Annotated in this window: 49 protein-coding genes (2 of these 49 running past the window's edge); 28 read left to right on the top strand and 21 right to left on the bottom strand. The window is 62.2% G+C overall.

Features of this window, described 5'->3' with window-relative positions:
* Both BMZ70_RS19615 and BMZ70_RS19610 read left to right on the top strand, forming a co-directional pair.
* On the top strand, window positions 1-192 hold the 3' portion of the coding sequence (locus BMZ70_RS19615; RefSeq protein WP_092278538.1) for a hypothetical protein. It extends 114 nt beyond the left edge of the window; 192 of the gene's 306 nt are visible here — the last part of the coding sequence; its start codon lies off the left edge, out of view; it ends in the stop codon at window positions 190-192.
* Between the two features lie 143 nt (window positions 193-335).
* Window positions 336-1,262 (top strand): DUF3800 domain-containing protein, encoded by a 927-nt coding sequence (locus BMZ70_RS19610; protein WP_207231582.1) that lies wholly within the window; start codon window positions 336-338, stop codon window positions 1,260-1,262.
* 21 nt (window positions 1,263-1,283) lie between these two features.
* Here BMZ70_RS19610 and BMZ70_RS28095 read toward each other — a convergent pair whose 3' ends face one another.
* The 4 genes from BMZ70_RS28095 to udk all read right to left on the bottom strand — a co-directional run bounded on the left by BMZ70_RS28095 (window position 1,284) and on the right by udk (window position 5,117).
* Window positions 1,284-1,736: a hypothetical protein gene (locus BMZ70_RS28095; protein ID WP_130301101.1), complete on the bottom strand. Its 453-nt coding sequence runs from the start codon at window positions 1,734-1,736 to the stop codon at window positions 1,284-1,286.
* Window positions 1,737-1,883: 147 nt separating this feature from the next.
* Window positions 1,884-2,120: a hypothetical protein gene (locus BMZ70_RS28090; protein WP_130301103.1), complete on the bottom strand. Its 237-nt coding sequence runs from the start codon at window positions 2,118-2,120 to the stop codon at window positions 1,884-1,886.
* A 98-nt stretch (window positions 2,121-2,218) separates the two neighbouring features.
* Window positions 2,219-3,523 carry a metal-dependent hydrolase family protein gene (locus BMZ70_RS19605; RefSeq protein WP_092278534.1) on the bottom strand — a complete coding sequence of 435 codons (1,305 nt, stop codon included), beginning with the start codon at window positions 3,521-3,523 and terminating at the stop codon, window positions 2,219-2,221.
* A 952-nt stretch (window positions 3,524-4,475) separates the two neighbouring features.
* A complete protein-coding gene (gene udk / locus BMZ70_RS19600; RefSeq protein ID WP_092278532.1) occupies window positions 4,476-5,117 on the bottom strand; it encodes a uridine kinase in 642 nt (213 codons plus the stop codon).
* A gap of 216 nt (window positions 5,118-5,333) precedes the next feature.
* On the opposite strand from udk, the gene BMZ70_RS19595 reads away from it, so the two are divergent.
* The 5 genes from BMZ70_RS19595 (at window position 5,334) to BMZ70_RS19575 (ending at window position 11,678) form a co-directional block, all read left to right on the top strand.
* A complete protein-coding gene (locus BMZ70_RS19595; RefSeq protein ID WP_092278530.1) occupies window positions 5,334-7,646 on the top strand; it encodes an ATP-binding protein in 2,313 nt (770 codons plus the stop codon).
* A 287-nt stretch (window positions 7,647-7,933) separates the two neighbouring features.
* Window positions 7,934-8,287, top strand: a complete 354-nt coding sequence (locus BMZ70_RS19590; protein ID WP_130301105.1) for a PEP-CTERM sorting domain-containing protein — start codon at window positions 7,934-7,936, stop codon at window positions 8,285-8,287.
* A gap of 244 nt (window positions 8,288-8,531) precedes the next feature.
* The gene (locus BMZ70_RS19585; protein ID WP_092278526.1) at window positions 8,532-8,735 is read left to right on the top strand and encodes a hypothetical protein; all 204 of its coding nucleotides are present in this window, start codon (window positions 8,532-8,534) and stop codon (window positions 8,733-8,735) included.
* A 73-nt stretch (window positions 8,736-8,808) separates the two neighbouring features.
* Entirely contained in the window at window positions 8,809-10,056 is a 1,248-nt protein-coding gene (locus BMZ70_RS19580; RefSeq protein ID WP_092278524.1) for an MFS transporter, read from the top strand.
* Window positions 10,053-11,678 carry a glycoside hydrolase family 43 protein gene (locus tag BMZ70_RS19575; RefSeq protein WP_092278522.1) on the top strand — a complete coding sequence of 542 codons (1,626 nt, stop codon included), beginning with the start codon at window positions 10,053-10,055 and terminating at the stop codon, window positions 11,676-11,678. Before BMZ70_RS19580 ends, BMZ70_RS19575 begins: the two co-directional genes overlap by 4 nt.
* On the opposite strand, the gene BMZ70_RS19570 is transcribed toward BMZ70_RS19575, so the two are convergent.
* Window positions 11,675-12,115, bottom strand: a complete 441-nt coding sequence (locus BMZ70_RS19570; RefSeq protein WP_092278520.1) for a hypothetical protein — start codon at window positions 12,113-12,115, stop codon at window positions 11,675-11,677. The two genes, BMZ70_RS19575 and BMZ70_RS19570, sit on opposite strands and share 4 nt — an antisense overlap.
* Before the next feature lie 133 nt (window positions 12,116-12,248).
* On the opposite strand from BMZ70_RS19570, the gene BMZ70_RS28925 reads away from it, so the two are divergent.
* The 11 genes from BMZ70_RS28925 (at window position 12,249) to BMZ70_RS19520 (ending at window position 33,333) form a co-directional block, all read left to right on the top strand.
* Window positions 12,249-13,661, top strand: coding sequence for a GDSL-type esterase/lipase family protein (locus BMZ70_RS28925; protein ID WP_229205508.1), 1,413 nt, complete (start codon window positions 12,249-12,251; stop codon window positions 13,659-13,661).
* Window positions 13,661-15,541, top strand: coding sequence for a beta propeller repeat protein (locus BMZ70_RS28920; RefSeq protein ID WP_229205507.1), 1,881 nt, complete (start codon window positions 13,661-13,663; stop codon window positions 15,539-15,541). Before BMZ70_RS28925 ends, BMZ70_RS28920 begins: the two co-directional genes overlap by 1 nt.
* A gap of 125 nt (window positions 15,542-15,666) precedes the next feature.
* Complete coding sequence (locus BMZ70_RS19560; protein ID WP_092279529.1) at window positions 15,667-16,881, top strand: XylR family transcriptional regulator; 1,215 nt, start codon at window positions 15,667-15,669, stop codon at window positions 16,879-16,881.
* Window positions 16,882-16,965: 84 nt separating this feature from the next.
* Window positions 16,966-17,745, top strand: a complete 780-nt coding sequence (locus tag BMZ70_RS19555) for a D-xylose 1-dehydrogenase (protein WP_092278518.1) — start codon at window positions 16,966-16,968, stop codon at window positions 17,743-17,745.
* A gap of 79 nt (window positions 17,746-17,824) precedes the next feature.
* Window positions 17,825-18,793, top strand: coding sequence for a D-xylose ABC transporter substrate-binding protein (gene xylF / locus BMZ70_RS19550; protein WP_229205543.1), 969 nt, complete (start codon window positions 17,825-17,827; stop codon window positions 18,791-18,793).
* A 335-nt stretch (window positions 18,794-19,128) separates the two neighbouring features.
* Window positions 19,129-22,137 (top strand): TonB-dependent receptor, encoded by a 3,009-nt coding sequence (locus BMZ70_RS19545; protein ID WP_092278514.1) that lies wholly within the window; start codon window positions 19,129-19,131, stop codon window positions 22,135-22,137.
* Between the two features lie 18 nt (window positions 22,138-22,155).
* Window positions 22,156-23,802: a DUF5597 domain-containing protein gene (locus BMZ70_RS19540; RefSeq protein WP_092278512.1), complete on the top strand. Its 1,647-nt coding sequence runs from the start codon at window positions 22,156-22,158 to the stop codon at window positions 23,800-23,802.
* A 15-nt stretch (window positions 23,803-23,817) separates the two neighbouring features.
* A complete protein-coding gene (locus BMZ70_RS19535) occupies window positions 23,818-26,688 on the top strand; it encodes a glycoside hydrolase family 31 protein (protein ID WP_092278510.1) in 2,871 nt (956 codons plus the stop codon).
* The gene (locus BMZ70_RS19530) at window positions 26,685-28,235 is read left to right on the top strand and encodes a GH39 family glycosyl hydrolase (RefSeq protein WP_207231583.1); all 1,551 of its coding nucleotides are present in this window, start codon (window positions 26,685-26,687) and stop codon (window positions 28,233-28,235) included. Before BMZ70_RS19535 ends, BMZ70_RS19530 begins: the two co-directional genes overlap by 4 nt.
* Complete coding sequence (locus BMZ70_RS19525) at window positions 28,232-30,538, top strand: glycoside hydrolase family 95 protein (protein WP_092278508.1); 2,307 nt, start codon at window positions 28,232-28,234, stop codon at window positions 30,536-30,538. The genes BMZ70_RS19530 and BMZ70_RS19525 overlap by 4 nt, the downstream gene beginning before the upstream one ends.
* Window positions 30,538-33,333: a glycoside hydrolase family 2 TIM barrel-domain containing protein gene (locus tag BMZ70_RS19520; protein ID WP_092278506.1), complete on the top strand. Its 2,796-nt coding sequence runs from the start codon at window positions 30,538-30,540 to the stop codon at window positions 33,331-33,333. Before BMZ70_RS19525 ends, BMZ70_RS19520 begins: the two co-directional genes overlap by 1 nt.
* Here BMZ70_RS19520 and BMZ70_RS19515 read toward each other — a convergent pair.
* Entirely contained in the window at window positions 33,322-34,551 is a 1,230-nt protein-coding gene (locus BMZ70_RS19515) for an NADH:flavin oxidoreductase/NADH oxidase family protein (protein ID WP_092278505.1), read from the bottom strand. The two genes, BMZ70_RS19520 and BMZ70_RS19515, sit on opposite strands and share 12 nt — an antisense overlap.
* Before the next feature lie 25 nt (window positions 34,552-34,576).
* Between BMZ70_RS19515 and BMZ70_RS19510 the strand changes: the two genes are divergently transcribed.
* A complete protein-coding gene (locus BMZ70_RS19510) occupies window positions 34,577-34,993 on the top strand; it encodes a MerR family transcriptional regulator (protein WP_229205506.1) in 417 nt (138 codons plus the stop codon).
* On the opposite strand, the gene BMZ70_RS19505 is transcribed toward BMZ70_RS19510, so the two are convergent.
* A complete protein-coding gene (locus tag BMZ70_RS19505; protein ID WP_092278503.1) occupies window positions 34,990-35,760 on the bottom strand; it encodes an alpha/beta fold hydrolase in 771 nt (256 codons plus the stop codon). The genes BMZ70_RS19510 and BMZ70_RS19505 overlap by 4 nt on opposite strands.
* A 103-nt stretch (window positions 35,761-35,863) precedes the next feature.
* Here BMZ70_RS19505 and BMZ70_RS19500 point away from each other — a divergent pair, with 103 nt between their 5' ends.
* Window positions 35,864-36,697 (top strand): alpha/beta hydrolase, encoded by an 834-nt coding sequence (locus BMZ70_RS19500; RefSeq protein ID WP_092278501.1) that lies wholly within the window; start codon window positions 35,864-35,866, stop codon window positions 36,695-36,697.
* Here BMZ70_RS19500 and BMZ70_RS19495 read toward each other — a convergent pair.
* From BMZ70_RS19495 to BMZ70_RS19470, 6 genes are all read right to left on the bottom strand, one after another.
* A complete protein-coding gene (locus tag BMZ70_RS19495) occupies window positions 36,687-38,024 on the bottom strand; it encodes a DUF3422 family protein (RefSeq protein WP_092278499.1) in 1,338 nt (445 codons plus the stop codon). The genes BMZ70_RS19500 and BMZ70_RS19495 overlap by 11 nt on opposite strands.
* Window positions 38,025-38,035: 11 nt before the next feature.
* Entirely contained in the window at window positions 38,036-39,028 is a 993-nt protein-coding gene (locus BMZ70_RS19490; RefSeq protein ID WP_092278497.1) for a 2-hydroxyacid dehydrogenase, read from the bottom strand.
* The gene (locus BMZ70_RS19485; RefSeq protein ID WP_092278495.1) at window positions 39,025-39,552 is read right to left on the bottom strand and encodes a DinB family protein; all 528 of its coding nucleotides are present in this window, start codon (window positions 39,550-39,552) and stop codon (window positions 39,025-39,027) included. Before BMZ70_RS19485 ends, BMZ70_RS19490 begins: the two co-directional genes overlap by 4 nt.
* Window positions 39,549-41,012 carry a hypothetical protein gene (locus BMZ70_RS19480; RefSeq protein ID WP_130301107.1) on the bottom strand — a complete coding sequence of 488 codons (1,464 nt, stop codon included), beginning with the start codon at window positions 41,010-41,012 and terminating at the stop codon, window positions 39,549-39,551. The genes BMZ70_RS19485 and BMZ70_RS19480 overlap by 4 nt, the downstream gene beginning before the upstream one ends.
* A gap of 89 nt (window positions 41,013-41,101) precedes the next feature.
* Window positions 41,102-42,373, bottom strand: a complete 1,272-nt coding sequence (locus BMZ70_RS19475; RefSeq protein ID WP_092278491.1) for an NAD(P)/FAD-dependent oxidoreductase — start codon at window positions 42,371-42,373, stop codon at window positions 41,102-41,104.
* Window positions 42,374-42,401: 28 nt separating this feature from the next.
* On the bottom strand, window positions 42,402-43,115 hold the full coding sequence (locus BMZ70_RS19470) for an HAD family hydrolase (protein WP_229205504.1): 714 nt from the start codon (window positions 43,113-43,115) through the stop codon (window positions 42,402-42,404).
* A gap of 93 nt (window positions 43,116-43,208) precedes the next feature.
* On the opposite strand from BMZ70_RS19470, the gene BMZ70_RS19465 reads away from it, so the two are divergent.
* The 3 genes from BMZ70_RS19465 (at window position 43,209) to BMZ70_RS19455 (ending at window position 45,272) form a co-directional block, all read left to right on the top strand.
* The gene (locus BMZ70_RS19465; RefSeq protein ID WP_092278489.1) at window positions 43,209-44,156 is read left to right on the top strand and encodes a LysR family transcriptional regulator; all 948 of its coding nucleotides are present in this window, start codon (window positions 43,209-43,211) and stop codon (window positions 44,154-44,156) included.
* Window positions 44,157-44,258: 102 nt separating this feature from the next.
* Entirely contained in the window at window positions 44,259-44,855 is a 597-nt protein-coding gene (locus BMZ70_RS19460; protein WP_092278487.1) for a LysE family translocator, read from the top strand.
* 36 nt (window positions 44,856-44,891) lie between these two features.
* Window positions 44,892-45,272: a hypothetical protein gene (locus BMZ70_RS19455; RefSeq protein ID WP_092278485.1), complete on the top strand. Its 381-nt coding sequence runs from the start codon at window positions 44,892-44,894 to the stop codon at window positions 45,270-45,272.
* Here the strand turns inward: BMZ70_RS19455 and BMZ70_RS19450 are convergent.
* Together BMZ70_RS19450 and gluQRS are read right to left on the bottom strand one after the other, a co-directional pair.
* Window positions 45,269-46,750, bottom strand: a complete 1,482-nt coding sequence (locus BMZ70_RS19450; protein ID WP_092278483.1) for a CYTH and CHAD domain-containing protein — start codon at window positions 46,748-46,750, stop codon at window positions 45,269-45,271. The genes BMZ70_RS19455 and BMZ70_RS19450 overlap by 4 nt on opposite strands.
* A 42-nt stretch (window positions 46,751-46,792) precedes the next feature.
* Entirely contained in the window at window positions 46,793-47,695 is a 903-nt protein-coding gene (gene gluQRS / locus BMZ70_RS19445; RefSeq protein ID WP_092278481.1) for a tRNA glutamyl-Q(34) synthetase GluQRS, read from the bottom strand.
* Between the two features lie 67 nt (window positions 47,696-47,762).
* Here gluQRS and BMZ70_RS19440 point away from each other — a divergent pair, with 67 nt between their 5' ends.
* Window positions 47,763-49,391 (top strand): M28 family peptidase, encoded by a 1,629-nt coding sequence (locus BMZ70_RS19440; RefSeq protein WP_092278479.1) that lies wholly within the window; start codon window positions 47,763-47,765, stop codon window positions 49,389-49,391.
* A 65-nt stretch (window positions 49,392-49,456) separates the two neighbouring features.
* On the opposite strand, the gene BMZ70_RS19435 is transcribed toward BMZ70_RS19440, so the two are convergent.
* From BMZ70_RS19435 to BMZ70_RS19410, 6 genes are read right to left on the bottom strand one after another with little or no spacing between them, the layout of a single operon-like run.
* Window positions 49,457-50,137 (bottom strand): cyclic di-GMP-binding domain-containing protein, MshE-related, encoded by a 681-nt coding sequence (locus BMZ70_RS19435; RefSeq protein WP_092278477.1) that lies wholly within the window; start codon window positions 50,135-50,137, stop codon window positions 49,457-49,459.
* A 12-nt stretch (window positions 50,138-50,149) separates the two neighbouring features.
* Complete coding sequence (locus BMZ70_RS19430; RefSeq protein ID WP_092278476.1) at window positions 50,150-51,154, bottom strand: AraC family transcriptional regulator; 1,005 nt, start codon at window positions 51,152-51,154, stop codon at window positions 50,150-50,152.
* Window positions 51,151-51,696: a DUF2059 domain-containing protein gene (locus tag BMZ70_RS19425; RefSeq protein WP_092278474.1), complete on the bottom strand. Its 546-nt coding sequence runs from the start codon at window positions 51,694-51,696 to the stop codon at window positions 51,151-51,153. The genes BMZ70_RS19430 and BMZ70_RS19425 overlap by 4 nt, the downstream gene beginning before the upstream one ends.
* Before the next feature lie 19 nt (window positions 51,697-51,715).
* Window positions 51,716-53,317: an OmpP1/FadL family transporter gene (locus BMZ70_RS19420; RefSeq protein WP_092278472.1), complete on the bottom strand. Its 1,602-nt coding sequence runs from the start codon at window positions 53,315-53,317 to the stop codon at window positions 51,716-51,718.
* On the bottom strand, window positions 53,317-54,321 hold the full coding sequence (locus BMZ70_RS19415; protein WP_092278470.1) for a transporter: 1,005 nt from the start codon (window positions 54,319-54,321) through the stop codon (window positions 53,317-53,319). Before BMZ70_RS19415 ends, BMZ70_RS19420 begins: the two co-directional genes overlap by 1 nt.
* Before the next feature lie 23 nt (window positions 54,322-54,344).
* Window positions 54,345-55,115, bottom strand: coding sequence for a C39 family peptidase (locus BMZ70_RS19410; protein ID WP_092278468.1), 771 nt, complete (start codon window positions 55,113-55,115; stop codon window positions 54,345-54,347).
* 543 nt (window positions 55,116-55,658) lie between these two features.
* Here BMZ70_RS19410 and BMZ70_RS19405 point away from each other — a divergent pair.
* From BMZ70_RS19405 to BMZ70_RS19390, 4 genes are all read left to right on the top strand, one after another.
* A complete protein-coding gene (locus tag BMZ70_RS19405) occupies window positions 55,659-56,168 on the top strand; it encodes a DUF6160 family protein (protein ID WP_092278466.1) in 510 nt (169 codons plus the stop codon).
* A 131-nt stretch (window positions 56,169-56,299) separates the two neighbouring features.
* On the top strand, window positions 56,300-56,809 hold the full coding sequence (locus BMZ70_RS19400) for a DUF6160 family protein (protein ID WP_092278464.1): 510 nt from the start codon (window positions 56,300-56,302) through the stop codon (window positions 56,807-56,809).
* 47 nt (window positions 56,810-56,856) lie between these two features.
* Window positions 56,857-57,648, top strand: a complete 792-nt coding sequence (locus BMZ70_RS19395) for a hypothetical protein (RefSeq protein WP_092278462.1) — start codon at window positions 56,857-56,859, stop codon at window positions 57,646-57,648.
* A protein-coding gene (locus BMZ70_RS19390; RefSeq protein WP_092278460.1) for a DUF6160 family protein crosses the window boundary here: on the top strand, window positions 57,648-57,671 show its start. It continues 804 nt past the right edge of the window; 24 of the gene's 828 nt are visible here — the first part of the coding sequence; the start codon lies at window positions 57,648-57,650; its stop codon lies beyond the right edge, outside the window. Before BMZ70_RS19395 ends, BMZ70_RS19390 begins: the two co-directional genes overlap by 1 nt.

The raw sequence follows: 57,671 nt of genomic DNA, 5'->3' as shown, positions 1-57,671 counted from the left end.
CTCGCCGCCATCGTCAAAACCTTGAAGCGCAAGTACCACTGGCCAATCGAGTCCAGCAGCTTCCCCTCCAACTCCGGCGACGGGCGCGCCACTTGGGCGACGGTGTACAGCCTGCCGGTGGCGGTGGTGTCTAAAGCACTGGACAACGGCGGTCGCGAGTGGCTAGAGCGCCGCGCAGCTACGAGGGCGTGATTTCCGCGAGGCCGTGTATTGATGCAAATCTAGGTTTATCAAAAAAGAGGCCGGCGCTGCCGTTTGTGAAAAATTGCTCGTGATATTCTTCACCGTCACGTCGGGGAAATCTGAGAGCTGGTGCGATGTAATACGGCGAGAAAGTGATCGATGGCGTAGGCATAGCAGGGATCAGTGCAAAAATTTACTGTATAATTTGCTATGGGTCGGGAGCACTGCCTTTTGTGGTGCGTTGGACGTTTGTTCCACTTGGCTCACCGAATGCTTTGCGGGCTGCTAATTTTGGCAGCCCGTTTTCATTTGCGGAGCGCTCGCTCATGCATTTGCTGTATGTCGATGAATCGGGTGCGACAACTGATGCAAGCCAACGTTACTTTGTGTTGGCCGGCGTTTCCGTGTTCGAGCGGACGACGCACTGGATAGAAAAAAGTCTGGACGACATTGCTGCCCGAATTGCTCCCGACTTCCCGAATGAGCTGGAGTTTCATGGTTCCCCGATGCGATCAGGTAAAGGCGTATGGCGTAAGATTGCATCTCCGGAACAGCGAGAGTCGCTTATCGTGGAAGCGCTTAGAGTCGGCGTGGTTGGCCAACCCAAGGGGGTAAGACTTTTTGCTTGCGTAGTGGAGAAGACGGCGCTGGTAGGGAAGGATCCAGTCCATGTATGTTTCGAACAACTGGCCCGGCGCTTCGACCTTTTTCTACAACGTTGCCATACCAAGTTCAATGACCATCAACGTGGGCTTATGCTGTTTGATGAGTCCAGCACCGAGCAGCGTTTTCAGACCTTGGCACGTGAGTTCAAGCATCGCGGCCACTCCTATGGCAAAACCCGGAACTATGTTGAGGTCCCAGTTTTTCTGGATTCTCGTGCTTCCCGTTTGATCCAGCTGGCTGACCTGGTGGCGTTCGCCATCTTTCCCCATTTCGAACATGGCGATTCCAAATACTGGGATGTCATCAAGGATAGTTTCGATTCAGAAGGCGGCGTCAAACATGGCTTCCTGTTGTGCGACCATGCGCATCCAGTGCTGAAACGCACTCTTCGGGGGAGATCGCGATTGGCATAGGTTCATATTTCGTTGGGCATACTATCTCATCGGACTGGGATGCTGTGCAGAAGTTTGGATGAGGTAGCAGGACATCATGTCGGGATTGTCGTCACTGTGAAATCCGGCAGCCTTATCCCGCTCATAGCTTTCAGCATTGCCATAACCGGTCACTTCCCAGCCAATGCTTGCTGGCTTGCTGCTGTCATGTGTCAAGGAAATCAGGCGATAGCGGCATGCGGATGTGGTCTCATCTAGTCGATAGGTGTAGCGTGCCAGCGCGGCGTTTTTGGTCTGATCCAGCAGTCTGTACGATGCTGCCTTGCAGACGCTAAAAGGCGTGCGCCACAAAATGGTCTGGCGTTGAATGACTAGTTCACCCTGGCAGGCTCTCCCAGTTCCGTGGAAATGCGCTGGTGGCGTGAGTTCTTGCGCGAAAGTCTGCAATGCGCTGAAAGCTAAACTGGTGGCGGCAATTATTCTTACGCAGCGCACGGTATCACCTCAGACTGATTTTTCATCACGGACAAGCAGTAGTTCAGTTTCCCTGCATAGCCGGGGTCTCCTACGTTGTAACGCTGGGCGATGCGTGACGTGGTTACTTGATCCCAGCCGGTAAGCATCTTGCGCATGACTGCCTTTTTAAACACGGGCGAGACGCATTAGAAGGTAGGCGGTGCCGGCTCGGATATTCATTTGCGGCGTGCTGCGAACGCTGGATTCAGTGAGCGCCTTGGCCAGCTCAGGCGGCGGAATCAAGTCTCCGCCTTCATCACCGGAAAGCAGGGCGCGCAAACCGGGATCGCCAGGATTCCCACTTTGCATAGGGTTGCGCTTCCATGCGCGATGGTCTGGTCCGCCGGACTCGGTCCATATCATGACGGACTCCGTAAGCTAATTGGTGTCAGTTATCTTACGGAGCTATATTCAAGACCGATTTGTGCCGTCACAAAATAGGTTCATCTATTCTCCTAAGCTCACTCCGCCTTGGCCACCGCACCACCCATCATCACAAAGCGCACGCGCTTGAGCTCGGTAATATCCTGCAGTGGATCGGCGTTGACGGCGATCAGGTCGGCGCTCTTGCCTGCCTCCAGCGTGCCGATCTTGGCGCTCAGGCCGAGCAGGTCGGCGGCGTTGACGGTGGCCGCCTGGATGGCTTCCATCGGCGTCATACCGAACTGCACCATCAATTCAAACTCATCGGCATTGCGGCCGTGTTTGGACACGCCGGCGTCGGTGCCGAACGCGATCTTCACGCCTTTGTCATGCGCCAGCTTGAGCGCTTTGCCGGTGATGCCGATGCGCCATTGGATCTTGGCCAGCACATCCGGCGAATAGGCGTTGGGATCGGCTGCCAGGCGTTCCTTGTAGCCGTTGATGGTCGACAGCGTCGGCACGTAGTAAGCGCCCGACTTGAGGAACAGCTTGATCCCGGTCTCATCGAGCATGGTGCCGTGTTCGATTGAATCCGCGCCGGCGGCCAGCGCCAGGTTGATGCCGCCATCGCCGTGTGCGTGCACCGCCACTTTCTTGCCGTACAGGTGAGCCGTTTCGATCAGCGCTTTGGCTTCGTCGTCGAACATCTGCTTGCCGACGCCCGCACCGACCACGCTGTTCACGCCGCCGGTGGTCGCAATCTTGATCACGTCCACGCCTCGGCCGATTTGCTTGCGCACGGCGCGGCGACAACTTTCAACGCCGTCGCACAGGTTGTCGTCGGCAATATGCTCCTGCACCCAGTCCGCGTAACCCAGGCGGCCGTCCATGTGGCCGGCGGTAGCGGAGATCGGCGTGCCGGCATCAATGATGCGCGGGCCTTGCACCCAGCCCTTGTTGATGGCGTCGCGCAGTGCCAGGGTAATGCCTTCGGGACCATCGCCCAGATTGCGCACGGTGGTAAAGCCGGCATTGAGCGTCTTGTGGGCGTTCAGTTCCGCCTCGTAGGCCCACGCAGCCTGGCTGGTGGTGACCAAGGCCAGGGCACCTTCGTTGCCGGCACGGTCGGAGGTCAGGTGCACATGGCTGTCGATCAGCCCCGGCAGCACGTAGCGCGAACGCAGGTCAATGATGCGCGCTGCCGGATATTTTTCAGTGCCCACAAAGCCATCCAGCACCGCGCTGATTTTGCCGCCTTCCACCACCAGCGTGGTCGCACCGCGCGGCGCCTTGCCCGGCGTATCCAGCACATGCCCCGCCTGCACCAGGGTAATCGGCGCAGCGCTGGCGAGCAGGGGAAGACTGGCGAAGATCACGGCAATTGCCCAGGCAGCAGGTTTCATGTGCACTTTCTTAAGAGTAAGAAAATGGCAAGCATACGACTTGTCGATCGCAAACGCAAGTTGCTGATTTTTTTAGAGTATTCTGGATTCGCTCAGCTAAAAGCGACAACCGCTGGGAATTATTTTCTAATAAGCATTTCCCATCATGATAGGTTCAAAATGGAAAGCTTAATCGACTATAAATTCCCGACTTTGTCAGCGCTCCTGGAAGATGAAGTCTGGAGCCGTCACTGGGTACGATCCGGATGTCTGGAAATATATGTGCGCAAAGGGAAGCACTGCGTTGTGAAGGGCGAGAAGTCGAACAGGGGGGGGCAGCGGCGGATTTGATGGTGTCTTTGAATCAATCAATTTTTTCAAATCGAGAGAACGTATTCTCAATACTTCGCCGTGGGTTGATAAAAGCAAACGCCCAATTCATGCGTTTCAGCGTCCTTCGCTTCGCCGCTTCTTACGTGACCCAGATCTTGCGCGCTTTTGGGTCATCGACCAGACGAGCGGGATTCATATGCTGCTCAAGCGTGAGTGGACAACGGATTCTATATTCGAAAGAAAGAAGCGACTTGGTATTTGTGATCTGTTCCATAGCCAAGTAGGCCGCCAGTCAACATGGTCCCTCTCTTGGGAAAATGATCATGTCCGTGTCACAGAGCTTCTCGAGCGCGTAGGGGCGCAAGCGGCGCGCGAAGGTTTTGCTGAACTAGGGGTTGCATCCGACGCGATATCGACAAATCAGAGCGTAGAATTTCAACAGGTCAGCTCGATGCGCGCGACTATGAAGATGGAATTGGCTAAGCGTGGCTATGAATTGGAGCCGGGACCGCGCAAGCGAGGCTCAGTTCCTTATTACGTTCGAACCATTGCAGGTTCGCGAATCGGATAGTGCACGCAGGTCGAATCCAGGCTCGTGTGGCGCCGGCAAGAATCTCTTGCCCAGCGCCGGTCGATAAAATCAGGGCTGCTGCAGCTGCCCGATCACGCTGGCCACCTTGGTGGTGATCATGTCGACCGCCGGGCCGTTGGCGCCATGCGGAATAATCACATCGGCGTAGCGCTTGGTTGGCTCGATGAATTGCTTGTGCATGGGGCGCACGGTTTCCAGGTACTGGCCGACTACGCTTTCCACCGAACGGCCGCGCTCCACGATATCGCGCTGCATGCGGCGGATGAAGCGGATGTCGGAAGCCGTATCGACAAAAATCTTCAGCGACATCAGATCGCGCAAGTCCGGGTCATACAAGGCAAACAGGCCCTCGATCACGATCACCGGCGCTGGCTTGACGGGAATCGTCCGGTCGGAACGGTTGTGGAGCGTGAAGTCGTATTCCGGCATCTCGATCGCTTCGCCATTGCGCAAAGCCTGAATATGCTGCACCAGCAACGGCCATTCAAACGCCTGTGGATGGTCGTAATTTGTCTTGGGACGAACTTCAGGAGGAAGGTGGGTTTGATCGCAGTAGTAATCGTCTTGCATCACGACCGAGACCATATCCGCGCCAAATTCAGCCAGCACTTTCTGTGACACGGTGGACTTGCCACTGCCGCTACCGCCTGCGACGCCAATAATAAACGGTTGGAAGGAAATCGTATTCATGCCGAATGATACCGGAATCGCGGCCGGGCCGACAGGGACGGGCTGAGCCGATACCGCATTCAGCCGAGCGCGGTCTCTTAAAACCATGTCAATATATTAATCAAGATCAAACGTGCGCCATGCGTGTCCAAATGACAGAGCTGACCCTGAATCTGCTTGGGGAGTTAAGAAAGTAGTAGAATCTGGCGCTAATTCCAACTGATTAGTGAGCGCCCCTTGATCGACAGCTTTGCGGTACGCGCCTTGCGCGCCGCCTTGTACCGGCAACCGGACATGCTGGAGCACGGCGACCAGGACCTGCAGGGCTGGCGCAACCGGCTGCTGGACGGCTTGTGCGCCGTGGCCTTCTGGCTCGGCGCGCTGGTCGTGGCCCCCAGTATGTGGGGCGGCGCGCGCCAGGGCCACTGGCCGCTGGTGGTCACCGATGTGATCGCGCTGGCCGGCACCGGCTGGCTGCACTACCGGCGCGATCTCGCTTACCAGACCCGCGCCCTCGGCATCCTCGCCATCGCTTACCTGATCGCGGTGGTGCTGCTGTTCTCGCTCGGTCCGCTGTCGCAAATCTACCTGCTGGCGGTGCCGGTGCTGTGTACGGTGCTGATCGGCAGCAGGGCGGCCGTGCTGGCGCTGCTGTGCTGCAGCGCCACGCTGTTCCTGGCCGGCTATGTCGGCCATATCGAGCCAGGCATGGCGGTGGTGGTGGTCAGTCCGTTCGCACACTGGGCCATCCTGAGCGTGAATTTCCTGCTGGTGTCGACGGTGCTGACTTTGTCCTGCACCTATCTGCTGCACGGCCTCGACGGCGCCCTGGCGCGCCAGCGCGCCACCCATGCCCGCAGCCACGAGAACGAGCTGCGCTACCGCCAGACGCTGGAAGCGCAAATCGTCACGCTGCGTGCGCGCGAGGCGGACCTGCGGGCGTCGCAGGCGCGTCATGCCGAATCGCTGGCGGCGCAGCGTGCGGCGGAGGTGTCGAACCAGCTCAAGAGTGATTTCCTCGCCATGATCAGCCATGAGGTGCGCACGCCGCTGGGCGGCGTGATCGGTATGCTGCGCTCGGCGCTGAAGGAGGCGGGACTGGCGGACGGTACGCGCAACAAGCTGCGCCTCAGCCTCAGCAATGCCGAAGTGCTGCTGCAAATTATTAACGACATTCTCGATTTCTCGCGTCTGGAAGCTGGCAAGATGCCGCTGGAAGTCCTCGACTTCGACCTCGGCGGCCTGCTGCACGAGGTGACCGGCCTGCTGGCCGACCGCGCCGAGGCCAAGGGCATCGTGCTGGTGGTCGAAGTCGCGCCGGCGCTGCCGGTCTGGTGGCGCGGCGACCCGACCCGCTTGCGGCAAGTGGTGGTCAATCTGGTCGGCAACGGCATCAAGTTCACCGAGCGCGGCGAGGTGCGTGTGAGCGTGGCGGAAGATGAAGGGCAGGGTATCGTCCTCACCGTGCGCGACAGCGGGATCGGCATCGAGCCCGAGGTGCTCGGCCGCCTGTTCCAGAAATTCGAGCAAGCCGACCCCGCCACCGCCCGCAAATACGGCGGCGCCGGCCTCGGCCTGGCGATCTGCAAGAACATCGTCGCGGTGATGGGCGGCCGCATCGAGGCGAGCAGCGAACCCGGTGTGGGCAGCGTGTTCCGCGTCCATTTGCCGCTGCAGCGCGGCGTGCCGACGCCGGCGCTGCCGACTGAAATTCGCCGTCCGCACGTTGCGCGCCTGGCCGTGCTGTGCGCGGAAGACGGCACGACCAACCAGGTCATCCTGCGCGAACTGCTGGGCGACATGGGGCATGCGGTCACCATCGCCGAGGATGGGCAGGCGGCGCTGGAACAGTTGGCCGCGCGCGATTTCGATCTGGTCATCATGGATGGCCGCATGCCGCGCCTGGATGGCATGGCGGCGTTGCAGCGTCTGCGCGCCGGGCTCGATGGCGTGCGCGATGCGCAGCTGCCGGTGATTGCGCTGACGGCCAACGCCACCGCAGAAGATCGTCAGCGCTTCCTTGCCGCCGGCGCCAGCAGCTTCCTGCCCAAGCCGATTAACGAAGCCGACCTGCATGCCGAGATCGCGCGCCAGCTGGACGCCTTGCTGGCGCAGGGCAAGCCGCTGGTTGGCGAGCAGCATGCCATTGCGGCGGGCGCGCCGCCGCTGGCCGAGCTTGACGCAATGTTCGAGGTGGCGACACTGCGGTCGTCACCGGGCCAGCGTCAGCCGGACGATGGCGGCAAGCTGTACCATGCGATGCGCGCCGCCTTCCTGCTTGAGGGGCCGCGCTTGCTGGCGGTGGCGCATCAGGGGCTGGAGGATGGCGACGCCATGATGGTGGCGCTGGCCGCGCACAGCCTGATGGGCGGAGCGGCCTTCCTCGGCGCCGGCGGCTTGCATGCCCGCTGCGCCCAGATCGAACGGCTGGCCGACGCCGGCGAACTTGAGGCCGTAAAACCACATTTGGCCGAGCTCCACACCGAGCTGGCGCTGGCCCTGGAGGAAATCAAACTGCCGCCACGCCAGCCTACGGCGATGCCGACCTGAAGGATAACGCCGGCAATGCCGGCCCCTTCGGGCCATACAGCTGGGACTACAGTTACACGCGCAGTTTTGACGGCGCCAAGCTGGTCAAGGATATTCAAATCGATTTTTCGTTTGATGCCGGCTTGGGCTATACCGACGCGCAAAAAGCCGATTTTAAAAAGGCCGCCGAAGCCGCAGCAGAAGGCGTGTGGAATAATAAATACGCCATTAAAGATACGGCGACCGGGAAGTTAATTCCGATAATCGTCGATATAACCCTGGATGGGCCATTTAATCAGAAAGTGCAGGTGCACGAAGGCACCGGGCGCGCCGACATGACCAACTGGTACACCGGCGACAGCGCCAGCGTCAAAGCGCATGAAGTCGGCCACATGATGGGCTTGTTCGACGAGTACATCGGCGGCGCGGTGGACAAGTATCCGGGACCGACGCTGTCCGATGATGGCTTGATGGGCTTGGGCGCGCTCAGCGATAAACCGGTCATGTACTCGCGCTACTACCAGCAGTATTATGACTACATCAAGAAGCTCAATCCCGACGGCAGTTTCATCCTGCTGACGGTGCCGGAGCCTTCGCAAGTGATGTTGCTGGTGGCCGGTTTGATGCTGGTGGGAGTGTATGCACAAAAACGAAAAACGTGACCTTGCCGTGCTGCTGATGCTGGCGCTGGCGCTGGCGGCCCCTGCGTGGCGCCGCACCGGACGCCGTCGCCAGCCACAAGGAGGGAAGGGCCAAGGTGGACCAGGTCGCCGCAATCACGCTGCGCGATGTGCACCCGCTGCATGGCGGGCAGATCGTCTATTTGTCGGCCGACGGCAGCGGCTACTGTCAGCTGGTCACCCATCCGTCCGGCTAGCGGCCATTCCGTCGAGCACGCAGCCGGGCGTGCCGGATGCCGCACGGCCGCGCATCTCGGTGCGGCTGTCGTCCGGCCAGTCCATCAACGTCAGCCGCTGGCTGCATGACCAGCAGGCGGACTTCGATGTGATTTACAAGAGCTTGCTGTCGCTGGTGCAAAACGCGGCCGCCAGCGAGCCGCCGCTGGCGGAAGGCAAGTTCGATCCCAACTGGACGCCAGCTGGATTTTAGGTAAGGTTGCGCAATCATTTTTTGCGAATAATGTGCTATCGTGGCACTCCCGCAATAAGATGATAGCGCAAACATGTCTGGTTCCAAGATCCGGGGGCTCCGCTGGTGGATGATCGGCTTGATCATGCTGGGGGCGGTCATCAACTACCTCACGCGCAGCACGCTGTCCGTGGCCGCGCCCACGCTGCTCACTGAGCTGAACATCTCCACCAAGGAATATTCATACATCACCGCCGCCTTCCAGGGCGCGATCATGCTGCAGCCGTTGTGCGGCTACGTGCTGGATGTGATCGGCCTGAAGTTCGGTTTCGCCATGTTTGCGTCGGCGTGGTCGCTGATCTGCATGGCGCACGGCCTGGCGACCAGCTGGCCGATGCTGGCCTTCCTGCGCGGTCTGCTGGGGCTGGCCGAAGGCTCGGCCAATCCGGCCGGCATGAAGGCGGTGTCGATCTGGTTCCCAGCGCGCGAGCGCGGGCTGGCGGGCGGCATCTTCAATATCGGCGCCTCGTTCGGTTCGATGCTGGCGCCGCCGCTGGTGGTGTGGGCCATCCTGCATTACAACTGGCAGTCGGCGTTTGTGATTACCGGCGCGCTGGGGCTGGTGTGGGTGGCGCTGTGGCTGTGGCTGTACGATGCGCCGGCGCGCCACAAGCGCTTGTCGGTCGAGGAGGCGCAGCATATCGCCGCCGGGCAGGAGCAGCATCTGGAAGGCGAGGGCCGGCCTTCCATCGTCAGCATTCTCAAGATGCGCAATTTCTGGGGCATCGCCTTGCCGCGCTTCCTCGCTGATCCGGCGTGGGGCACGCTGTCGTTCTGGGTGCCTTTGTACCTGACCACGGTGCGCCATTTCGACCTGGCGCAGATTGCGATGTTTGCGTGGCTGCCGTTCCTCGCGGCCGACCTCGGCTGCATGTTCGGGCCGATGGTGGTGCTGTTCCTGCAGAAGCGCGGCGTGCGCCTGATCAATGCGCGGCGCGGCGCGTTCACGCTGGGCGCCTGCATGATGATGGGCGTGGCGTTCGTCGGCTTTGTCGACAGCCCGTATGTGGCGATCGCCTTGCTCAGCCTGGCCGGCTTTGCGCACCAGACCTTGTCCGTCACCGTCATCACCATGTCGTCCGACCTGTTCCGCCGCAACGAGGTGGCGACGGTGGCCGGCATGTGCGGCACGTTCGGTAACTTCGGCCTGCTGCTGTTCTCGCTGCTGATCGGCGGGCTGATGATGCATGTGGGCTATACGCCGTTCTTCGTCAGCCTGGCCGTGCTGGACCTGGTGGCGGCGGCCTTGCTTTGGATTTTGGTACGAGAGAAAACAGCATGATTCAAAACCCTATCCTGACCGGCTTCAATCCCGATCCTTCCATCGTGCGGGTGGGCGACGATTACTACATCGCCACTTCGACCTTTGAGTGGTATCCCGGCGTGCAGATCCACCATTCGCGCGATCTGGTCAACTGGCGGCTGGCGACGCGGCCGCTGACGCGCGCCAGCCAGCTCAATATGCTCGGTGCGCCGGATTCCTGCGGCGTGTGGGCGCCGTGCCTGACCTATGCGGACGGTTTATTCTGGCTGATCTACACCGACGTCAAGCGCTATGGCCGCACCTCGTCCGGCGGCGCGACCGGCGGCGCTTCGCTGCGCGACTTCCACAACTATCTGGTGACCAGCCCGACCATCGACGGGCCGTGGTCCGATCCGGTGTATCTGAACAGCAGCGGCTTCGATCCGTCGCTGTTCCATGACGACGATGGCCGCAAGTATGTGCTGAATCAGCTGTGGGATCATCGTCCCGGCAGCACGCGCTTTGCCGGCATCGTGTTGCAGGAGTATGCCGATGGCAAGTTGATCGGCAAGCGCGAGAATATCTTCAAGGGCACGCCGCATGGCCTGACCGAAGCGCCGCATCTGTACAAGCGCAACGGCTACTACTACCTGCTCACCGCCGAGGGCGGCACTGGCTGGAACCACGGTGTGACGATGGCGCGTTCGCGCAATCTGCATGGGCCGTATGAGCTGCATCCGGAGCAGACCATTCTCAGCTCGCGCCATCGTCCGGATCTGGCGTTGCAGCGGGCAGGGCACGCGGATCTGGTCGGGACGCCGGATGGGCAGACCTATGCAGTGTACCTGTGCGGCCGTCCGCTGCGCAATCGCGGCACTTGTACGTTAGGGCGCGAGACGGCAATCCAGCCAATGGTGTGGGGCGAAGACGGCTGGCTGCGCACGCTCGATGGCGCCGGCACGCCGGAGTTGCAGGCCGCCGCGCCGGGCCTGCCTGAGCATCGCTTCGAGGCCGCGCCGGTGCGCGAGGACTTCGATACGCCGCAGTTGCCGATTGATTTCCAATGGCTGCGCACGCCGTGGCCGGAAGAGTTGTTCAGCCTGACCGCACGTCCAGGCCATCTGCGCTTGTTCGGGCGCGAGACGATGGGCAGCCAGTTCCGCCAGGCGCTGGTGGCGCGACGCCAGCAGGCGCATTGCTACAGCGCGTCCACCGTGATCGAGTTCGAGCCGGAGCACTACCAGCAGCAAGCCGGGCTGGTGTGCTATTACGGCGGCGCCAAGTTCCACTACCTGTACATCACGCACGATGACGACATCGGCAAGCACCTGCGGGTGATGACCAGCTTGCCGAACCACGTGCAGGCCGATGCCTTCACCGCGCCGATTGCGCTGCCGTCCGGCGTACCGGTGCAGCTGCGGGTGGAGGTGGACGAAGAGCGTCTCTACTTCGGCTACCGCGTGGACGGTGGCGAATGGCAATGGCTGCCGCAGCAGTTCGACGCCAGCATCCTGTCGGACGAAGCGAATGCGCCGGGCATGCCCAACTTCACCGGCGCGTTTGTGGGCATGGCGTGCCAGGACATGGCCGGCACCGCGCTGCACGCGGACTTCGACTACTTCGAATACCGCGAGCGGCCGTACAGCATTAATCCACGCTAAGGTGTTTTCTTGTTCTGCTCCTCGTCCATTCTTTTTTTGAGGGCAATGAGCTCCTCTGCGGCCCGGACGACCTCGGTCCGGGCGGCGGCTTCCTCCTTGCCCATTTCGAAGGTGGCGCGCATGTTGGCGTAGAGGGAGGCATTGACTGCTGAGATGCCGAGAACGGCTGCCAGCACACTGGTGATGGCGGTTACTACTATGGTGGTGCGCAGGCTGCGCATCTCCTCACGGACCTCTGCACGGAATTCGATGATCATCGCTTCCATCCGGTCCATGCGGGCTTCCGAGGCGCGGTGGCGTTCGTCAGCGATCCGTTGGCGTTCGTCCATTAATTTGGTGAAATTGTCGAACGTCGTTTCGACGGACGAAATCCGGCCATCCATCCGGGCTTCGAGGATGGCGACCTGGGCTTCGTTGCTGTTGGTTGGCGGCGTCATGAATGGTTAGACCGGGCTGGTGGGGGGAAGTTCCACTTGCTGTGAATATTGTTGTGCTGGTTGGTGAATTTCGTAATTGCAGTGTGCTTAGCGTGCCAGCACAATGGTGCGCATAAAAATTCGGAGACGTCCTATGAATATCCGCCTTGCGGCCTTGCTGGCTGTTGTGTCCTCATCCGCGATTGCCGCGCCCAATGAATTGGCTGTGTATGCCGGCCAGCCGCTCGACGGCGGCCGCATCAGCATTTCCGATGCCGATTCCGTCAAGACGATGGAGGGCGATAGCGTCGCTATTCCAAAGGCGCCTGACGGCGTGGTCGAGGTGAGCAAATCGGCCAAGGCGCTCACGCTGAATTTCGACAAGGCCTGGTACGCCAGCCTGCGCGTGCAGGGCGGCAAGCCGGTGGATCTGCGGCCGTATCTGGCCAAGGGCGTGCTGGCGCTGGATCTCAAGGTGGACGAGCTGGCCGGCGGCGGCCTGTCGTTCCGCGTCGGCTGCGGCGACAAGTGCGAACGCAGCGTGCCGTATGTGATTCCCGCGCGCGCCGCACAGGGCAAAGGCTGGCAGCATCTGGTGATGTCGGCCAGCTGCTTCTATCGCGACGGCGACGACTTCAGCAAGGTCACCCAGCCGTTTGAATTGAACGGCACCGGCAAGGGCAAGGTCGCCATCGCCAACGTGAAGTACCTGATGAACGGCAAGCCGAATGTCAGCTGCCCGGACTACAAGACCGTCTCCGTCACGCCGGACAAACTGAACGAGTCGTGGTCGATCAGCTGGTGGACTGCGCGTCACGAGCAGAAGCTGGCCGAAGGCAAGCAACTGGGCAAGAGCGCGCAAGTAGTGTTCATCGGCGACTCGATCACCGAGGGCTGGGAAAAGAGCGGCGCACCAGTCTGGCAGCGCTACTACAAACCGCTGAACGGCTTTGCCATCGGCTTCGGCGGCGACCGTACCGAGAACGTGCTGTGGCGCTTGCAGCACGGTGAAGTGGACGGCCTCGCGCCGAAAGTCGCGGTGCTGATGTTCGGCACCAATAACACCGGCCATCGCCAGGAAGATCCGAAGACGACGGCCGCCGGCATCAAGCGCAATATCGAGGAACTGCAAAAGCGCCTGCCGGACACCAAGATCCTGCTGCTGGCCATCTTCCCGCGCGGCGAGAAGCCGGACGACAATCTGCGCCAGATCAACGAGAAGATCAACGCCATCATCGCCGGCTTTGCCGATAACCAGAAGGTGTTCTTCGCCAACCTGAATCAGGCTTTCCTGCAGCCGGACGGCACGCTGTCGCGCGACATCATGCCGGACCTGTTGCACCCGAACGAGAAGGGCTACGAGATCTGGGCCAAGGCGATGGCGCCGGAACTGGCCAAGCTGCTGCCTGCATCCACGCAGTACGCATGGGACAACGTTCCGATCGGCGGCAGCGGCTTCGTCTCCGGCCTGATCACCAGCAAGACCGAGAAAGACCTGATCTACGCCCGCACCGACGTTGGCGGCGCTTATCGCTGGGACGTAAAAAAAAACGCTGGATTCCGCTGATGGACTGGGTGTCCGATAAGGACACCGGCCTGCTCGGCATCGAATCGCTGGCGATCGATCCATCCTCGCCCAACAAGCTGTATCTCTCCGCTGGCATCGCCTATCTCAATGGCGGCGCCAGCGCCATCCTCAAGTCCGATGATTACGGCCAGACTTTCAAGCGCATCGACGTCACCAGCCAGTTCAAGGTCCACGGCAATGGCATGGGGCGCGGCAACGGCGAAAAGCTGCAAGTCGATCCGCGCGACGGCAAGATCCTCTACATCGGCACCCGCGCCAACGGCCTGTTCAAGAGCACCGATGAGGGCCTGACCTGGCATCGCCTCGACAGCCTCGACGTCACCACCACCAACAACAAGAACGGCATCAGCTTCGTGCTGCTCGATGGCGGCAGGATCTTCGTTGGCGTCTCCCGCTATGGCGACAATATGTACGTCTCGTCCGATGGCGGCAAGAGCTTCAGCCTGATGAAAGGCGGGCCGTCCAAACTGATGCCTGGCCGTGCCGTGGTCGCCAACGGCAAGCTGGTGGTGACCTTTGCGCAGGGCGCTGGGCCGCATGCCGACAAGGCCAAAGGCGAAGGCATGGAAGAGGGCGGCGTCTGGCAGTACGACATCGCCAGCGGCCGCTGGGCCGATATCTCGCCGCCGCTGAACCGCGCCTATGCCGGCATCACGGTCGATCCCGGCAACCCGCAGCGCATGATCGTCTCCACTATCTCGCACTACCAGATGCGCGGCGGCATTGGCGACCAGTTCTATGAAACGCTGGATGGCGGCAAAAGCTGGAGCAGCATCGTCGCCAACGGCGTGCAGATCGACAGCAATGGCGTGAGCTGGATCGCGGGCAGCTTCATCCACTGGACCGCCAGCATCGAGTTCGATCCCTTCGATACCAGGCGCCTGATGGTCGTCTCCGGCAACGGCGTGTTCGTCTCGACCGATATCCACGCCGCCAAGCCGGTGTGGAAGTTTGAGGACATGGGGCTGGAAGAATCGGTGCCGCTGAACCTGGTGAGCATTCCCGGCGGCCCGGTGATTTCCGCCATTGGCGATTACGACGGCTTCCGCCACACCGACCTCACACAGTACTCGCCGATCCACACGCCGACGATGGGCACCACCTGGGGGCTGGATTTTGCCGCGCTGAATCCGAACGTGGTGGCGCGCGCCGGCAGCGCGATGTACCTCTCGCATGACATGGGCATCAGCTGGAAGAAGACCGCCAGCATGAACGGCATCAAGGGCCAACTGGCGCTGAGCGCCGATGGCAAGGTGATCGTGCACTGCCCTGAAAAACTCACTACTTGCTACCGCAGCGTCGACGAGGGCGGCACGTGGAGCGAGGTGCAAGGCCTGCACACCGAGCGTGGCCGCGCCGTGGCCGATCCCGTCAACCCGCGCAAATTCTACGCGCTGGCCGATGACCGCCTGCTGGTCAGCACCGACAGCGGCGCCAGCTTCGCGCCGACCGCCGCCGTGCTGGCTTCGGCCAAGGGTTCCAAGGCCGTGCGTGCCGTGCCGGGCCGTGAAGGCGACGTATGGGTAGCGCTGTACGACGGCGGCTTGGTACGCAGCGCCGATTCAGGTGAGAGCTTCAGTGCGCTGAATAATGTGCGCTACGCGGCAGCGGTCGGTTTCGGCAAGGCTGCGCCGGGTGCGGACTACCCAACCGTCTATATCTGGGGCGAGGTCGGCGGCGTGCGCGGCGTGTTCCGTTCCACCGATCGCGGCGCCTCGTGGCTGCGCATCAACGACGACCAGCACCAGTACGGCGGCCCCGGCGACGCCCAGTTCGTGGTGGGCGACATGAACACTTTTGGCGTGGTTTACATGAGCACGGCCGGGCGCGGCATCGTGTTCGGTAAGCCAAAAACGTAATTTCTTTAAAGAATTTAGTTAATTTCGTTATGGATCAAGCGAAATATTTCATATCTGCGGTATCCGGGTGGCCTGTACCATTTAATAGGCCACATACGTCTCGGATCGGGGTAGTCGAAATGCAGATGAAGTCACACCGGATTGCGCTGCTGTTTAATGCAAATAAGATATTTGACCGCGAGGTAATCGCAGGCGTTGCCGCGTACCTCAGCTCCACGCGCGCGACCTGGGATTTGTTTCTGGAAGAAGACTTCCGCCTACGCCTGCCCGGCATCGAGCGCTGGCAGGGGGACGGCATCATCGCCGACTTTGACGATCCGGCCGTGGCCGCAGCCCTGACCCGCAGCCGCATTCCGGTGGTGGCGGTGGGCGGCTCGTACGAAAGCCAGACCGCCTATCCCGAAGACGTGCCTTACGTCGCCACCGACAATTTCAAACTGATCAAGATGGCGCGCGATCACCTGATCGAGGCCGGCCTGCGCCACTTCGCCATGTTCTCGCTGCCGGAAGCGCAGGAAAACCGCTGGGCACAGGAGCGCGAGCACGCCTTCCGCACGCTGATGGAGCAGGACAAGATGGAGCCGCATATCTATCGCGGCCTGGGCACCAGCGCGCCGTCGTGGGACGAGGCGGTGGAGCAGCAGATCAAGTGGCTGCACAGCCTGCCGAAGCCAGTCGGCATCATCGCCGTCACCGACGCCCGCGCGCGCCAGCTGATGCAGGCTTGTATCATGGCCGGCATCGCGGTGCCGGAGCAGGTGGCGCTGATCGGCATCGACAACGATCCGCTGGCGCGCATGCTGACCCGCATTCCACTGAGCTCCGTGATCCAGGGCGCGCAGGAGATGGGCCGCACCGCCGCCCACTTGCTGGACCAGATGCTGCACGGCGTGCGCATGAGCGGCACGCGGGTGCTGGTGCCGCCGGTCGGCATCAACGTGCTGGCCTCGACCCAGCATGAAGCGCCCAAGCATCCGCACGTGATGCGCGCGCGCCACTTCATTCGCCAGTACGCATGCCAGGGCATCAAGACGCACCAGGTGGCGGAGTATGTGGGCATTTCGCGTTCGTCGCTGGAGTCCTATTTCCGGCAAGAGCTCAATTGCAGCGTGCATGATGTGATCCTGCGCTTCAAGCTCGATGCGGCCACGTCGATGCTGGCGCGCGGTGAGCGCAGCATCGCCGAGGTGGCGCTGTGTTGCGGCTTCACCTCGGTGCAATATATGCACGCGGTGTTCAAGCGCGAGCTCGGTTGTACGCCGCGCACCTACCAGGACCGCGCCATGATGGGCATCGTCGATGACGGCTCGGCGCTGCCGCCACCGGAGCTGGCGGCGTAAATTATGACTGCGGTTGGTGATTTTCGTAATTGCGGCTAAATATTTCTAGGATCAGAATTCTCCCCATTATCTGGAGAATCGACCTTGAACAAACCATACAACAGCCCGCGCGAGCAGGCCATCTATCCCAGCCTGGCGGGTAAGCGCGTCGTTATCACCGGTGGCGGCAGCGGCATCGGCGCCGGCATCGTGGAAGCCTTTGCGCGGCAAGGCGCGCTGGTCACCTTCCTCGACATCGCGGAAAAAGATTCGTACGCGTTGCAGGACAGCCTGTCCTCGCTGGCGACGCCGCCCAAGTTCGTGCATTGCGACCTGACCGATCTCGATAAAGTCGCCAGCGTGTTCAAGGAAATCGGCACGGTCGATATCCTGGTCAACAACGCCGCCAACGACGACCGTCACAGCATCAAGGAAGTGACGCCGGCGTACTGGGAGAACCGCATGGCGGTCAACCTGCGCCATATCTACTTCTGCTCGCAGGCCGTGGTGGCGGGCATGCAGGCGCAGGGCGGCGGCGTGATCCTGAATTTCAGCTCCATCTCGTGGCATCTGGCCTTGCCGGACCTGACGCTGTACATGGGCGCCAAGGCCGCCATCGAAGGTATGACGCGCGGCATGGCGCGTGACCTCGGCGGCGACAACATCCGCGTCAACGCCATCATCCCTGGCGGTGTACGCACGCCGCGCCAGGAAGCGCTGTGGCATACGCCGGAAGAGGAAGCGCGCATCCTTTCCGGCCAATGCCTGCCGCAGCGGGTGGAGATCGCCGACGTGGCGGCGCTGACGCTGTTCCTGGCTTCCGATAGTGCGGCGCGTTGCTCCGGCCGCGAGTATTATGTGGACGCGGGCTGGTACGGGGCTTGATGTACCATAGCTTGCATCACACATAAAACCGGAGATTGTAACGATGAAGAAGTTCCTGAGCACGGCGGCCATCGCCGTCATGATGGCCTGCGCCGGCGGTAACGCGATGGCGGACGCGAAGAATCCCAAGATCGGTTTTTCCATCGACGACCTGCGCCTCGAGCGCTGGGCGCGTGATCGCGACTACTTCATCGCCGCCGCCGAGCAGCAGGGCGCCAAGGTGTACGTGCAATCGGCCGATGCCAGCGAGCAGCGCCAGATCGCGCAAATCGAAAACCTGATTTCGCGCGGCGTCGACGTGCTGGTCATCGTGCCGTACAACGCCACCGTGCTGACCAATGCCGTGCGCGAAGCGAAGAAGGCCAAGATCAAAGTCATCTCCTACGACCGCCTGATCATGAACGCCGATATCGACGCCTACATCTCGTTCGATAACAATATGGTCGGCCAGCTGCAGGCGCAAGGCGTGCTGGCGGCCAAGCCGAAGGGCAACTTCTACCTGCTGGGCGGCGCGCCGACCGACAGCAACGCCAAGATGCTGCGCGAAGGCCAGTTGAAAGTGCTGCAGCCCTTGATCGACAAGGGCGACGTCAAGGTGGTGGGCAAGCAGTGGGTCAAGGACTGGAGCCCGTCCGAAGCCATGTCCATCGTTGAAAATGCGCTGACCGCCAACGGCAACAAGATCGACGCCGTGGTGGCCTCCAACGACGCCACCGCCGGCGGCGCGATCCAGGCGCTGGCTTCGCAAAAATTGGATGGCAAGGTGGCCGTGTCGGGCCAGGACTCGGACCTCGCCGCCGTCAAGCGCGTGATCGCAGGTACCCAGACGCTGACCGTCTACAAGCCTTTGAAGCTGATCGCATCGGAAGCGGCCAAGCTGTCGGTGCAGCTGGTGCGTAACGAGAAGCCGGGCTTCAACGCCAAGTACAACAACGGCTTCAAGGAAGTGGATTCGGTGTTCCTGAAACCGATCGCGCTGACCAAGGCCAATGTCGATGTGGTGGTGAAGGACGGCTTCTACACGCAGGCGCAACTCGGCATCAAATAAGACTTAGTTAGCTAATTGACAGGGCTCGCACTCGCGGGCCCTTTGCATTTGTATGATCCACGCGACGATTGCTTATTATCATTCTCGCGCTTGGTGAATTTCGCAATTGCCGCTTCATCGTCTCGCTTGCACAATGATTCAAAATCGCGCGCACTGCCGATTAAAAAACAATACGACGAGCGAGACGATCATCCATAAAGACCATATGCGGTGCTATCTGGCGCCGGCGGGGTAACTCGCGCCTCGTATTCCTGCTTCCCCCACAGACGACGTTTATATATAAAAAACATGGCCAATGAGCCGTGAAAAATCAGTACAACATTTGGAGAACGTAGATGAAACATCTTAAGAAAACAGCCATCGCAATGGGCCTCGCCCAGATGACGATGATGCTGAGCGGCGCAGCCGCGGCCCAGACGACTGCAGCCCCTAAATCCGACACCGCAGCCGCCGAACCGGTCGCGGTGATTGTGACCGGCCAGCGCGCAGCGCTGCAGTCGGCGCAAAAAATCAAACAGAACTCCGATGAAATCGTCGACTCCATCGTCGCCGAGGACATGGGCAAACTGCCGGACCGCTCGGTGACCGAAGTGCTGCAGCGCGTGGTCGGTGTGACCATCGACCGCACGATGGCCAAGGGCGACCCGGAACACTTCTCGGTCGAGGGTTCGAGCGTATCGATCCGTGGCTTGAGCTATGTGCGCTCCGAGTTGAACGGCCGCGATTCATTCTCGGCCAACGGCGGCCGCTCGCTGAACTTTGAAGACGTGCCGCCGGAACTGGTAGCCGGCGTCGACATCTACAAGAACCCATCGGCCGAGCAGATCGAAGGCGCCGTCGGCGGCTTGGTGAACCTGCGCACCGCCATGCCTTTCGATTACAAGGGCTTCAAGGCGTCCATCTCGGCCGACCGCACCTGGTCGGAACTGAAAAAGGGCAAGACCTCGCCATCGGCTTCGGGCCTGGTGTCGAACCGCTGGAAAACGCCTGTCGGTGAAGTGGGCGCCTTGCTGGACTTGGCCTACTCGGAAAGCGGCACCCGCACCGACGCCTTCCAGGTCGAGCCTTACTATCCGCTCAAAGACGCCAAGGGCAACACCGTCTACGTGCCGAAAGGCGCGCAATGGCGTACGCTGGAATTCAACCGCAAACGCGAAGGCGCTTACGGCGCCCTGCAATGGAAGAAGGATGACTGGTCCAGCAGCCTGACCTACTTCAAATCGAAGTACCAGATGCAGTGGGACGAGCAGGCCATCTTCGCCCAGTCCAGCCCATACAACATCAAGGTCTCGCCTGATTCCACCTTCGGTTCCAATGGCCAGCTGCTGACCGGCACCCTGACCGATCCGACCGACGGCGGCATCAACTTCGGCGACGACACCCGCACCTCGTGGCGCAAGTCCGACACCACCGACCTGTCGTGGAACCTGCGCTGGCGCAAGGACAGCTGGACCGTCACCACTGACCTCCAGCACATCCGTGCCAACACCCGCAGCGTCGACTCCACCGTCGCCACCGGCGTGACCATGCCGAGCGAAACGCTGGACCTGCGCGGCAATGTGCCGAAGATCCTGTTCACGGATGCAGACCGCGCCTACCTGGCCGATCCGAAGAACTACTACTGGGCGTTCACGATGGAACACCTGGATCAGAGCAAGGCCAATGAAACCGCATGGAAGACCGACGTCAAGTACGACTTCGATCATCCGGTGCTGCGCGACGTGCGTTTCGGCGTGCGCCTGACCGACCGCGACGCGGTGACCCAGAACTCCAACCCGAACTACAACTGGTCGGCTATCAGCCAGCCGTGGCAGGTGGGCTGGAACATCAGCGGCCTGGCGTCGCTGGGCGATCCTCGCTTCAGCGGCAACACCAACGTCCATACCTTCAACAACTTCTTCAACGGCGGCGTCTCCGTGCCTGCCGTGGTGTTCCCGAATGTCTCGCTGGCGCAAGGCTTCCCTGGCAGCTACGCACAGCTGCACACCTACCACGACATCCTGTGCCGGGAAGTCAGCCCTACTAACTCGTGCGACCCGTGGAAGCCTGCCAGCTTCGGCGCCGACAACTATGCCGGCACCAACGATCAGGCGGAGAAGACCAAGGCGCTGTATAGCCAGTTGCGCTTCGGCTGGGATACCCTGAAATATCCGATCGACGGTAACGTGGGCCTGCGTTACGTGAAGACCGATTCGAACGCGCGCGGCTACACCGTGTTTACTTCGACCGCGCCTAATGGCGGCAGTCAGGTCGGCGTGCCGGTGCCGAACATCAAGCCGTTCGCCGAAGCCAAGGATTATGAGAACAACTATCATAACTTCCTGCCTAGCCTGAATCTGCGCCTGAAAGCCAGCGACACGCTGCAGTTCCGTCTTGCTATCGCCTCGGCGCTGTCGCGTCCTGACTTCACCCAGCTGCAAGGCTACACCGTGCTGTCGGAAACTGCGGACACCTCGACCAATCCGGCCACCGGCGTCACCACCGTCAACAGCGTAAGCCTGACCGGTAGCGGCGACGGCAACCCGATGCTGCGTCCGACCACCTCCAAGCAGATCGACCTGACCGCCGAGTGGTACTTCGCGCCGACCGGTTCGTTCACCGCTGCAGTGTTCAACAAGCGCCTGAAGGACATCGTCGTCAAGCAGACCTACATCAAGCAACTGGCGGACACCTCGGGCAAGCTGCATGACTTCACCGTCACTGGCCCGATCAACGGCGCGCGCGGTTATGCACGCGGCTTCGAACTGGCCTTCCAGCAGTACTTCGACAAGCTGCCGGGCGCCTTGTCCGGCCTGGGCGTGCAAGCCAACTTCACCTTCGTGGACAGCAAGCGCGAACTGTACTCCCCGGTCTACCAGAAGTACTGCACCGGCGGCGACAACGCGGCCAATGTGAACCTGAACATGAACGGCTGCGACACCAACGGCACCACCTTCGGCAACCTGCCGCTGGAAAACCTGTCGCGCCAGTCGTACAACCTCGCACTGCTGTACGACAAAGGCCCGATCTCTGCTCGCCTGGCGTACAACTGGCGTTCGAAATCGCTGCAAGGCGTGAACGTCAACGGCACCAAGGGTAGCGACGCAACCGACAGCAATCCGGCCAGCCCAACCTACGGCCAGACCAACGTCGCATGGGCGCTGCCGACCTGGTCGGATGCTTACGGTCAGCTGGATGCGTCGATGTTCTACAAGTTCACCGACAAGATCCAACTCGGCCTGGAAGCGCAGAATCTGACCGACTCGACTTACAAGCAGCTGATGCAGCAAAATATCGGTATGATGGGTCGCGCGTGGTTCAAGACTGGCCGTCGCGTGGTCGCAAAACTGAGCTATGACTTTTAATTGAAAGGTTCTACCTAGATGAAGCACACCGCCCGCCAGCTCGTAACCTCTTTCAGCATTTTGATGGCCGCAGCTGGCGCGGCGGCCGCCTCAGACATACCGCAGATCGTGAAGAAGGACGGCCGTTTCGCCTTGATGGTGGACGGCGCGCCCTTTGTCATCCTCGGCGGCCAGGCACAGAACTCCAGTAACTACCCGCTGGCCTTGAACAAGGTGTTCGCGGCGATCAAAGACATGAACGCCAACACGCTCGAAATCCCGGTAGCCTGGGAACAGATCGAGCGTGATGAAGGCAAATTCGATTTCAGCTACGTCGACACGCTGGTGGCTGAAGCCCGCAAGAACAAAGTCAAACTGGTGCTGCTGTGGTTCGGCACCTGGAAGAACACAGGCGCCAACTACGCGCCGGAATGGGTCAAGTTCAACAACGCGCGCTTCCCGCGCATGGTGTCCAAGGACGGCAAGATCACCTATTGCCTGTCGCCGCAAGGCGAAGAGACCCTGAAGGCCGACAAGAAGGCCTTCGTGGAGCTGATGAAGCACATCAAGAAGATCGACGAGGTGCAGCGCACCGTCATCATGATGCAGGTCGAGAATGAAGTCGGTACCTACGGCTTCGCGCGCGACTTCGCGCCGAAGGCGGAAGCGCAGTTCAATCAGCCAGTGCCGCAAGCGGTACTGGACTATAAAAAATCGCCGGTGCCACTGGCCAAGACTGGCACCTGGAAGCAGGTCTACGGCGACTACGCAGACGAATACTTCCACGCTTACTCCATCGCCAGCTACATCGAGGAAATCGCCAAGGCTGGCCGGGCGGTCTACAACCTGCCGATGTACGTGAATAACTCGCAGCGCGATTCGACCGAAGATCCGATCAAGCCGTGGCATGAGAACTTCGCCAGCGGCGGCCCGACCTACGACGTGATCGATATCTACCGCGCCGCCGCGCCGCATATCGATTTTGCCGGCCCGGATATCTACGGCCCGGATTCGAAGAAGTTCACCGCCTCGCTCAACCACTTCCAGCGCAAGGATAATCCGCTGATGGTGCCGGAGATGAGCAACGCACCGGAATACGTGCGCTACACCTATCAAGTGCTGGGACGCGGCGCCATCGGCTTCGCGCCGTTCGGCATCGACTACGCGGACTACAGCAATTTCCCGCTCGGCCACAAGGCCACCGACAAGACGATGGTGGAACCGTTCGGCAAAATCTACGCGGCCTTCCGCCCGATGGAACGCCAGTGGGCCAAGTGGGCGTTTGAAGGCCGCACCTACGGCATCGCGGAAGGCGACGACCGCCAGCCGCAAACTTTTGACATGAAGGGCTGGAAGGCCACCATCTCGTTCCGCGAGTGGCAGTTCGGCGAGCGCGAATACTTCAAACACGTCAAGGACGTGCCGGCGGGTACCGAGATTCCTAACGGCGGCGTCGCGATCGCGCAAATCGGTGATAATGAATTCGTCATCATCGGCCAGCGCGCGCGCGTGAAGATCGACCATGCCGAAGGCAAGCCGTCCATGTGGGCGCGCGTGGAGGAGGGCCATTACGACCCTTCCGGCAAATGGATCATGGAGCGTAACTGGAATGGCGACCAGACCGACTATGGCCTGAACCTGACCGGCAATCCGGTGGTGTTGAAGGTGAAGCTCGGTACTTACTAAAAAAACGGAGACAATATGCGTATCAAGAATCTCGTCCCTGCGGCCGCCGGTGTGGCCGCGCTGGTGGCCGGCCATGCGATGGCCGGCACCTTTGAAAAGACCGCCACCGGTGTGGTGGTCAAGCCTGACAGCGGCGCAGCGAAGGAAGTGCGCCTTGAAGTCATGGCCGATAACATCATCCACGTGGTGAAGCTGGACCAGGCAGGCAAGTCGCTGAATCCATCGCTGATGACCGTGGCCGCTCCTGTTAGCGGTAACTTCAATGTCAGCGCATCGGGCAAGGACAAGGTCACGCTGAAGGCGAAGAAGATTTCGGTGGCGGTGTCGCTGGCCACCGGTCAGGTGCAGTTCTTTAATGCTGCCGGCCAAGCCTTCCTGACGCAGGAAGCGGAGAGCATGGCGCCGACGTCGGTCGATGGTAAACCATTCCTGGCGGTGAAGCAGGGCTTCAACTACGGCACCAAGGACGCCTTCTACGGCTTGGGCCAGCATCAGAATCACCAGATGAACCTCAACGGCGAAGACGTGCTGCTGATGCAGCACAATATGGCGATTGCCGTGCCGTTCGTGGTCTCGGATAAAAACTACGGCGTCCTGTGGGATAACAATTCGATCTCGCGCTTCGGCGACGCCAAGCCATATGCGTGGCTGAGCCGCGACCTGCAACTGACCGATGCCGACGGCAAGGCCGGCGGCCTGACCGCGCGCTACTATGTCGGCGACAAGCTGGTGTTCACGCGCCGGGAAAAGGATATCGCTTATCAGTATCTGAAGGACGTGGCGGAGAACTGGCCTAAAGAGGTTGATCCCAAAGCCGCCAACCTGAAGGTGGTGTGGGAAGGTTCGATGGCTTCGCCGAAGGCGGGCGTGCACAAGCTGCAGCTGTATTCGTCGGACTACGCCAAGCTGGCCATCGACGGCAAGCAAATCATGGACGTGTGGCGCCAGGGCTGGAATCCCTGGTATCACAACTTTGAAGTGAAGTTTGAGGCCAACAAGCCGGTCAAGCTGCACCTCGAGTGGAAGCCAAGCGGCGGCATGGTGGCGATCACCCACAACGACCCGCTGCCGGAAGCGGAACGCCATTCGCTGACCTTCTCGTCGGAAGTCGCGCAGTCGATTAACTACTACGTCATCAACGGCGAGAACATCGACAACGTCATCGCCGGCTATCACCAGCTGACCGGCAAGGCGCCGATGATGCCGAAATGGGCCTACGGCTTCTGGCAGTCGCGCCAGCGCTACGAGACGCAGGAGCAGCTGCTGGGCGTGCTGCGCGAGTACCGCAAGCAAGGCTGGCCGGTCGATAACATGGTGCAGGACTGGTTCTACTGGCCGGAAAACGGCTGGGGCTCGCACGACTTCGACAAGGCGCGCTTCCCGAATGCGAAGGCGATGGTGGACGAAGTCCACAAGGCCAACGCGCGCATCATGATTTCGATCTGGGGCAAGTTCTACGCCAACACCGACAACTACAAGGAGCTGGCGGCAAAAGGCCATATGTGGACCAAGAACGTCGAAGATGGCGCACTGGATTGGGTAGGCCCTGGCTACAAGAACAGCCACTATGATCCGTATGCTCCTGAAGCACGCGACATTTACTATCGCCAGATGAAACCGAAGCTGGTGGATCTGGGCTTCGACGCGTGGTGGATGGATAACACTGAGCCGGATGTGCTGTCGAACACCCGTCCGTCCGATTTCAAGAAGCTGATCGGCCCGACCATTTATGGCGGCGGCGAGATCACCTTCAATCCGTACAGCCTCGTTCACACCGAAGGCTTCTATCAGCACCTGAAGAAAGACCAGCCGGAGAAGCGCCAGTTCATCCTGTCGCGTTCTGGTTTTGCGGGCATCCAGCGCAACGGCACCGCCGTGTGGAGCGGCGATACGGCCAGCCGCTGGAACAATCTGTATGACCAGATTTCGGCGGGTGTGAGCGTCTCCATGTCGGGCATCGCCAACTGGACGCACGATATCGGCGGCTATGCGCAGGAGACGCGCTTCCAGGTTGGTGATGTCGGCTCGGCGCAGGAGAACCGTAGCACCGGCGCGAAGCAGGGCAACCCGGAAGACATCAAGGAATGGCGCGAGCTGAATCTGCGCTGGTTCCAGTTCGGCGCGTTCTCGCCGCTGTTCCGCTCCCACGGCGAAGTGGTGAAGCGCGAGATCCACGAGATTTCGCCGGAAGGTTCGCCGATGCGTGAGTCGATGGTCTGGTACGACCAGCTGCGCTATCGCCTGATGCCTTATATTTACTCGGCCGCTTCCGATATCCACTACCAGTCCGGCGCCATCATGCGCGGCCTGGTGATGGACTTCCCGAACGACGAAGCGGTGAAGGATATCAAGGACCAATACCTGTTCGGCCGCAGCATGCTGGTGGCGCCGGTGTATGAGTACGGTGCGCGCGAACGCAAGGTCTATATGCCGAAAGGCGTGAACTGGTATGACTTCTACACCGGTGAGCTGCATAAAGGCGGCAGCACGGTAGCCATCAAGGCGCCGGAAACGCGCATGCCGGTGCTGGTGAAAGCTGGCGCCATCCTGCCGATGGGGCCTGTGACGCAATACGTGGATGAGAAACCGGATGCGCCGATCACGCTGAATGTGTACACCGGCGCGGACGGTAAATTCAGCCTGTACGAGGATGATGGCGTCAGCAACGGCTATCTGCGTGGTGAAGCCAGCCGCATTCCGTTGAGCTACAACGACAAGACCGGCGTGGTCACCATCGGCGACCGCGTAGGCCAGTACAAGGGCATGGTGGCGAAGCGCCAGTTCAAGGTGCGCTTCATCAAGCCTGGTGTGTCGAGCACCGACAATTTTGACGCCGCTGATAAAGTGGTGAGCTACGAAGGTAAAACGATCACGGTGAAGAAATGAAGACTCCTGCTGCGTTGTTGTTGATGATGCTGGCTGGCGCCAGTGCGGTTGCTGGCGCCGCCGATGTGCGCCGTATTGTGGTGGACGCCGCCGCGCCCACCACGCCGCGCGACCGTTTTGCGGATTTGTCTGTCGGCTCGGATTATCCGGGCACGCTGATCCGCGATGACAGTCTCGCACAACTGAAGACAGCGAAGGACGAACTGGGCTTCCGCTACATTCGCTTCCACGCTATCTTCCACGACGTGCTGGGCACGTACAAGGAAGTCGACGGCAAGCCGGTGTACGACTGGACCAAGCTCGATTACCTCTACGACCGTCTGCTGAAGATGGGCGTGAAACCGTTCGTGGAACTGGGCTTTACGCCGCTGGCCATGCGCAGCTCGGACCTGAGCATCTTTTACTGGAAGGGCAACACCTCGCATCCGGATCCGAAGAAGTGGGCGGCGCTGATCGATGCCTTCGTGCGTCACGCGCAAGAGCGCTACGGCAAGGAAGAAGTGCGCTCGTGGTTCTTCGAAGTGTGGAACGAGCCTAACCTGGACGGCTTCTGGGAGAAGGCGGACCAGAAGGTGTACTTCGAACTGTTCGACATCACCTCGCGTACCATCAAGGCGATTGATCCTGCGCTGCGCGTGGGCGGTCCGTCGACCGCTGGTGCCGCGTGGGTGCCGGAATTCCTCGCGCATACCAAGGCTAGCGGTTCGGTGGTGGACTTCGTAACCACGCATACCTACGGCGTGGATGGCGGCTTCCTTGACGAGAATGGCAAGGACGACACCAAGCTGTCGCCGTCGCCGGACGCCATCGTGGGCGATGTGCGCAAGGTGCGCAATGAGATGAAGGCTGCCGGTCATGGCGACATGCCGCTGTACTTCACCGAGTGGAGCACCAGCTACACGCCGCGCGATCCAGTGCATGATTCCTATATCAGCGCGCCGTACATCCTGAGCAAGCTAAAAGCGACCGAAGGCCTCGTGCAAGGCATGAGCTATTGGACCTACAGCGACCTGTTTGAAGAACCAGGTCCACCGACTGCGCCGTTTGAAGGCGGCTTCGGTTTGATGAATCCGCAGGGCATACGCAAGCCGTCGTGGTTCGCCTACAAGTACCTGAACCAGTTGGGTAGTGAGGCGATCAAGACTGCCGATGCGCAAAGCTATGCGGCCAAGGATGGCCGTGGCGTGCAGGTGCTGGCGTGGGACTTCCAGACGCCGAAGCAGGGACGCAGCAATCGCGGCTTCTACACCACGGTGCAGCCGACCCGCGATGGTGCGCCGGTCAGTGTGGACCTGAAGGGCTTCAAGCCGGGTGTGTATTCGGTCAGCGTGTATCGCACTGGCTTTGAGGCGAACGATGCGCATACGGCTTACCTGAAAATGGGTTCGCCAAAGACGCTGACGCCGAAGGAGATTGAACGACTGCAGGCGGTGACGATGGACCGTCCGCAAACCAGCACGGTGCGCGTGCCTGCATCCGGCGCGGCATCGGTGAAGGTGAAGATGCGCGTCAATGATGTGGTACTGGTGAAGATTAATCCGCAATGAAGCTGTTGTTAATTGCGGCGGCGTTTGTCGCTGCCAATGCGGTGGCGGCGCCTGATCTGACTTTGCGCTATACGCAGCCGGCGCCTGACACGGCGGCGGGCTGGGAGAAGGAGGCGCTTCCGATCGGCAATGGCCGCATCGGCGCGATGATTTTCGGGCAGCTGGCGCGCGAGCGTTTGCAGTTCAACGACATCACGCTGTGGACCGGGGATGACAAGGCGATGGGGGCGTATCAGCCGTTTGGCGACGTGTACATCAATCTGCCGGGGCACGAGCTGGGTACGACGGCGTATGCGCGCAAGCTTGACCTGTCGCGCAGTTTGCACACGGTGAGCTACACGCACAACGGCGTGCAGTTCAAGCGCGAGGCGCTGGCCAGTTATCCGGCGCAGGTGATTGCGGTGCGGCTGACGGCCAGCAAGCGTGGGCAGTACACTGGTTCGATCGAGCTGGCCGATATGCACGGCGCGCAGATCCGCGCGCAGGATGGCCGCATCGTGGCAACCGGCGCGCTGCCCAATGCGATGCAGTATGCGAGCCAGGTGCAGGTGCTGAATGAGGGCGGCAAGCTGGCGGTGGAGAGCAACAAGATCACCTTCATCGGTGCGGACGCCATCACGCTGATCCTCGGCGCAGGCACCAGCTATGTCAACGACGCTTCCCGACGCTTCAACGGTGATGCACCGCTGCCGCGCGTGAGCGCGCAAGTCGCTGCTGCTGGACGCTGGCCGGCGCTGCTGGCGGCGCACGAACGAGACTACGGCGCGCAGTTCAAGCGTGTCGCGGCAGATTTCGGCGCTGCGCCTGCCGCGCGCCGCGCGCTGCCCACCGACCAGCGCATCGAGGCTTACACCGCAGAAGGCAAAGATCCCGAACTGGAAGCGCAGTTCTTCCAATTCGGCCGCTACCTGCTGATCTCCAGCTCGCGCGGCTCGCTGCCCGCCAACCTGCAAGGCCTGTGGAACAATAGCCTCACGCCGCCGTGGAACTCGGACTACCACACCAACATCAACATCCAGATGAACTACTGGCCTGCGGAACCGGCCAACTTGTCCGAGCACGCCAAGCCATTCTTCGACTTCGTGCAAGGCGTGGCTCCGGTCTACCGCAAGCTGGTAGCCGACACCGCCGCCAAGGCCATCGCAGATCCCGCTTCTGTGCAAATGTCCGCACCGGACCTGAGCGGCGAAGCGGTGCAGCGCGAAGAAACCTTCGTCAGCAAATCCGGCAAGCCAGTACGCGGCTGGACCGTGCGCACTGAGTCTAATCCATTTGGCGCGATGGGCTACGTGTGGAACAAGACCGGCAGCGCGTGGTACATGCAGCACTTCTGGGAACACTACGCCTACACGCAGGACAAAACCTTCCTGCGCTCCACCGCCTACCCGCTGATGCAGGAAGCCGTCGCCTTCTGGGAGGACTATCTGAAAGAACTGCCGGATGGCCGCCTGGTCGCGCCACTCGGCTGGTCGCCTGAACACGGCCCGATCGAAGATGGCGTCAACTACGATCAGGAAATCATCTGGGACCTGTTCAACAACACCGTGGAAGCGGCGGAAGCGCTGGGCGATACGCAGTACCGTGACCGCATCGCCGCCATGCGCGACAAGCTGGCTACGCCGGCTATCGGCAGCTGGGGCCAACTGCTGGAATGGATGGAAGAGAAAAAAGACAAAGTGCTTGATACGCCGGGCGATACCCACCGCCACGTCTCGCACCTATTCGGCCTGTTCCCCGGCCGCCAGATCTCGCCGGCCAAGACACCAGCGTTGGCCGCCGCCGCGCGCAAATCGCTGGAAGCACGCGGCGATGCGGGCACCGGCTGGTCGATGGCCTGGAAGGCCGCCTACTGGGCGCGTCTGCTGGATGGCGACCACGCTTACAAAATGCTGCGCGGCCAACTCGCCAAACCGGGCGCGCGCGCTGCACAGCAGGCCAGCCAAGGCACGGAGAGCAATAACGCGGGCGGCACCTACCCGAACATGTTCGACGCCCATCCGCCGTTCCAGATCGACGGCAACTTCGGCGCCACGGCGGCGATTTGCGAAATGCTGCTGCAATCGCAGACTGGTGAAATCCATCTGCTGCCTGCGCTGCCGTCGGCATGGGCGGCCGGCTCCGTCAAAGGCCTGCGCGCACGCGGCGGCTACGAAGTGGATCTGAGCTGGGCCAGCGGCAAATTGGTCTCCGCCACGATTCGCCGCACCGCCGGCAGCGGCGCAGGCGCGGTGCGCTATGGCGGCAAGGTAGTGTCGCTGAATTTGAAAGCCGGCGAGAGCCGGCAGTTCGGAAGGAGTTTGTAATGCGTTGGCTGTTGAGTGCTTTTCTACTGGCGCTTGGCAGCCAGTGTGTTGCGGAACCGACGCAGGTTCACTACCTGAGCGGCACCGACAAGGACCACCGCGTTGAGTGGGACTTCCACGTCAATGGTGGTCGCAACAGCGGCGAGTGGAAGAAGATTCCGGTGCCATCAAACTGGGAGATGGAAGGCTTCGGCACCTATCGCTACTACAGCGATTGGCAGAAGGATCCCGCGCCGGATAGTACCGGTATCTATCGCCATCAGTTCAGCGTACCCGCCTCCTGGCGCGGCAAGCAGATCGAGATCGTATTCGGCGCGGCGATGACCGATACGCTGGTCAAGATCAACGGCCAGATCGCCGGACCAGTGCATCAAGGCGGCTTCTACGAATTCCGCTACGACGTTACGCCACTGCTCAAGCCTGGCGAGAGCAATCAGCTGGAAGTGACGGTGAACCGCTACTCAGCCAATGCTTCGGTCAACCGCGCCGAGCGCACGGCGGATTTCTGGCTGTTCAGCGGGATTTACCGGCCGGTGTGGCTGGAGGCCAAGCCAGTCGCCAATATTGAACGCATCAGCCTGGACGCGCGCCACACTGGCGAATTCGATGCCGACGTATTCCTGGCCGGCGCGCGCAGCGGAAAAGTCAGCGCGCGCGTGACAACGTTGGCCGGCGCACCGCTCGGCAAGGAAATGAGCGCTGAAGTCGTCGACGGCAAGGTTCACCTGCATGGACGGGTGGAGCGCATTGTGTCCTGGTCGGCGGAGAATCCGCAACGCTATCAGGTGCGTTTCCAGCTGCTCGAAGGCGGCAAGGCGGTGCATGAGGTCAGCAAGACCATCGGCTTCCGCACCATCGAGCTGCGGCCGCGTGACGGCGTCTACGTCAATGGCCGCAGGGTGCGCTTGAAAGGCTCGAACCGCCATTCGATCTGGCCGACTTCCGGGCGCACCACCAGCAAGGCGTTGAGCTATCAGGACGCGAAGCTGATGAAGGAAATGAACATGAACGCGGTGCGCATGTCGCACTATCCGCCGGATCCGCACTTCCTCGATGTGGCGGACGAAGTGGGCTTGTACGTGATCGATGAATTGACCGGTTGGCAGAAGGCCTACGATACCGACGTCGCCACGCCGCTGGTGAAGGAGCTGGTACAGCGCGACCAGCATCACCCATCGATTCTGTTCTGGGCCAATGGCAATGAGGGCGGCTTCAATCGCGACCTCGATCGCCTGTTCGCCAATTGGGATGTGCAGAAACGGCCGGTGATCCATCCGTGGGAACACTTTGGCGGCATCGACACCGCACACTACCCAACCTATAACTGCTGCGCGACCTCGCTGTTTAATGGCCGCGACGTGTTCATGCCGACCGAATTCCTGCACGGCTTGTACGACGGCGGCGCCGGCGCGAGCCTGAGCGACTGGTGGAACGCCATGCTGGCGAATCCGCTTAGTGCGGGCGGCTTTATCTGGGCTTTTGCCGATGAAGGCATCGTGCGCGATGACCGCAACGGCGCCATCGACGTAGCTGGCAACCAGGCGCCGGATGGCATTGTGGGGCCGTACCGCGAGAAAGAGGGCAGCTTCTTTGCGATCAAGAAAATCTGGTCGCCTGTGTATTTGCCGTTGTCAGAAATGGCGTCGCTGCCGCCGAGCTTTGACGGTACGGTGACGCTGGAGAACCGCTACGATTTTACGAACCTGAATCAGCTGAAATTCGGCTGGCAGCTGGTGCGCTTTGGCCGCGAGGCCGGCCACACGTTGGTCGCGCAAGGCAGTTCGAAAGCGCCAGACGTTGCGGCGGGCATGCGCGGTATCACCAGCATCGCCTTGCCGCGTGACTGGCGCCAGCAGGATGCGTTGTATTTTACGGCTACGGACCGTGAAGGCCGCGAGGTCTACACGTGGTCGTGGATGATCGCGAGCCCACAGCAAGTCGCCGAGCGCATGGCTGCGCGCGTAGCGGCGATGGCTGCGAGTACGCCGGCCGGGCCGGCCACGCTGGTCGAACTGGCGGATGGCTATCGCCTGCAAGCCGGCGCCGTGAGCGTCATCATCGACAAGTCCACCGGCTACCTGCGCGAGTTGAAACAGGGCGACGTGATCGCGCCGCTGAGCAACGGCCCGCGCCTCGTCACCGGCAAGGCGGAACTCAAACGTATTCAAGCCGCGCGCGATGGCAACGATGTGGTGGTATCCACCGAATACACCGGCAACCTGCGCAAGGTTAACTGGCGGCTGACGGCGGCGGGCCGGTTGAGCGTCAACTACGGCTACCAGATGGAAGGCGGCCGCTATGTCGACGCGCTGGGCGTGACCTTCGACTATCCTGAAAGCGAAGTGAAATCCATGCGCTGGCTGGGGCGCGGCCCTTACCGCGTATGGAAAAACCGCACGCAAGGCGTGGAGTTCGACGTCTGGCAAAAGGACTACAACGACGCCGTCACCGGCTTGTCATGGAATTACCCGGAATTCAAGGGCTTCCACGACAAGGTGTACTGGGCGACGCTGGCGACAAAGAATCTGCCGATCACCTTCATCAACCACGCCGACGATATCGCCCTGCGCGTGTTCACGCCGAAGCAGGCGAGCGGCGAAGGCTTTGAACCGAAGGGTACGCAGATGGATTTCCCTCCGGGCGATATCTCCTTCCTGAACGCGATACTCCCGATCGGCACCAAATTCAATCCGCCCGGCGAGCTTGGCCCGTCGGCCCAGCAGGCGCGCACGCCCAACCTGGGCATCTGGCTGGAAAACACCATCGATATCGTGGTTGGCGACTCAAGCCGCTGATTGCGCCAGCCACTTGCGGTAACGACGCGTTAGCTGCTTGGCGCGCCACTGGTCGCCCAGCAGCGTCCAGAGTGGATTGAGCGCGCCGCCGCTGCCGCCGCCAGTGCCCAGTGTGTGCAAGCGGCGACGCACCAGCGCCATCGTGGCAATGCTGGCCAGCGTCTTGTCCTTCCAGTTCACCGGCGCCTGGGCAGCATTCAGCGCTTGGCCGGCGCGCCATTGATTTGGCAAGTCCGGTGCGACCGACAGCGCAGTGGCGATGCCCACCATCGCCATGCCGCTGGCCAGCACCTGCTCCGCAATCGCCGGACGTGTAATGCCGCCGGTGGTCATCACCGGCATGCGCGCCACCGCTGCCAGCGCCGTGGCGAATTCGAGGAAGTAGGCTTCGCGCGCCAGCGTGCGGCCGTCTGCAGTGCGGCCTTGCATGGCCGGGCTTTCGTAGCTGCCTCCGGACAGCTCGATCAGGTCGACCGGCAGTCCGTTCAACAGCACCACCACCTGTCGTGCATCGTCCTCGGAAAAGCCACCGCGCTGGAAGTCGGCCGAGTTGAGTTTGACGGCGACGCTGAAGCCCGGCGACACGCGCGCCCGCACCGCGCGCACCACTTCCAGCAGCAGGCGGGCGCGGTTCGTCAGCGAACCGCCCCATTCGTCGTTGCGGCGATTGGTCAGCGGCGACAGGAATTGCGAGATCAGGTAGCCGTGCGCCGCATGGATCTGCACGCCGTTGAAACCCGCCTGTTCGGCTGCATGTGCGGTGTCGGCGAAACGCTGGATCACCTCAGCGATGTTCTCCGCGCTCATGGCCACCGGCTGCGCGAACAGCTTACTGTGCTTGCCCAGGTCCAGCGCCACAGCGGACGGCGCCCATGCCTGCCCGCCCATATCGGCCATGACCTGGCGGCCGGGATGATTAATCTGCATCCACACTTGCGCGCCGTTCGAGCGCGCAGCTTGCGCCCACGCCTTGAACGGCGCCAGCGGAGCGTTGGCTTCCAGCGCGATGGTGCCGGGACCGGTCAGTGCGCGTCGGTCGATCATCACGTTACCGGTGATGAGCAAGCCGGCGCCACCATCGGCCCAGCGCTGGTAAAGGCGCTGGATAACGGCGCCGGGCAACTGGCCAGGTTCGGCCAGGCTTTCTTCAATTGCGGCCTTGGCGAGCCGGTTAGGTAAGGTGCTGCCATTGGGCAGTGTGAGTGGTGTGAACAGCATAGTCGGTTCCAAATTTTAAAAGGAGATGAGCTATACTAAGATTAAAGCCAACTTTAAGGTCAAGCGAAAAATGAAGATAGGCGAACTGGCCGAGCGCACGGGTATGGCGGCGTCGGCGATCCGGTATTACGAACAGGCGGGGCTCATGGAGCGCGCGGAGCGCGGGGCCAATGGCTACCGCGAGTACGGCGACGCCGCGCTGGAGCGCCTCAACCTGATCCAGATCGGACAGCAGTTGGGCTTTACGCTGGATGCGATACGCGACGTGCTGGCACTGGAAGGCGATGCGCTGCACGGAGGATTGATGCAGCAACTCGATACGAGATTGCAGGATATCGACCAGATGATGGAGGCCCTGGCCAAGCAGCGCGCCTCGCTGCTGGAGACCAAGGCCAAGGTGCAGGCGACATGGGAAAGGGGCGAGTGCCCCAAAAGTCTTTAGGACGTGACTTCCGCGCCGCTGACGAAGTTGACGATGGCGGGATTCACGACGTCGCCGTGCGTGATCGGTCCCATATGGCCGCCGCGCGTTTGCATGGCGCTGGCGTTGGGCAGGGCCTCGCCCAGTTGCTCCACCAGCAGGCGGGTGGAAGCGGGGCTGCGTTCGCCGGCCATGACCAGTGATGGCATGGTCAACATGGACAAATCCGCCAACGTTGCCTGTTCGCCCAACAGAGCGTCGAAGTCGAGGCGCACCTTGGCGATTTGCGCCATCATCTTTTCCTGCGCGGCGTGCGGCGCATCGTCGAACGCGCCCGGACGGTTCCAGTAATCGATGAAGATGCGGGTGGCGTCGCGGTCGTTGTCGCAAGCCTTGATGCGAGCTACCACGCTGACGATTTCCTGCTTGGCTGGATGCGTCGCTGGCAGCAGGTGGAAGGCCACCGGCTCGAACAGCGTGAGCGACAGCACGCGCTGCGGCATGCGGCGCGCCATATGCAGCGCGCAGGCGCCGCCGAAGGAATGGCCGATCAGGTGGAATGCTTCGCCCGGCTCCAGCTCGGAGGCGGTGGCGGCGATGACCGCGTCCACCTCGTGCGCCAGGGTATGGATATAATCGTCACCCGCATCGGCAGGGAAGGGCGAAGCGCCGTAGCCCTGCAAGTCGACAGGGATGCAGCGGTAGGCGTCACCCAGTTGCGCTTTCAGCGACGACCACTGGGACTTGGAACTCATGGAGCTATGCAGCAGGACGACAGCAGGTTTCATTGCCGGGTAAAGTTAAAAAAATTGAAGCGGAGATTATACCGGGTTGTGTGGTCTATACCACGCCAGCAGTTTTTTTGTGCGCGACAGGAGTAAAGTAGAAGTCATGAATAATTCTAAAAAAGTCGCCGGCTTGGCAGGTCTCGCCAGCGTCCTGTGGATGGGTTTTACCGCAGCAGTAGCCGCCAGTCAGAGGCGGCTGGTGTTCAATGCACTGGGCAGCAAGCGTGAAGTTCTCAAGCCTTACAGCAGCGGCCATCGCACCCGTCCTATTGTGGTGCGGGCCAAGGACGGTACGCGCCTGGCCGGTTGGCTGATGACGCCACCGGTGGCCGGCCCGCATCCGGGCGTGGTCTATTTCGGTGGGCGTTCGGAGGAAGTGTCGTGGGTGGCGCGCGACGCCGGCAAGCTATTCCCCGGCATGGCGGTGCTGGCGGTGAATTACCGCGGCTACGGCGATTCGCAGGGCGACCCTGCGGAAGAACACTTTATCGACGACGGCCGCATGCTGTACGACTGGCTGAGCGAGCGCCATCACGTCGATCCGAAGCGCATGGCCGTGGTTGGCCGCAGCCTCGGCTCCGGTGTGGCGGTGCAGGTGGCGATGGAGCGCGACGCTAATTCCATCGTGCTGATTACGCCTTACGATTCCATACTCGCCATCGCCAAGCGCAAGTTCAAGGCGATTCCGGTGGAGTATGTGCTGCAGCATAAATTCGAGTCGATCAAGTACGCGCACCAGCTCAAGGCGCCGACCTATGTGCTGCGCGCTGCGGTTGACGATATCGTGCCGCATTCGCATACCGACCTGCTGGTGGAAAAACTTGGGATGCTGCATGCGGACGAAATCGTACCCGACTCCGACCACCTCAACATCCCCTATCTGGAAGCGACCCAGACGCGCATCGCCAGTTTCCTGGCAAGCCGCTTCAATGCTTAGACGACAGCTGGTGATGCAGGCGGCGCAGGCCTAGCCACACGGCGCCGATCACCAGCGGTACGGCGATGCCGGTCATCAGGTCGGGGTTGACCGGCGTGCCGCTGGCCTTCAGGGCCTTGCCCACGTAGCCCACCAATCCCAGCGTGTAGTACGAGATCGCCGCCACCGACAGGCCTTCCACCGCCTGCTGCAAGCGCAGTTGCTGGGCCGCGCGCGCGTCCAGCGATTGCAGGATCTTGCGATTCTGCTGTTCCTGTTCGATGCCGACCCGCGTGCGCAGCAGGTCATTGGTGCGCGCGATCCGCTTCGCCAGGCCTTCCTGCCGCTGCGTCACCGAGGTGCAGGTGTTCATTGCCGGTGCGAGGCGGCGGCCCATGAATTCGGCCAACGTCGGCGTGCCGGGAATGCGCACTTCGCGCAGTTCCTGGATGCGCGATTGGACCAGGTTGAAATAAGCCTGCGAGGCGGCGAAACGGTAGCTGTTGTTGACCGAGATTTTTTCCAGCTGCGCTGCCAGGCTGGTAATCCGGTGCAGCATGTCCTGGTCGCCGTTGGCCTGGTTCTTTACCAGCGTGGAAGTCAGCTCCGCCAGTTCGTTTTCGATGCCGCTCAGCGCCGGCTGCGTCGCTTCGGCTTGTGGCAGGCCGAGTAGCGCCATCATGCGGTAGGTTTCGATTTCCAGCATGCGGCCCACCAGACGGCCAGGCTGGAATTCGCGCAGGTGCTGGTCGCGCACCACGAAGCGGCTGAAGCCATCGGGGTGGATCAGGAAGTCGGTCCACACTTCGGCGTTGCCGCCGCCGCTGCTGCCCACCAGCGATTTGCCTTGATACAGTTCGCGGATCTTGGCCGCGAAGCTGTCGTCGTCCGAAGCGTCCTTGCACAGCACCACGTGAGCGGCGACGATGATTTTGCCGTGCAGGCCGGCCAGCCATTCCTGCGGCACGTGCTGCACCGGCATGCGCTCGAAGGCGGTGCGGAAGTCCGTGCCGTCCTCGCCGCGTTCGACGAAGGTATAGGTGGCGAACTCGGTGTGGCATTCCCACTTCAGGCGGAAGCGGCCGAAGTCATGGAAGAAGTAGCGTGCTTGTTCGTGCGGGCCGGCCACGCCGTAGTGCAGGCAAAGCTGTTCCAGTATCTGGTGCTGGCTGCTGCGGTGGTTCTGGCGCGACGGTTGGTCCTGCTGCAGGTAGAGCGCGAAATGGGTCAGGCTTTCAGGCGCCTGCAGTTGCAGGAACGGACGCGAATGGATTTCCGCCGACAGCGGAACCCGCATAGGGTGATTCAGCTTGGCGAAATCGGCGTTGGCACGATAGGCGAGCGACATGGACTTCCTTATTAACCGGGTGTGAGTAGCGCATTGGCGCAAGGGGATCCCTGCAAGAAGCAGGCCAGATTGGCGAATGTGACTGCGGCGATTTCGCGCATGGCCTCAATGGTGAAGAAGCCTTGATGCCCTGTGACCAGTACATTCGGGAAGGTCATCAGTCGCTGGAAGACATCATCGGTAATAATGTCGCTGGAGTGATCTTGGAAGAAGAGGGTGCTCTCCTGTTCATAAACGTCGATCGCAAGCGCGCCCAGTTGCCCGGACTTCAGCGCTTCGATCACGGCGGCGGTGTCGATCAAGCCGCCGCGCGAGGTGTTGACCAGCATGGCGCCGCGCTTCATGCGGGCCAGGCTGGCGGTGTCAATCATGTGGCGTGTAGCGTCCAGCAGCGGGCAATGGAGGGATACCACGTCTGACTGCGCCAGCAACGCATCGAGATCGCTGCGTTCGGCCACGCCTTGCAGCTGCGGCGTCGGCGCGGGATCGCTGACCAGCACCTTGCAGCCCATGCCGTGGAAGATGCGCGCCGCCGCCGCGCCGATCTGTCCTGCGCCGACGATGCCGACGGTCTTGCCGTGCAGCGTCATGCCCAACAGGCCGTCCAGCGCGAAGTTGCCTTCGCGGACGCGCGCGTAGGCGCGGTGGGTGCGGCGGTTCAGCGTCATCACCAATGCCAGCGCATGTTCGGCCACGGCTTCCGGCGCATAGGCCGGCACGCGGGCGACGAACAGCTTTAACCGTTCGGCAGCTTTCAGGTCGACGTTGTTGAAGCCCGCGCAGCGCAGCAGCACGGCGCGCACGCCCATTGCGTGCAGGGCTTCCAGCACCGGCGCGTCCAGCCGGTCGTTGACGAACACGCAGACAGCGCTGCAGCCTTGTGCCAGCGGCACGGTGTCCAGTTCCAGCCGGTCGGAGAAGTACACGGCTTCGACGCCGGGCGCGCGCGCTTCGTCGAGGAAGCGGCGGTCGTAGGGCTGGGCGCTGTAGACGGCGATTTTCATTCGACCCACACCACCAGATCGGTGACGCCGATATCGACGCCGGCCTGCGTCAGCAAGGTGCTGGCCTGTCCGCGATGGTGCGTCTGATGGTTGAAGAAGTGCTGCAGCACGCCGCCGAAGTGCTTGTGAAATACGTCACCCTTCATGTTGCGGTATTCGAAGGTGCTCGCCAGGTCGGCTTCCGTGAGTTGCGGCGCCCATGCGCAGATCATGGCGTCCAGCTGTTCGCGGTAGGTGCGCAACGCCGGCAGCGAGTCGCCAAAGGTGTGCGTCAGGCCGCTGGGCTGCGGCAGCGACGGCGCATCTTGCAGCGCCGGGTAGCGGGACGGATGCGTGCTGAATCGCTTGAGCCAGATGGTGTCGCCGGCCAGCAGGTGGTTCATGGTGCCTAGCAAGGAACCGAAGAAGGCTTTGCGGTCGGCCGCCAGTTCTTCCGGCGACAGCTGTGCCGCCGCGTCGTACAGCTTCTGGTTCATGTCGGCGTTGTAGCGCGCCAGCAGCGCGAAGTACTGGGGTGTGCTCATGCTTTTGGTATGGCGTTCGGATTGGATTGCAGGAAGATCTGATTGTTCAATTTGGCCAGCACTTGGGCGCGTTCTTCATCGTTCAGCGCCGGCAAGCCATCGCGCTCAGGCTCCAGGGTGGACAGCAGGTCGCGCGTCATCGATTTACCGGATGGCGTGGTCTGGTCGTCTTTCAGCTTGCCCAGCGTGTAGGTCAGCACGCGAGTGGTTTGGTGCGCCTGCATCTCCAGCGTGGCCTTGGCCAGCGCGCCCTTGTCGTAGGCGATGTTGGTGGTGCTGCTGGCCGAATCTTCGACGGTGATGTATTTGTAGTTCTGCGAATTGGGCGACAGGTCCAGCGCCAGTTGCGCATCGGCCTTGATCGGTGCGTGGTAGCGCGCCTTCAGGTGCGACTGCTGCTGTTGCGAGATGGCGCGGTCCAGCTGCGAGGTGCCGGTGATGCTGGTCTTCTGCGACAGTTCGTAGGCAAAGGTGTCCTTCTCCGTGATGCGCGCCGGATTGGACGCCACCTCGGTCTGTGCGAACGATGCCTTGAAGTCGGCCAGCCCGGTGGTCATGGCGCGATCCTGGTCGGTCAGCACGATGTTGCGCGGAGCGATGGCCGGTGTGCCGTAGTCGCTGTTCATGCCTTTGAACGCATCCTTGAACATGGAGATCATGGCGCCGTCGCCCTGGCCGCGCAGGCCGGCCTGATCAACCTGTTGCAGGTATTTGTCCAGCGCCTTGGCCTGCTGGTCCTTGCTGCCCCAGCTGGCCGGCTGGCTCAGGTCCACGGCGATGTTGGCGCTGCCGGCAGGGCCGCTGAAACTGAGCGTGCGCTGGGCGGCATCGGCGTGGAATTCAAGCCGCTGCGTTTCCTTCGGATTGATCTTGATCTGCGCTTTCAGATCCACCGACGACAGTGCACCATGATCGAACTGGGTCAGGTCGCCCAAGTCGATGCGCGGCGGATCCTCGCTCAGACCATCGATCGATTTCTGAAACGCCTCCGACAACTTGCCCAGCGCCTTGCGCTCGCTCTCGCTCAACTTGCCGTCACTATGCGCTTCGATGGCGATGCTGTTGTCGCTGGCGTCGAGCTTCAGTTCGACCTTGACGCCGCTGCGGGTGGTGACGGTCAGCGCAACCTGGCTGTCGCCCATGCCGTGCTGCGACACCTGCGATGGTGACACCAGCATGTCGTAGGTATAGGCTTGCACGCCATCCGGCGCCTGCTGGACGGTTTGCGAAAAATCTTCGCCTTCGTAGGCTACCTGCTTCAGCAGCTCGCCGCCCAGGCCCTTGAGCCGTGCGGCTCCCGCTTGATTGTTGAAGTTCTGCGCCATCAGCACGGCGGCGGTACTGCGGTTGCGGTTTTCCCACACCAGCGCCTTGGTCAGCGTGTCGCCGTCCGAACCGCCCAAGGAAACGATGGTGGAGGCGCCGTTTCCGCTGTTGCCGGTCGTAGCGGACGTGGGCATGATTGCGCCAGCCGTCGCCGGGTTGGCAACGGCAGGAGTGGTCCGATTCAGAGAGGTGATCGTCGTCATGGGACCATTATAGGCCGGTTTTACCTGTGCAGCCTCACCGGCGGCAGCACACGCGAACGCAGCCAGCCGGCCAGCGTGTGGGTCAGCATCGGCACCGTGCCATGCAGTTGCAGCAGGTGCTTCTGGTACAGCAGCCGATACAGCACGCTGGCCACCGGTCCGCCCACGCTGTAGCTCCTGCCGCTGACTGGTCCTGTCAGCGAGCCCACCGCCGCCTGCTGGCCCAGCGACACCAGCGAACCGTAGTCGTGGTAGCGGAAGTCCGGGCGCGGCGTGTCGTCCTTGCGCGCCAGCAGATCGGCCAGGAACATGGCCTGCTGGTGTGCTACCTGCGCGCGCGGCGGCGTTGGTCCTTTGAGCGGACAGACGTAGTTGGCGCAGTCGCCCAAGGCGTAGATGCGGCTGTCGTTGGACGAGCGCAGGCTGGCGTCGACCATGATCTTCTTCAGGTGATTCACGCTCAGGCCCAGCGTGGCGCACAGCGGCGGCGCCTCGACACCGGCGGCCCACAAGGTCAGGTCGGCCGGATACGCCGTGCCTTGCGCGTCGGTCACCGCGTCGGCGCTGACGCTGGCCACGCTGGTGGAGGTCATCACCTCGATGCCCATCGCACGCAGGTGCCGAGCCGCGCGCTGTGCTTGCAGCGGGTCGAGTTGCGGCAGCAGGTGCTGGCCGCGTTCAATCACGGTGATGCGAATGTCCTGCTCCGGGTCGAGATCGTGCACGCGGTACGCGGCCAATGCACGCGCCGTGTTGCTCAACTCCGCCGCCAGCTCCACGCCGGTGGCGCCGCCGCCGACGATGACCACGTTCACCGGCTTTTTCTGCTCGCCGGCGGCGATGCAGGCGTCGAAGAAGCGGCGGCGGAAGTGCTCCGCATCGGCCACGCTGTCGAGCGTGAGCGCATGCTCCTGCGCGCCCGGCACGCCGAAGAAGTTGGTGACGGAGCCCAGCGCCAGTACCAGCTTGTCGTAGGCGAGCACGCGGCAGGCGCCGTCGCCGCCGCCGCGTGGCGACAGGGTGATGGTCCGATGCGCGCGGTCGAGGCACAGCATGTCGCCCTGTACGAATTCAAAATCATGGTCCAGCGCCTGTGCGCTGAACGGCAGCTCGCTCACTTGCGGATCGCACTTGCCCGACGCGACGGTATGCAGCAGCGGCTTCCAGAAGTGGCCGGGCCAGCGGTCCACCAACAGCACGCGCGAGCGTTTGCTTTTGCCGAGCGTATCTCCAAGACGGGTGGCGAGTTCGAGTCCGCCCGCACCGCCGCCGACGATGACGATGGTTTCCATGATGCGCCTCCAGTAGCGAGTGAAAAAACTATGCGGCTCGATGCAGCCCCGGTTTGGGGCGTTGCTGATCCGGCGTATAAGGGCTGGCCTGCAATTCGCGCAGGGCGTCAAAGGTGATGAACTGGCGCGGACGCACCACGTCCGTGCCGTAAGGGGCGACCGAGACGGTCCACAGTCCCGCATCTTCCGCCGCCTGCAGTGCTGGAACGGCGGTGTCGATGGCGATGGCGTCGTGTGGCGCCGCGCCGATGGCGTGCAGCGCGTGCGCATACGGACCGGCGCCTGCGCTGCTGTCGAAATTGACGCCGCCAGCGACCACGCTGAACAGGCTATTCACATCGGCGCCGAACTGGTGCTCCAGCAGCGCGGATGCTGCGGGCGCCGGCAAGTCGGTCAGAATGCAGATCTTGCAGCCGGCGGCGGTGGCGTCCTCGATCAACGCCAGCGCGGCGGTTTGCGCCTGCGGCGGCTGTGCGAGGATCGCTTGATGGAACTGGCGGTGCTTGTCTTCCTGCAGATCGGCCACGCGCTGCTTGTCGCGCGACAGTGGCGGCATGGCAACGGCGGAACCGATGGCGCGGGCGTAACCGTGGGTGGCGGCGGCAGCGCGCAGCGCCGGCAAGGTCCAGCGTACCGACAGCTCGGCGTTGGCAAACGCCGCGTTGCAGGCTGCAAGGTGCAGCGTTTCGGTATCAAACAGAACGCCGTCCAGTCCCAGGAAGATTACGTCGATGCTCATCATGCCCTCACTTAAACATGTCAGATGATTATCAATATAAGGGTAGAATCTATAAAAGAAAAATTAAAGTTATTCGATAATCGATAAGGATTCCTTATGTATCATGCGAGTTTTCGCCAGCTACAGTCGTTGATATTGGTGGCGCGCCACGGCAGCGTGTCGCGTGCGGCGGACGCCATGCACCTTACGCAGCCGGCCGTCTCGTTGCAAATCCGCACACTGGAAGACATCGCCGGCATGGCGCTGACCCGCAAGGTAGGACGCAATATCCAGCTGACGGCAGCGGGCGAGGTGATGGCCGAATTCTCCGAGCGCATCCTGCGCCTGTGGGAGCAGGCCGCCGACGAACTGGCGGCGCTGCAGGGCGTCACTTCCGGTACGCTGCGCATCGGCGCGGTGACCACGGCGGAGCACTTGCTGCCGCCGATGCTGGTGCCGTTCACGCTGGAGCGGCCGGATGTGCGCCTCAAGCTGCAAGTGGGGAATCGGACGGAGATCATCAACATGCTGGCGCGGCACGAGATCGAACTGGCTATCATGGGGACGCCGCCGCGCGAGCTGCGCACCAATGCGGCCAAGTTCGCGCGTCACCCGATGGCGTTTGTCGCCAGTCCATCGCACCCGCTGATGAAGAAGAAAAAAGTCACGCTCAACGATGTTATGGCGGCCAACCTGCTGGTGCGCGAGCGCGGCTCGGGCACGCGCACGGCGGTGGAAAAGCTGCTGCGCGAGGAGGGGCATGCGGCGGAATTCGGCTCCGAGGTATCGAGCAACGAGGCAATCAAGCGCATGGTGTCGGCGGGACTGGGCGTGGGCTTTTTGTCGGTGCACGCCTGCGGGTTGGAATTCGAGGCCGGCCTGCTGGCGACCCTGCCGATTAATCTGGTGGAGGCGGACTGGCACATCATGCACCTGAGCGACCAGCCGATCCCAAAAGTGGCGGCAGCGTTCCAGGATTTCGTGATCGAGAACGGCCAGGATCTGGTGGCGCGCGAGTTGGAAGGCTTCTACAAGCAGCTGGGGAAGCGCCGGTCGTATCGGTAAAGTGACCAATACAGTGGTGCTGACTGTTTGTGAAAGTGTATTGGTGTGTGCCAGTACACTTGGCTATACAATGCAAGTACACACTCCACACACGGATACATCATGTCGCCCGAATTGCTGCTGCCACTGTGCACCTTTGCCGCCGTCAGTTCCATCACGCCCGGCCCGAACAACACCATGATCCTGGCCTCGGGCCTGAATTACGGTTTTATGCGTTCGCTGCCGCACTTGTTCGGTATTACCTGCGGCTTCACCTTCATGATTTTCGCGACTGGCATGGGGCTGCACGTGGTATTCGAGCAGGTGCCGATGCTGCAGACCATCCTCAAATACGGCGGCGCGATCTACCTGCTTTGGCTGGCGTGGAAGCTGGCGCACGCGGCGCCGATGAGCGGCGAGCAGGCCGCCCTGTCCAAGCCGATGACCTTCTTCGGCGCAGCTGCGTTCCAGTGGATTAATCCGAAGGCATGGGTGATGGCCCTGAGCGCGCTCACCACCTACCTGCCGCAGGGCTTCACGGTGATCGACGCCGCCATGCTGGCCGGGATCTTCGGCTTGATCGGCGTGTTCTGCGTCGGCGCGTGGGCCATGTTCGGCGTGGCCATGCGCCGCGTGTTGCAGGACGCGCGTTCGGTACGCATCTTCAACATCGTGATGGCACTGCTGCTGGTGGGCACCCTGTATCCGATGCTGGCCTGATACCATAGCGCCTTTACCGCATGTGAAGGAATATCGATGTATCGCCTGATTACGCTGGGCGCCGCCATGCTGGCCGGCGCTGTGCAAGCCGCCACTTTGCCGTCGGACCTGATGCTGCCGGTGCCGGAACGCGCCGCGCGCGGCTATGTGGAGAGCTGGGTGCTGAGCATCGAGATCGAATCGGAAAAGCTGAACGGCATGGATGCCTGCCGCAAGATCCTCACCGAGCGCGGTTTCCAGCCTACGCTGTCCAAGACCGCCAGCACCACCGCGCCGGCGCTGCACTTCAAGGTGGCCGGCCGCAAGGAGTATGCGCAAGCCAGCAGCGAAGCCGATGAAACGCTGGCCGCCGTGCAGCAGGCCAAGTGCCCCGGCACCTTGAGCTGGAACGTCAGCGCAAAACAGGCGCGCCGCTAATCACGCTGCGCGTGCGGCAGGCGCAGCGTGTGCAACCTGCGGCGGATGGCGTCGAGTGCAGCCGGCGCTGCGGTTTGTTGCGCCAGCAGGTATCCGCGCGCAAACTGGATCGCGCCGGCTGCTTGCGGATGCTGTTGCGCCAGTTCCTGCAGCAGGCGACCTGCCACCGCCATGTCGTTGTGCCGGCCCAGTTCTTCCTGCACCGCTGCCAGCGTTTTCAGATAGGCCTGCGTGCCCTTGGTGCGATACAGCGAATGAAAAAACTCCAATGCGTAGCGGGCGCGTTTGGCGCCGATGCGCGTGTGGTGCGCACTGGCCGGGTCGTCGTGCTGCATGCGGTTGGCGCGTTTGATCAGCGACTTGTGCAGGTGCTGCATGGTCAGGCGAGAAAACTGCGCGGCTGATCCTTGCAGCAGCGGCGCGGCTTGCAGCATCCATGATCCCATTGTGAGCATCAGCCGTGTGTAGCGCGGCGATAGCAATGCTTGCGCCGCCTCGTGCCGTTTTGCGTGTGCGGTTTGCAGTGCCAGTGATTGCAACTCGATTTGCGGCACCTCCAACCGCGTCAGCGTTGAAGACAGCAGTACATCCCAGTCGCGCGCCGCGCCCAGTTCCATGCCCAGCCAGTTGATATTTTCCTCTAGCGCGGGTGGGCAGGGCGCCACTTGCTCGAACAGCTTGAGCGCGGAACGCAGGCGGCGCACGCCGACACGCATCTGGTGCAGCGTTTCGGGATCGTGGCCTTCTATCACGGCGACTTCGTTGCGCTGGATGTGTTCAAGGCAGTTGCCCAGCACGGCGGGCATGGCGTCGCTCAAGCTGGCATCGGCGTCGAGATGCAGCGCCTGCGCGCGATACGGCGCATGGCCGGTCTCGCGCACCAGCATGTAGCCGCGCTGCGCCTTGTTGATGTTGGTGATGCGCAGCGGGATGTCGTCCAGCAGCTGCAAGGCAAACGCATACAGCCCGGCGGGATCGCCATCTTTCAATTCCAGTTCGATTTCGTTGATCGCCACCTTGTGCGCCTTGCGCTCGACCTGGCCGACGTCCAGCGCGACCTCGATGCGGTTACCGTCGATTTCCACTTCCCACAGGTGGCGCTGCACGTCGACCAGGAACAGCGGTTCAAGGCGGTCCTTGAGATCCGGCGCATCCAGCATATCCAGCCAGCGCTGGTCATCGCCGAGCAGCTTGCGCAGCTTGCCGAGACGTGGCCAGCAACGATCAACCGGGCACTCCCACTCGTTGCGGCTATGCAGGCCGCTTTGCACGCTGCCGCCCGCCTTCATGGTCTGTATCCACTCGCCGTCCTCCTTGCGCACGCGCAGGCCGGCGCCGTGGCGCATCAGGTGCAGGTCCGGTGTATCGAAATAGCGCGCGGCCAGATGCTGCACGCGCGTCGGCGCATCCAGCAGCGGATGCTGCAGCAGCTTGCTGTTGTCCTCGGGGGCGAGCAAGAGTTTGAGTTCGACTTCCATCGCTTCAGTGTAGGGAAAAGTGCGGCTGCGCGGCGCACGCCATCAGGCGTGGCGCTGCAACAGTTGCGCCCATGCAGGAACGGCTGCGCGCCAGAACGCTTCGATGCTGTCGGCCTGCAAGTCCAGCCCGAGGAAGCGCGCAGCTGGCAGCATGGCCTTTTGCAATAGTTGCTGCGGATCGCTGCCGTCGTCGAAAGCGATGGCGCCGGTTTGCTTGGACATCTTGTCGCCGGCCTCGTTGAGCACCACCGGCACATGCAGGTAGCTCGGCTGCGGCAGGCCCAGCACCTGTTGCAGGTACAACTGGCGTGGCGTGGAATCGAGCAAGTCGACGCCGCGCACGATATCGGTGATGCCTTGCGCGCCATCGTCCACCACCACCGCCAGCTGGTAGGCCCAGTAGCCGTCGGCGCGGCGGATGATGAAGTCGCCCACTTCGGCGGTCAGGTCCTGGCTGTAGTGGCCGGCCCAGCGGTCTTCAAACGCGGGCACGCAGTGTGGCGATAGCGGCACCTTGACGCGCAGCGCGCGGCCGACCTTGCCGGGGGCGAGGCCGTTGCGGCAGGTGCCGGGATAGATCAGCGCCTGATTGTGATGCGTCACCTGGTTGACCTGCGAATCGGCGATCTCGCGGCGCGAGCAGCCGCAGGGGTAGACCAGCTCGCCGAGCTGCTCCAGCGCGTGCTGGTACAGCGCGTAGCGCTTGGTTTGCCACGTCACCTCGCCATCCCAATGCATGCCGCAGCGTTGCAGCGAGGCGAGGATGTGATCGTCGGCGCCGTGCACATTGCGGGCGCCGTCCACGTCTTCAATGCGCACCAGCCACTGGCCGTGGTGGGCCTTGGCGTCGAGATAGCTGGCAATGGCGGCCACCAGCGAACCGAGATGCAGGGGGCCGGTGGGCGAGGGCGCGAAGCGGCCGATGTAGGAGTTGCGGACAGTCATGCCGATATTTTCGCATACAATGTGCGCGCGGAAATCCCGCCTTGATTACATCAGCCCACAGGACATCATGAAAAAAATGAACCCATCCTACGTTGCCTCCGCGCTGGCCATGAGCCTGGCGCTGGCATTCCCGGCCCACGCAGACGCGGGCAAGACCGCCCTCGTGCAGGAAGCGCCGCTGCGCGCTCACCTGTCGTTCCTGGCCAGCGACATGCTGGAAGGACGCGGCACCGGCCAGCGCGGCGGTGATTTGACCGTGGCCTACCTGGAATCGCAGGCGCTGGCGCTGGGCCTCAAGCCGGGCAATGGCAACAGCTTCCGCCAGTCGGTGCAGATCGCGGGCGTGAAGACCCAGCCGGCCGAGAGCACGCTGAAACTGGAAGCGGGCGGCAAGGCGCTGGATATCGCCTTTGGCAAGGATTGGGTGTTTGCGCCGGGCGATGCGACCGCCGTGCACAGCTTCAATGCGGAGCTGGTGTTCGTTGGTTACGGCATCACCGCGCCGGACGAGCAGTGGAATGACTTCAAGGGCATGGACCTGAAGGGCAAAGTGCTGGTCATGATGGTCAACGACCCGCAGCCGACCGCCGAGCAGCCGAACCGCTTCAACGGCAAGGGCCTGACCTACTACGGCCGCTGGACCTACAAGTTTGAAGAAGCCCAGCGCCAGGGCGCGGCTGGCGTGCTGCTGATCCACACCACGCCGACTGCGTCGTACGGCTGGAGCGTGATCCAGAATAGCTGGGCCGGCGTGGAGCGCTTCCAGCTGGCGGCCGGCACCCTGGGCTCGCCGTTGCAAGGCTGGATTACCGACGACACGGCGCGCGCGCTGTTCACCGCCGCCGGACAAGATCTGGACGCGCTGCGTGCGGCAGCCGAAAGGAAAGACTTCAAGCCGGTGGCGTTGGCCGCCAAGCTGAATGGCGAAATGAAGGCCGAAATGCGCAAGGTTGAGCAATTCAACGTCGCCGCCGTGGTGCCGGGCACCGATCCAAAACTGAAGGATGAAGTGGTGATCTACAGCGCGCACTGGGACCATTTGGGCAAGCAGGGCGACAAGGGCGACACCATCTTCAACGGCGCGGTCGACAACGCCTCCGGCTCGGCGGCGCTGCTGGCGATGGCCGAGCAGGCGCGCCAGTTCCCGGCCAAGCGCAGCCAGATGTTCCTGTGGGTGGCGGCGGAAGAGCAGGGCTTGCTGGGCAGCGCAGCCTACGCCTCGTCGCCGCTGTGGCCGCTGGCGAAAACGGCCGCCAACCTGAACCTGGACAGCCTGAACTTCATCGGCACCACGCGTGACATCGGCACCCAAGGCAGCGAGCGCACCGAGCTGGGCAAGCTGGCCGAGACGGCGGCCAAAGGCATGGGCATGCGCATCGCGGACGCCAAGCCGGACCTGGCGGGTGGCTACTTCCGCAGCGACCACTTCAACTTCGCCAAGAACGGCGTACCAGCGTTCTCGATCAGCTCGGGCCGCGATTACGTGAAAGACCCGGAAGGTGCGAAAGTGAAGCAGCAAGCCTACGGCAAGCGCTACCATCAGGCCGATGATGAATACGATCCAAGCTGGGACCTGTCGGGGATGGTACAGACGGCGCAATACACGCTCAACCTGGGCCGCCTGATCGCCAACGGTGCCAAGCTGCCCGAATGGAAAGCCGGCGACGCCTTCGCCGTCCCCCGCAACGCCAAGTAAGCAAATTCGGGGTCAGAGCCGACAATCGGACATGCGTGTCCGATTGTCGGCTCTGACCCCGAACTTTAGTGGAAACCGAGGGTGATGGTGGTGCCGGTCAGGTCGATGCCTTTGATGGAGATGCTGCCGAAGCTGCTGCCCTCGGTGCCTTTCACGCGGATGTTGTTGAAGGCGATTTCGCCGATCGAGGACGGCAGGCTCAGGGTCAGCGAGCCGTCTTTGTTGATGGTGGCGGCCGCCTTGCTCGGGTCGTAGACCACGTTTTTCATCGTGGTGTCGGCTTCAAGGAAGCCTAGCACCGGATTCAGCAGCTTGCTGATCTCACCTACGACTTCCAGGTTATTGCCTTTGGCGTGTTTGACGGCGTTGACCAGGTCGTCGCTCAGGCCCTGCGCGGCGGTGTCGCCCAGTTCTTCGTCGCTCAGGGCGCGCAGGGCGCGGGTGCTGACGGGCGCGCTGGCGGTCAGTGCGGCTGCCGGCAAGGCTGATGCCGCGTAGGTTTCCAGCGGCGCCAGCAGCGAGGTGGCGATCGCTGCCGCCATCCGCAAACGCCGCTGCTTGCGCAGGGCGTTTTCGATGTGTTCCTGGGTGATCAGGTTCAGGTCGGCAAAGATGTCGCCCAGGCGCTGACCGGTCTTGCGTTGCAGTTCAATCGCGCTGGCCAGCTGTTCTTCGGTAATCAGCTTCTGTTTGACCAGCAGCTGACCCAGCATCGATTTATTTTGGTTGCTCGATAGCCATCCCATCTTGTTCTCCTTTTATGCGGTTTTGCGCGGCTTGACCGGCGCCTGCAGCACGTCCGGCCCTGGCCCCGGCTGGTGCGCCAGGTGCTGGATGTCGGACGGCGCCATGCCGAACCAGCGCTTGCACGCGCGGTAGAACGCGCTCGGCTCGGAAAAGCCGAGCTGGAAACTCAGCATTTTCAGCGACAGTTCGCCCGCGCTCAGCGATTGCCGCGCCAGCTCGCGCCGGGTGTCGTCGACCAGGTTGGTAAAGCTGGTGCCTTCCTCGGCCAGCCGCCGCTGCAGGGTGCGCTCGCTCATCATCATTTGCGCCGCCACGTCGTCGCGGTGCGGCGGCCCTTTCGGCAGCAGGCTGGCCAGCAGCGCTTGCACTTTGGCGCTGAAGGTCGGCGGCTGCGCCGACGCCAGCGTGGCCAGTACGTGCTCGCCGCCGCCATTGGCCAGCGGCGGCGCGGCCGGCAGCGCCGAGACCAGGTCGGTGTCGGAAAATTCCATCACGTTGTGCTGCATGCCGAAGCGCACCGGGCAACCGAAGGTTTCTTCAAATACGTGGGCGTAGTCCGGCTCCGGAAAGTTGTATTCCACCACCACCGGCGCGATGTCGTCGCGGCCCGCCGCGCAGCGCAAGGAACGCAGCAGTACGCACCAGACGAAGTCGTAGCGCTGCTGCGGCACGGCGCGCTGGGCGCCCGGCAGCAGCAGGCCGACGCGGGTGTTGCCGTGGCAGCGTTCGATCGAGCTTTGCACGGTCGGCGACACCAGCATGATGTGGCCCATCACGCCCAGCCAGCCGAGCCGGTGCGGAGTCGAGATTTTCAGCCCGATCAGCGGGTCGCCCGATTGCGCCACCAGCAGTTCCCACAGGTGGCTCAGTTTGTCCGACAGCGTGAGCGCGTCGCAGGCGAGGCCGTCGCCTTCGTCCAGGCCGGCCTGCGCGAACAGCGATTCTGCCTGCACGCCGGATTGCGCCAGGCGCGATTTCACGCCGCGCACCAGATGCAGGGCGGAAGAGTACGTCATGGCGTGACCGCAGCGCGCAGGCGCAGGCCGATTTTTTCTTTCAGGCCCTGCAGCTTGGGATCGATCACCGCACGGGTGTCGGCCGCCACGCCTTCGCCCAGGGTTTTCTGCATTTCCGGCAGCATGGCTTCAAATTTTTTCTTCACCGGCGATTCCAGGATGGCGATCAGCTGCTTGAGTTCTTCCTCGGTGTAGCGCTCGGCCAGCAGGGGGGCGATGGTGGTAGGGATCAGTTTGTCGGCGCTGGCGCGCGTGATCGGTGTGGCATCGGCCATGAACTGCTTGGCTTCGCCGACGATGTCGGTCATGGCGGCGTCACGTTTCTCCGGCGCGGCGCGGCCCTGCAGCATGGCGCGCGCCTGTTGTACTGCATCGGCCACCGGCACTTGCAGCATGGACTGGCCGATGCTGTCGATGTTCCACAGTTTGAGGACCTGGTCGACCAGCGCCTGCTTGGCCGGGGATACCGGCGCAGCGGCGTGGACGCTCAGGCAGGCCGCGCTCAGGGCCAGCAGTATCAGACCGTGTTTGGCTTTTTTCATGTGTGCTCCTTCAAGTAAATCAGAAACGCTTGTTCAATTCGAAACCGAAGTAGCGGACGTGGATATCGCCGCCGACATTTTGTCCCGCGTACGGGTTGTAGATAATGTTGAGGAAGGTGTTGCAGTTCATATTGCAGCTGGTGTTGGCCGGCGTGTAGAACTTGCCGGTCATGTAGGACCCGGTCACGCTGATGTCCATGTTCTTGCTGATCTTGTAGCCGATGCCCACGCTGCGCAGCTTGGTGTCCGGCAGCGGCGCCAGCAGGTCGATCTTGTCGGCCGGGATCGAGGTCTTGCGCGGCTCGTAGCCGAGCCGGATCGACAGTTTGTCGAGCGGATTCAGTTGCAGGCCGTAGGCGAAGTTGACCACGCTCTTGTAGCCGCGCGGGATGATCAGCTTGCCCGAATCCGGGATGCCATACAGGCGCGCCACTTCCAGCAGCTTGACGCTCTGGTCGAACTGGAAGCGCAGCGCGTCCCAGTCGCTCCAGCGCGCGTAGCTGGCGTCCACATTGAGCTGGATGTATTTGATGGGCTTGAGCTTGACGCCCACCTGCACGTGCGCAGGGAAGGGGATGTTGGCGCTCATATTGCCCTTTTGTTCGGCCGGAATGGACGACGGGAAGCCCAGCACCGCGCCGGCGATCGGTCCCAGCAGGCTGGCGTTCATGCCGCGCACGAAGTTGCGCAGCATGGGCTCGGCCTTGAACACATAGCTGCCGGTGTAGTGGGTCTTGGAGCCGCCCTGGTACACCACGCCCAGCGCGAACCTGGGCGACGGCTCCCACAGCACGCCGAGGTTGATGGTGGGATCGAACGGCGCGGTCAGTTCCAGCCGCATATTGGCGGCCTTCTTGAACGGGCTGACCATGCCGTCCTTGCCGCCGCCGCACACGCCGAAGCCGAACACGTCGATGATGTTGCCGCCGTTTTCCGGGCACCAGCCTTTCTGCAGCTGGCCGAACACGCCCAGCAGTTCATTCGGGAAGCGCATATTGGTGTCGACCACGAAGGCTGCGTGCGCGATCGGCACCGAGACGCCGAAGCGCAGGGTGTCGGAATATTTGTAGCCGACCGACGGCGCCGCATACACCAGGCGCTGGATCTGCTGCTGGCGGCCCTGGTACTGGCCCGGATCGTTGGGATCGGTGGTGCGGTCCAGGCTCATGGCCTGCGACATATAGCTGTCGGTGGCGAAGGTCCACGGCGAGCCGGGCTTGTTCCACGCCATGCCGATACCGGGCACGGCCACCGCCGGCAGGCGCCAGCCCGGCATGCCGTAGCCGGGCACGTACATGATCTGCTTGACCGGTCCGGTGGAGGTATTGGACAGCGGGTCGTCGCGCCAGCCGCCGACGTCGAAGCCTTCGCCCGGCGTGAAGCGGGCGCTGGTGCGGATCGAGGCCACGAAGTTGTGGATGCTTTCGCTGTCGCCCTCCAGCCGCGCCAGGCCGGCCGGGTTGAAGTGGATCGAGGCGATGCCCGGCGGGTCGGCCGTCACCGCGTTCCCCATCGCCATTGCAACCACGCTGGTGGTGAGGTTTTCGGTCAGCGCGGCGTAAGCCGGCAAGGACACGCTGAGCGTGCCGGCAACGGCGGCGGCAATGGCAAGCTGTTTCATCAGAAGCTCAACGGCAGGTTCATGCCAACGATCAGGTTAGGCGAGTCCGGCGTCAGGCCGATGCCGACCGAGAAGTTGACCGTGGTCTTGGGCGAGATGCGGTAGCCCAGGCCGAGGTTCAGAATGCCCGAGGTCTGCATATGGGTCTTGGCTTCCAGGCCGTCGGCGAAGCGCAGCTTGGTGCCGGCCGAAATCGCTTCCTGGAAGGAGATGGTGGTCGAGATGCCGTACGACAGCGCGTACGCGAAGCCGAGGCCGAAGCCCACGCTCGGTCCCGGCGCCACACGGGTCAGGATGCGCGAGCCGTTGACTTGCCACAGGTTCTTGGCCGGCAGGCTGGCGGTGAAGTTCACCGAGCCGAACAGCGCAACCGGGTCGACGATCTTGTTGACGTTGAGGCCGACCGTGGCGGCGCCGACGCCGCTGCCGGTCGCTTCGCCGCTGCCGGCGATGATCTTGAACGGGCTGCGGCCGGTTGGCAGGCGCACATTGCTGGTGACGGTCAGGCCGGGCTGGTCGCGCTTGGCCTCGAACGGCTGCCAGCGCGCGCCGATGCCGATGTCGCCGATCGAGTTCGACATGCCGCTGCGGGCGGCGGTGTCGGCATAGCGCGAGATCAATGGCAGGGTGACGTTGGCGGTCAGGTTGTCGCGCACGCCGTAGTCGGCCGAGAAGGTGTTGGTCACCGTGTGCGAGTTGTTGTTCTCGATGTTGAACAGGGTGGCGCTGCCGTTGCCGATGTCGGTGACGATGCGGTCTTCGCCGATGTAGCTGTAGCTGAAGTCGTAGGTTACCGACAGCTGGTTGCGGCGGATCAGGGTGTATTGCTTGTCGACTGCCGTCAGGGTTTGCTTGAGCAGGGCGCTCTGGTCGCCTTCGCCTTCTTTTTTTGCGAGTGCGTCGCGCGCGGCGTCGGCGGTAGCAGGCTGGCTGGCTTGTTGCGCCAGCGCCGGGGCGGCGGCAAACGCGATGACTACGGCAAGGGATATGGTGCGTAACATCATGGGACTTCCTTGTGAGAGGGGGATTAGTTGTGGCGCATCCAGGTGCCGGCCGCGCCCGAATTGGCGGCGCGCATCAGCAGCTGGGCGGCATTGCTCAAAGGGTCTTGGCGCCCCTTGCCGGTAACGCGGTCCATGTCGACCACGCCTAGTTCCAGATCGTTCAGCGCCAGTTGCCGCACCGGCGCCTGGCCCTTGGCCGGGGAGATGATGAACAGGGTGTTCTTGTCCCACCAGCGGGCGAATTCCTCGACCGAAAACACGATGTTGCCGGCCGATGGATCGGCGATGTAGACCACGCCGTCGCGGATGCCGCGCAGCACCACGAAGTGCTTGGAGCCGGCATAGTCGATCGGCACGATGGCCGGTTCGTCCAGCGTCATCAAGTCCTTGATCTCGGCCTTGAAGCCGGCGCCGTTCATGCCCAGCGAGCCGACGTAGCGCTTCATGTCGAGCAGGGAAAAGCCGCGCCGCTCGATGATCTTGTCCTTCTCGCCCTTGTCCAGCATGCCTTCCATCGCCTGCTGCTCATTGACCATCACGCCGAGGTGGTAGTTGAGGATGGTGACCAGCGCGGCCGAGCCGCAGCTGTAGTCGAACGCTTGCCGCACGATGTGCTTGTACTTGAGCTCGGAAAACGGCTCCAGCTTGACCGACTGCACGTACGCGCCGCCCCCGCCCAGCAGGCTCTGCGGCATCTCGTACTGGTCCTTGGGACGGTCTTGGGGTTCGTGCCGGGAGACGAACCCGGCGCCGCCGATCATGGCGGCGAGTACACCCAGCAACAGGGCCAGCATGGGTCAGTCCTCGCGCACGCGCGGGAGCGAGCGCTCGCTCGGATGCGCGCGTAAAAAAATGTGGTGTAGGGCCTGGCGCGAAGCTGTAGCGTGAGCTCCGCCCAGAGGCGTCTGGCGCCCCAATGCTGATGTCATCCTGTCTCCAATATTCTAGATTCGAACGGTCGTGCTTATTTAAGCGACAACTCGTCTTTTCATTTTTGTAAGGCATTAACGCACGGTTTTCCGAGCCATCGCATCTGATTTTTTAGAAATGTGACTCTAGCTTTGGGCCGGAAACCTATGCTACGGCAGGAGACAAAAGTGCAACACCTGTCTCACTCTGGATGGCTCGCAGGGCCAAGTCGTTGGCTTTCCCGGTCAGCGCAACAAGCTGGACCCGTGGCTGGGCCGACTCATATGATTAATTTAATTAATATTCAAATATTAAGATTTCTCACCCACCGGGACCGGTCCCCGGTGCTCCTACCCGGAGCGCATGGAGTGGCCGCAGCGGGGTGACCCCCAGATAAAAAATTTATTACTCATAACCGGAGATACCAAATGCAAACCATCAAAACCGCAATCGCAGCAGCCCTGGCAACCCTGGCCTTCTCGGCATCGGCCATGACCCCGATTCAGGACGCTGAGCTGAGCACCGTCAGCGGCCAGGACGGCGTGTCGATCGCCGCCAACCTGAACATCAAGATTGACTCCTTCGTCTACACCGACACCGACGCGCTGGACGCATCGGGCCTGGGCGGCGGTTCGGTATCGTTCAACGGCATCAAAGTGAACGGCCTGATCGCAGCGAACATCGACATCCTGTCGAAGGCTTCGTTCCTGGCCGCTGCCGGCGCTGCTGGCGTGACCAACCCAGGCACCTTCTACAACCCAGCCACCGGTGGCGACGTGGTGCAGATCGCCATCCCATCGACCGTGGTTGCTGACGGCCACTACCTGAACGTGTCGGTTGACTCGATCAAGATGGGCAACAACGCAGCTTCGTTCGGTTCGGTCGCCATGAACCAGATCGACATGCGCGGCACCACCGTGTGGATCTTCGCGCACTAATCCGGCGCGGCTCGCCAGGCCTGTAGCTTGGCCTGACGAGTCATGGACGCTGGTGGCTGCGGGACCCTACACTGGTCTCGCAGTATCAAAAAAACATACACCGATATAAAACCATTAACGGAGACGATCACATGCAATTCATCAAAACCGCAGTCGCTGCAGCCCTGGCAACCCTGGCCTTCTCGGCATCGGCCATGACCCCGATTCAAGATGCAGAACTGAGCACTGTCAGCGGCCAGGACGGCGTGTCGATCGCTGCCAACCTGAACATCAAAATCAATTCCTTCACCTACACCGACACCGACGCGCTGGACGCTTCGGGTCTGGGCGGTGGTTCGGTATCGTTCAACGGCATCAAAGTGAACGGCCTGATCGCTGCTAACATCGACATCCTGTCGAAGGCTTCGTTCCTGGCCGCCGCCGGCGCTGCTGGCGTGACCAACCCAGGCACCTTCTACAACCCAGCCACCGGCGGCGACGTGGTGCAAATCGCGATCCCTTCGACCGTGGTTGCTGACGGCCACTACCTGAACGTGTCGGTTGACTCGATCAAGATGGGCAACAACGCTGCTTCGTTCGGCTCGGTCGCCATGAACCAGATCGACATGCGCGGCACCACCGTGTGGATCTTCGCTCACTAATCAGCTGAGCGGCGGCAACCGTGTGGGCGGTTGCCGCTCCCTATCTTATGACCTCCAAACTACTGCGCCGGCTGGCGCTGGGCGCGGCACTGCTATGCGGCATGCACGCGGCCTCGGCACAGATGCAGCCACTGAGCGAAGACGAGCTGTCGGCCGTCAACGGGCAAGGCCTGGTCACCATGACCAACACCAGCCTGAATGGCTTTGACTTCAGCAAGATCGCGCTCGACGCGGACATTACCCTGAGCGCCAACCTGCGCAATATGCGGCTGGGCGAGTACACCTACGCCGCCCGCAATGGCAGTGGCGCCGACCTTGATATTCCGCTGCTGCAGTTCGGCCGCAGCGATGGCACCGACGCGCAGCGCGTGGTGCAGATCAGTAATCCCTATTTTGAATTCGTCTACAAGAACGCGGCGGACAATGCCTCGCGTGAGGCGATCGGCATGCGCTTCGGCTTCGAGTCGATCAGCGGCGATGTCGGTTTGCAGATCACCACCTTGTCCGGCTCGATGAAAGTGACCGGCACTGCGGCCGACGGCAGCACCATTGTGCTTGACTCGCGCACCGATGCCGGCGGCGGCAAGCGCTGGGACGGCGCCTGCACCGCGCCGTGCCTGACCTTGTCGCAACTGGGCGGCGTGACGGCGGGCGACGCCAGCGGTGGCAGCCGCGATTTCTGGATTTCGCTATTGAAAACGTCGGTGCAATTCCCGGCCGCCAGCGGCCAGCCGGCCAACGACACGGCGCAAGCTGGCATGTGGCTGAACTGGCGCGATAAATTGCAGGCGCTGGCCACCAGCGGCGTGGCGCCGCCTAACTTGCCGAAGGGCCGCTGATGCAGCGCGCGCTGGCGGTGGGC

The organism is Duganella sp. CF402, from assembly GCF_900109645.1.
Classification (GTDB): domain Bacteria; phylum Pseudomonadota; class Gammaproteobacteria; order Burkholderiales; family Burkholderiaceae_D; genus Rugamonas.
This window is presented reverse-complemented; position numbering and strand designations above follow the sequence as displayed.

Coding starts and splice junctions, on each gene's coding strand:
- BMZ70_RS28090 (WP_130301103.1), bottom strand. CDS start 2,120: ATGATATGGACCGAGTCCGGCGGACCAGACCATCGCGCATGGAAGCGC.
- BMZ70_RS19605 (WP_092278534.1), bottom strand. CDS start 3,523: ATGAAACCTGCTGCCTGGGCAATTGCCGTGATCTTCGCCAGTCTTCCC.
- udk (WP_092278532.1), bottom strand. CDS start 5,117: ATGAATACGATTTCCTTCCAACCGTTTATTATTGGCGTCGCAGGCGGT.
- BMZ70_RS19580 (WP_092278524.1), top strand. CDS start 8,809: ATGTCTGGTTCCAAGATCCGGGGGCTCCGCTGGTGGATGATCGGCTTG.
- BMZ70_RS19575 (WP_092278522.1), top strand. CDS start 10,053: ATGATTCAAAACCCTATCCTGACCGGCTTCAATCCCGATCCTTCCATC.
- BMZ70_RS19570 (WP_092278520.1), bottom strand. CDS start 12,115: ATGACGCCGCCAACCAACAGCAACGAAGCCCAGGTCGCCATCCTCGAA.
- BMZ70_RS28925 (WP_229205508.1), top strand. CDS start 12,249: ATGAATATCCGCCTTGCGGCCTTGCTGGCTGTTGTGTCCTCATCCGCG.
- BMZ70_RS28920 (WP_229205507.1), top strand. CDS start 13,661: ATGGACTGGGTGTCCGATAAGGACACCGGCCTGCTCGGCATCGAATCG.
- BMZ70_RS19560 (WP_092279529.1), top strand. CDS start 15,667: ATGAAGTCACACCGGATTGCGCTGCTGTTTAATGCAAATAAGATATTT.
- xylF (WP_229205543.1), top strand. CDS start 17,825: ATGATGGCCTGCGCCGGCGGTAACGCGATGGCGGACGCGAAGAATCCC.
- BMZ70_RS19545 (WP_092278514.1), top strand. CDS start 19,129: ATGAAACATCTTAAGAAAACAGCCATCGCAATGGGCCTCGCCCAGATG.
- BMZ70_RS19540 (WP_092278512.1), top strand. CDS start 22,156: ATGAAGCACACCGCCCGCCAGCTCGTAACCTCTTTCAGCATTTTGATG.
- BMZ70_RS19535 (WP_092278510.1), top strand. CDS start 23,818: ATGCGTATCAAGAATCTCGTCCCTGCGGCCGCCGGTGTGGCCGCGCTG.
- BMZ70_RS19530 (WP_207231583.1), top strand. CDS start 26,685: ATGAAGACTCCTGCTGCGTTGTTGTTGATGATGCTGGCTGGCGCCAGT.
- BMZ70_RS19525 (WP_092278508.1), top strand. CDS start 28,232: ATGAAGCTGTTGTTAATTGCGGCGGCGTTTGTCGCTGCCAATGCGGTG.
- BMZ70_RS19520 (WP_092278506.1), top strand. CDS start 30,538: ATGCGTTGGCTGTTGAGTGCTTTTCTACTGGCGCTTGGCAGCCAGTGT.
- BMZ70_RS19515 (WP_092278505.1), bottom strand. CDS start 34,551: ATGCTGTTCACACCACTCACACTGCCCAATGGCAGCACCTTACCTAAC.
- BMZ70_RS19510 (WP_229205506.1), top strand. CDS start 34,577: ATGAGCTATACTAAGATTAAAGCCAACTTTAAGGTCAAGCGAAAAATG.
- BMZ70_RS19505 (WP_092278503.1), bottom strand. CDS start 35,760: ATGAAACCTGCTGTCGTCCTGCTGCATAGCTCCATGAGTTCCAAGTCC.
- BMZ70_RS19500 (WP_092278501.1), top strand. CDS start 35,864: ATGAATAATTCTAAAAAAGTCGCCGGCTTGGCAGGTCTCGCCAGCGTC.
- BMZ70_RS19495 (WP_092278499.1), bottom strand. CDS start 38,024: ATGTCGCTCGCCTATCGTGCCAACGCCGATTTCGCCAAGCTGAATCAC.
- BMZ70_RS19490 (WP_092278497.1), bottom strand. CDS start 39,028: ATGAAAATCGCCGTCTACAGCGCCCAGCCCTACGACCGCCGCTTCCTC.
- BMZ70_RS19485 (WP_092278495.1), bottom strand. CDS start 39,552: ATGAGCACACCCCAGTACTTCGCGCTGCTGGCGCGCTACAACGCCGAC.
- BMZ70_RS19480 (WP_130301107.1), bottom strand. CDS start 41,012: ATGCCCACGTCCGCTACGACCGGCAACAGCGGAAACGGCGCCTCCACC.
- BMZ70_RS19475 (WP_092278491.1), bottom strand. CDS start 42,373: ATGGAAACCATCGTCATCGTCGGCGGCGGTGCGGGCGGACTCGAACTC.
- BMZ70_RS19470 (WP_229205504.1), bottom strand. CDS start 43,115: ATGATGAGCATCGACGTAATCTTCCTGGGACTGGACGGCGTTCTGTTT.
- BMZ70_RS19465 (WP_092278489.1), top strand. CDS start 43,209: ATGTATCATGCGAGTTTTCGCCAGCTACAGTCGTTGATATTGGTGGCG.
- BMZ70_RS19460 (WP_092278487.1), top strand. CDS start 44,259: ATGTCGCCCGAATTGCTGCTGCCACTGTGCACCTTTGCCGCCGTCAGT.
- BMZ70_RS19455 (WP_092278485.1), top strand. CDS start 44,892: ATGTATCGCCTGATTACGCTGGGCGCCGCCATGCTGGCCGGCGCTGTG.
- BMZ70_RS19450 (WP_092278483.1), bottom strand. CDS start 46,750: ATGGAAGTCGAACTCAAACTCTTGCTCGCCCCCGAGGACAACAGCAAG.
- gluQRS (WP_092278481.1), bottom strand. CDS start 47,695: ATGACTGTCCGCAACTCCTACATCGGCCGCTTCGCGCCCTCGCCCACC.
- BMZ70_RS19440 (WP_092278479.1), top strand. CDS start 47,763: ATGAAAAAAATGAACCCATCCTACGTTGCCTCCGCGCTGGCCATGAGC.
- BMZ70_RS19435 (WP_092278477.1), bottom strand. CDS start 50,137: ATGGGATGGCTATCGAGCAACCAAAATAAATCGATGCTGGGTCAGCTG.
- BMZ70_RS19430 (WP_092278476.1), bottom strand. CDS start 51,154: ATGACGTACTCTTCCGCCCTGCATCTGGTGCGCGGCGTGAAATCGCGC.
- BMZ70_RS19425 (WP_092278474.1), bottom strand. CDS start 51,696: ATGAAAAAAGCCAAACACGGTCTGATACTGCTGGCCCTGAGCGCGGCC.
- BMZ70_RS19420 (WP_092278472.1), bottom strand. CDS start 53,317: ATGAAACAGCTTGCCATTGCCGCCGCCGTTGCCGGCACGCTCAGCGTG.
- BMZ70_RS19415 (WP_092278470.1), bottom strand. CDS start 54,321: ATGATGTTACGCACCATATCCCTTGCCGTAGTCATCGCGTTTGCCGCC.
- BMZ70_RS19410 (WP_092278468.1), bottom strand. CDS start 55,115: ATGCTGGCCCTGTTGCTGGGTGTACTCGCCGCCATGATCGGCGGCGCC.
- BMZ70_RS19405 (WP_092278466.1), top strand. CDS start 55,659: ATGCAAACCATCAAAACCGCAATCGCAGCAGCCCTGGCAACCCTGGCC.
- BMZ70_RS19400 (WP_092278464.1), top strand. CDS start 56,300: ATGCAATTCATCAAAACCGCAGTCGCTGCAGCCCTGGCAACCCTGGCC.
- BMZ70_RS19395 (WP_092278462.1), top strand. CDS start 56,857: ATGACCTCCAAACTACTGCGCCGGCTGGCGCTGGGCGCGGCACTGCTA.